At 64.5% G+C, this 57671-nt stretch carries 51 protein-coding genes (2 of these 51 cut by a window edge); 23 read left to right on the plus strand and 28 right to left on the minus strand.

What is annotated here, in order from left to right; all coding sequences use genetic code 11:
* The 3 genes in view from QOL79_RS09500 to QOL79_RS09510 are tightly spaced (at most 31 nt apart) and all read left to right on the plus strand, a layout consistent with a single transcriptional unit that may run on beyond the window.
* Window positions 1-671, plus strand: the 3' portion of a protein-coding gene (locus QOL79_RS09500; RefSeq protein ID WP_283419432.1) for a glucose 1-dehydrogenase. 100 nt of this gene lie to the left of the window's left edge; 671 of the gene's 771 nt are visible here — the last part of the coding sequence; its start codon lies off the left edge, out of view; its stop codon occupies window positions 669-671.
* Between the two features lie 31 nt (window positions 672-702).
* A complete protein-coding gene (locus QOL79_RS09505) occupies window positions 703-1824 on the plus strand; it encodes a DUF5938 domain-containing protein (RefSeq protein ID WP_283419433.1) in 1122 nt (373 codons plus the stop codon).
* Between the two features lie 11 nt (window positions 1825-1835).
* Complete coding sequence (locus tag QOL79_RS09510; protein WP_283419434.1) at window positions 1836-3374, plus strand: acyl-CoA synthetase; 1539 nt, start codon at window positions 1836-1838, stop codon at window positions 3372-3374.
* A 22-nt stretch (window positions 3375-3396) separates the two neighbouring features.
* On the opposite strand, the gene QOL79_RS09515 is transcribed toward QOL79_RS09510, so the two are convergent.
* Together QOL79_RS09515 and QOL79_RS09520 are read right to left on the minus strand one after the other, a co-directional pair.
* Window positions 3397-4485: a flavin reductase gene (locus QOL79_RS09515; protein WP_283419435.1), complete on the minus strand. Its 1089-nt coding sequence runs from the start codon at window positions 4483-4485 to the stop codon at window positions 3397-3399.
* 109 nt (window positions 4486-4594) lie between these two features.
* On the minus strand, window positions 4595-5575 hold the full coding sequence (locus QOL79_RS09520) for an NAD(P)H-dependent flavin oxidoreductase (protein WP_283419436.1): 981 nt from the start codon (window positions 5573-5575) through the stop codon (window positions 4595-4597).
* 118 nt (window positions 5576-5693) lie between these two features.
* Here QOL79_RS09520 and QOL79_RS09525 point away from each other — a divergent pair, with 118 nt between their 5' ends.
* The 8 genes from QOL79_RS09525 (at window position 5694) to QOL79_RS09560 (ending at window position 14362) form a co-directional block, all read left to right on the plus strand.
* Entirely contained in the window at window positions 5694-6875 is a 1182-nt protein-coding gene (locus QOL79_RS09525; RefSeq protein ID WP_283419437.1) for an acyl-CoA dehydrogenase family protein, read from the plus strand.
* 124 nt (window positions 6876-6999) lie between these two features.
* A complete protein-coding gene (locus tag QOL79_RS09530) occupies window positions 7000-8094 on the plus strand; it encodes an acyl-CoA dehydrogenase family protein (RefSeq protein ID WP_283419438.1) in 1095 nt (364 codons plus the stop codon).
* On the plus strand, window positions 8091-9296 hold the full coding sequence (locus QOL79_RS09535) for an acyl-CoA dehydrogenase family protein (RefSeq protein WP_283419439.1): 1206 nt from the start codon (window positions 8091-8093) through the stop codon (window positions 9294-9296). Before QOL79_RS09530 ends, QOL79_RS09535 begins: the two co-directional genes overlap by 4 nt.
* A gap of 13 nt (window positions 9297-9309) precedes the next feature.
* Window positions 9310-10092 carry an SDR family NAD(P)-dependent oxidoreductase gene (locus QOL79_RS09540; RefSeq protein ID WP_283419440.1) on the plus strand — a complete coding sequence of 261 codons (783 nt, stop codon included), beginning with the start codon at window positions 9310-9312 and terminating at the stop codon, window positions 10090-10092.
* 97 nt (window positions 10093-10189) lie between these two features.
* Window positions 10190-11440 carry an acetyl-CoA C-acetyltransferase gene (locus QOL79_RS09545; protein WP_283419441.1) on the plus strand — a complete coding sequence of 417 codons (1251 nt, stop codon included), beginning with the start codon at window positions 10190-10192 and terminating at the stop codon, window positions 11438-11440.
* 103 nt (window positions 11441-11543) lie between these two features.
* Window positions 11544-12674 carry a CaiB/BaiF CoA transferase family protein gene (locus tag QOL79_RS09550; protein WP_283419442.1) on the plus strand — a complete coding sequence of 377 codons (1131 nt, stop codon included), beginning with the start codon at window positions 11544-11546 and terminating at the stop codon, window positions 12672-12674.
* Between the two features lie 102 nt (window positions 12675-12776).
* Window positions 12777-13580 (plus strand): crotonase/enoyl-CoA hydratase family protein, encoded by an 804-nt coding sequence (locus QOL79_RS09555; protein ID WP_283419443.1) that lies wholly within the window; start codon window positions 12777-12779, stop codon window positions 13578-13580.
* 2 nt (window positions 13581-13582) lie between these two features.
* On the plus strand, window positions 13583-14362 hold the full coding sequence (locus QOL79_RS09560) for a tyrosine-protein phosphatase (RefSeq protein WP_058456472.1): 780 nt from the start codon (window positions 13583-13585) through the stop codon (window positions 14360-14362).
* Between the two features lie 89 nt (window positions 14363-14451).
* Here QOL79_RS09560 and QOL79_RS09565 read toward each other — a convergent pair whose 3' ends face one another.
* The 6 genes from QOL79_RS09565 to QOL79_RS09590 form a co-directional block, all read right to left on the minus strand.
* Window positions 14452-15777: a Xaa-Pro dipeptidase gene (locus tag QOL79_RS09565; protein ID WP_283419444.1), complete on the minus strand. Its 1326-nt coding sequence runs from the start codon at window positions 15775-15777 to the stop codon at window positions 14452-14454.
* 92 nt (window positions 15778-15869) lie between these two features.
* Complete coding sequence (locus QOL79_RS09570) at window positions 15870-16283, minus strand: hypothetical protein (RefSeq protein WP_283419445.1); 414 nt, start codon at window positions 16281-16283, stop codon at window positions 15870-15872.
* 45 nt (window positions 16284-16328) lie between these two features.
* Window positions 16329-16940 (minus strand): phosphatase PAP2 family protein, encoded by a 612-nt coding sequence (locus tag QOL79_RS09575; protein WP_283419446.1) that lies wholly within the window; start codon window positions 16938-16940, stop codon window positions 16329-16331.
* 137 nt (window positions 16941-17077) lie between these two features.
* Window positions 17078-18475: a dihydrolipoyl dehydrogenase gene (gene lpdA / locus QOL79_RS09580; RefSeq protein WP_283419447.1), complete on the minus strand. Its 1398-nt coding sequence runs from the start codon at window positions 18473-18475 to the stop codon at window positions 17078-17080.
* Between the two features lie 31 nt (window positions 18476-18506).
* Window positions 18507-18896, minus strand: coding sequence for an endonuclease domain-containing protein (locus QOL79_RS09585; RefSeq protein WP_058456468.1), 390 nt, complete (start codon window positions 18894-18896; stop codon window positions 18507-18509).
* Window positions 18897-18965: 69 nt separating this feature from the next.
* On the minus strand, window positions 18966-20273 hold the full coding sequence (locus QOL79_RS09590; protein WP_283419448.1) for a pyruvate dehydrogenase complex dihydrolipoamide acetyltransferase: 1308 nt from the start codon (window positions 20271-20273) through the stop codon (window positions 18966-18968).
* Window positions 20274-20445: 172 nt separating this feature from the next.
* On the opposite strand from QOL79_RS09590, the gene QOL79_RS09595 reads away from it, so the two are divergent.
* Window positions 20446-20901, plus strand: a complete 456-nt coding sequence (locus QOL79_RS09595; protein WP_058456466.1) for a universal stress protein — start codon at window positions 20446-20448, stop codon at window positions 20899-20901.
* Here the strand turns inward: QOL79_RS09595 and QOL79_RS09600 are convergent.
* Window positions 20898-21290: a hypothetical protein gene (locus QOL79_RS09600; RefSeq protein WP_283419449.1), complete on the minus strand. Its 393-nt coding sequence runs from the start codon at window positions 21288-21290 to the stop codon at window positions 20898-20900. The two genes, QOL79_RS09595 and QOL79_RS09600, sit on opposite strands and share 4 nt — an antisense overlap.
* Before the next feature lie 117 nt (window positions 21291-21407).
* Between QOL79_RS09600 and QOL79_RS09605 the strand changes: the two genes are divergently transcribed.
* Window positions 21408-22190 carry a helix-turn-helix domain-containing protein gene (locus tag QOL79_RS09605; protein ID WP_283419450.1) on the plus strand — a complete coding sequence of 261 codons (783 nt, stop codon included), beginning with the start codon at window positions 21408-21410 and terminating at the stop codon, window positions 22188-22190.
* A 73-nt stretch (window positions 22191-22263) separates the two neighbouring features.
* Here the strand turns inward: QOL79_RS09605 and QOL79_RS09610 are convergent, their stop codons facing one another.
* Genes QOL79_RS09610 through phaR form a run of 3 tightly spaced genes read right to left on the minus strand, consistent with a single transcriptional unit; the run spans window position 22264 to window position 26701 of the window.
* A complete protein-coding gene (locus tag QOL79_RS09610) occupies window positions 22264-24594 on the minus strand; it encodes a ribonuclease R family protein (protein WP_283419451.1) in 2331 nt (776 codons plus the stop codon).
* On the minus strand, window positions 24595-26121 hold the full coding sequence (gene proS / locus QOL79_RS09615) for a proline--tRNA ligase (protein WP_283419452.1): 1527 nt from the start codon (window positions 26119-26121) through the stop codon (window positions 24595-24597).
* 40 nt (window positions 26122-26161) lie between these two features.
* A complete protein-coding gene (phaR, locus tag QOL79_RS09620) occupies window positions 26162-26701 on the minus strand; it encodes a polyhydroxyalkanoate synthesis repressor PhaR (RefSeq protein WP_058456461.1) in 540 nt (179 codons plus the stop codon).
* 502 nt (window positions 26702-27203) lie between these two features.
* On the opposite strand from phaR, the gene QOL79_RS09625 reads away from it, so the two are divergent.
* Both QOL79_RS09625 and QOL79_RS09630 read left to right on the plus strand, forming a co-directional pair.
* A complete protein-coding gene (locus QOL79_RS09625; protein WP_082657887.1) occupies window positions 27204-30413 on the plus strand; it encodes a TonB-dependent receptor domain-containing protein in 3210 nt (1069 codons plus the stop codon).
* 83 nt (window positions 30414-30496) lie between these two features.
* Window positions 30497-31495, plus strand: a complete 999-nt coding sequence (locus QOL79_RS09630) for a 2OG-Fe(II) oxygenase (protein ID WP_058456459.1) — start codon at window positions 30497-30499, stop codon at window positions 31493-31495.
* A gap of 6 nt (window positions 31496-31501) precedes the next feature.
* On the opposite strand, the gene alr is transcribed toward QOL79_RS09630, so the two are convergent.
* Window positions 31502-32545, minus strand: a complete 1044-nt coding sequence (gene alr / locus QOL79_RS09635; protein ID WP_058456458.1) for an alanine racemase — start codon at window positions 32543-32545, stop codon at window positions 31502-31504.
* 40 nt (window positions 32546-32585) lie between these two features.
* A complete protein-coding gene (locus QOL79_RS09640; RefSeq protein WP_058456457.1) occupies window positions 32586-34229 on the minus strand; it encodes an MFS transporter in 1644 nt (547 codons plus the stop codon).
* Between the two features lie 194 nt (window positions 34230-34423).
* On the opposite strand from QOL79_RS09640, the gene QOL79_RS09645 reads away from it, so the two are divergent.
* On the plus strand, window positions 34424-35191 hold the full coding sequence (locus tag QOL79_RS09645) for a cyclase family protein (RefSeq protein ID WP_058456456.1): 768 nt from the start codon (window positions 34424-34426) through the stop codon (window positions 35189-35191).
* A gap of 379 nt (window positions 35192-35570) precedes the next feature.
* On the opposite strand, the gene QOL79_RS09650 is transcribed toward QOL79_RS09645, so the two are convergent.
* Window positions 35571-35978 (minus strand): MAPEG family protein, encoded by a 408-nt coding sequence (locus QOL79_RS09650; protein ID WP_058456455.1) that lies wholly within the window; start codon window positions 35976-35978, stop codon window positions 35571-35573.
* Between the two features lie 120 nt (window positions 35979-36098).
* Between QOL79_RS09650 and QOL79_RS09655 the strand changes: the two genes are divergently transcribed.
* Window positions 36099-37472: a peptide MFS transporter gene (locus QOL79_RS09655; protein WP_283419453.1), complete on the plus strand. Its 1374-nt coding sequence runs from the start codon at window positions 36099-36101 to the stop codon at window positions 37470-37472.
* On the opposite strand, the gene QOL79_RS09660 is transcribed toward QOL79_RS09655, so the two are convergent.
* From QOL79_RS09660 to QOL79_RS09690, 7 genes are all read right to left on the minus strand, one after another.
* Window positions 37469-37840: a tRNA-binding protein gene (locus QOL79_RS09660; RefSeq protein WP_283419454.1), complete on the minus strand. Its 372-nt coding sequence runs from the start codon at window positions 37838-37840 to the stop codon at window positions 37469-37471. The two genes, QOL79_RS09655 and QOL79_RS09660, sit on opposite strands and share 4 nt — an antisense overlap.
* Before the next feature lie 4 nt (window positions 37841-37844).
* Complete coding sequence (locus QOL79_RS09665; RefSeq protein WP_283419455.1) at window positions 37845-39851, minus strand: acetyl-CoA carboxylase biotin carboxylase subunit; 2007 nt, start codon at window positions 39849-39851, stop codon at window positions 37845-37847.
* A gap of 215 nt (window positions 39852-40066) precedes the next feature.
* Window positions 40067-41164 (minus strand): biotin synthase BioB, encoded by a 1098-nt coding sequence (gene bioB, locus QOL79_RS09670; protein WP_502957486.1) that lies wholly within the window; start codon window positions 41162-41164, stop codon window positions 40067-40069.
* A 5-nt stretch (window positions 41165-41169) separates the two neighbouring features.
* On the minus strand, window positions 41170-43317 hold the full coding sequence (gene scpA / locus QOL79_RS09675) for a methylmalonyl-CoA mutase (protein ID WP_283419456.1): 2148 nt from the start codon (window positions 43315-43317) through the stop codon (window positions 41170-41172).
* A 79-nt stretch (window positions 43318-43396) separates the two neighbouring features.
* Window positions 43397-43837 carry a methylmalonyl-CoA epimerase gene (gene mce / locus QOL79_RS09680; RefSeq protein WP_283419457.1) on the minus strand — a complete coding sequence of 147 codons (441 nt, stop codon included), beginning with the start codon at window positions 43835-43837 and terminating at the stop codon, window positions 43397-43399.
* On the minus strand, window positions 43834-44094 hold the full coding sequence (locus tag QOL79_RS09685) for a hypothetical protein (RefSeq protein ID WP_283419458.1): 261 nt from the start codon (window positions 44092-44094) through the stop codon (window positions 43834-43836). The genes mce and QOL79_RS09685 overlap by 4 nt, the downstream gene beginning before the upstream one ends.
* Window positions 44095-44096: 2 nt before the next feature.
* Complete coding sequence (locus QOL79_RS09690; protein WP_058456447.1) at window positions 44097-45629, minus strand: acyl-CoA carboxylase subunit beta; 1533 nt, start codon at window positions 45627-45629, stop codon at window positions 44097-44099.
* Between the two features lie 108 nt (window positions 45630-45737).
* Here QOL79_RS09690 and QOL79_RS09695 point away from each other — a divergent pair, with 108 nt between their 5' ends.
* Complete coding sequence (locus QOL79_RS09695; RefSeq protein WP_283419459.1) at window positions 45738-47147, plus strand: helix-turn-helix domain-containing protein; 1410 nt, start codon at window positions 45738-45740, stop codon at window positions 47145-47147.
* Here the strand turns inward: QOL79_RS09695 and QOL79_RS09700 are convergent.
* A complete protein-coding gene (locus tag QOL79_RS09700) occupies window positions 47144-48040 on the minus strand; it encodes a LysR family transcriptional regulator (RefSeq protein ID WP_283419460.1) in 897 nt (298 codons plus the stop codon). The two genes, QOL79_RS09695 and QOL79_RS09700, sit on opposite strands and share 4 nt — an antisense overlap.
* Window positions 48041-48156: 116 nt before the next feature.
* Between QOL79_RS09700 and QOL79_RS09705 the strand changes: the two genes are divergently transcribed.
* Window positions 48157-48942, plus strand: a complete 786-nt coding sequence (locus QOL79_RS09705; protein WP_283419461.1) for an SDR family NAD(P)-dependent oxidoreductase — start codon at window positions 48157-48159, stop codon at window positions 48940-48942.
* 34 nt (window positions 48943-48976) lie between these two features.
* On the opposite strand, the gene QOL79_RS09710 is transcribed toward QOL79_RS09705, so the two are convergent.
* The 3 genes from QOL79_RS09710 to pgi all read right to left on the minus strand — a co-directional run bounded on the left by QOL79_RS09710 (window position 48977) and on the right by pgi (window position 53111).
* The gene (locus tag QOL79_RS09710; protein ID WP_283419462.1) at window positions 48977-49993 is read right to left on the minus strand and encodes an NAD-dependent epimerase/dehydratase family protein; all 1017 of its coding nucleotides are present in this window, start codon (window positions 49991-49993) and stop codon (window positions 48977-48979) included.
* 159 nt (window positions 49994-50152) lie between these two features.
* Entirely contained in the window at window positions 50153-51499 is a 1347-nt protein-coding gene (gene gor / locus QOL79_RS09715) for a glutathione-disulfide reductase (RefSeq protein ID WP_283419463.1), read from the minus strand.
* 106 nt (window positions 51500-51605) lie between these two features.
* The gene (gene pgi / locus QOL79_RS09720; protein ID WP_283419464.1) at window positions 51606-53111 is read right to left on the minus strand and encodes a glucose-6-phosphate isomerase; all 1506 of its coding nucleotides are present in this window, start codon (window positions 53109-53111) and stop codon (window positions 51606-51608) included.
* 114 nt (window positions 53112-53225) lie between these two features.
* Here pgi and lepB point away from each other — a divergent pair, with 114 nt between their 5' ends.
* From lepB to QOL79_RS09740, 4 genes are read left to right on the plus strand one after another with little or no spacing between them, the layout of a single operon-like run.
* Window positions 53226-54119, plus strand: coding sequence for a signal peptidase I (gene lepB / locus QOL79_RS09725; RefSeq protein ID WP_283419465.1), 894 nt, complete (start codon window positions 53226-53228; stop codon window positions 54117-54119).
* Window positions 54116-54799, plus strand: a complete 684-nt coding sequence (gene rnc, locus QOL79_RS09730) for a ribonuclease III (protein ID WP_283419466.1) — start codon at window positions 54116-54118, stop codon at window positions 54797-54799. The genes lepB and rnc overlap by 4 nt, the downstream gene beginning before the upstream one ends.
* Complete coding sequence (gene era / locus QOL79_RS09735) at window positions 54796-55689, plus strand: GTPase Era (RefSeq protein ID WP_283419467.1); 894 nt, start codon at window positions 54796-54798, stop codon at window positions 55687-55689. Before rnc ends, era begins: the two co-directional genes overlap by 4 nt.
* 17 nt (window positions 55690-55706) lie before the next feature.
* Window positions 55707-56144, plus strand: a complete 438-nt coding sequence (locus QOL79_RS09740; protein ID WP_283419468.1) for a hypothetical protein — start codon at window positions 55707-55709, stop codon at window positions 56142-56144.
* A 2-nt stretch (window positions 56145-56146) separates the two neighbouring features.
* Here the strand turns inward: QOL79_RS09740 and QOL79_RS09745 are convergent, their stop codons facing one another.
* Both QOL79_RS09745 and topA read right to left on the minus strand, forming a co-directional pair.
* Window positions 56147-57268 carry a lipase family protein gene (locus QOL79_RS09745; RefSeq protein ID WP_283419469.1) on the minus strand — a complete coding sequence of 374 codons (1122 nt, stop codon included), beginning with the start codon at window positions 57266-57268 and terminating at the stop codon, window positions 56147-56149.
* 161 nt (window positions 57269-57429) lie between these two features.
* Window positions 57430-57671, minus strand: the end of a protein-coding gene (topA, locus tag QOL79_RS09750; protein ID WP_283419470.1) for a type I DNA topoisomerase. The gene runs 2311 nt beyond the window's last position; the window shows 242 of its 2553 coding nt (coding positions 2312-2553); its start codon lies off the right edge, out of view; it ends in the stop codon at window positions 57430-57432.

The following is a 57671-nucleotide window of genomic DNA, read 5'->3' on the forward strand; positions in this document are numbered from 1 at the left end:
CGATCACCGACATTGACGCGGACGAGGCCGACGCCGCGGCGGCCGCGATCCGTGCCGAGGGGCTGAAAGCCGAAGCCCGGCGTCAGGACGTCGCCGACGAGGCGGAGTGGAAATCGGTGATTGCCGACGTCGTGGCGCGCGACGGAAAGCTCGACATCCTCGTCAACAACGCCGGCATGGGTTTCCTGAAATCGGTCGTCGATACGAACCTTGCCGAATGGCAGCGGCTGATGGCGGTCAATCTGGAAAGCGTCTTCCTCGGCGTGCGCGCCGGCATCGACGCGATGAAGGACAAGGGGGGCGTGATCGTCAATGTCGCCTCGATCGCGGCGAACGTCGCCGAGCCGCTCTTCCCCGCGTATAACGCCAGCAAGGCCGGCGTTGCGATGCTGACCAAGGCGGTGGCGGTTGATTGCGCGCGCAAGGGCTGGCCGGTGCGGATCAACTCGCTCCACCCCGGATATTGCGAGACCAAGCTCGTCGCCGACGCGGTCGGCAGCCTTGGCGATGCGGCCGCGGGTTTCGCGACCGCGACGGTCGGCGCCATTCCCCTCGGCCGGATGGCGACGACGCGCGAGATCGCCCGCCCCCTCCTTTTCCTGGCCAGCGACGATGCCGCCTACATGTGCGGCAGCGAGCTGATCGTCGACGGCGGCTACACCGCCGTCTGATCCAAATCCTACACAACAGGGACGACATTCCATGAGCAAGAAACCGGTCATCGTCTATGGCGCCTCGGGCTACACAGGCCGCCTCGTCTGCGAATATCTGCGCGAACTCGGCATTCCGTTCATCGCCGCGGGACGCGACGCGAAGCGCGTACAGGAGGTGATGGACAAGGTGCCCGGCATCGAGACCGCTGACTATGAGGTCGCCGAGGTCGAACATAGCGTCGAAGCGCTGACGAAGCTGTTCAAGGGCGCAAAGGTCGTGTGCAACATGGTCGGCCCCTTCATCAAATATGGCCCCGAAACCGTCGAGGCGAGCCTCGCAGCGGGATGCCATTACCTCGACACCACCGGCGAGCAGGACTGGATGATGCTGGCGCAGGAAAAATGGGGCGAGGGTTTCGCGAAAAAGGGCCTGCTGCTCTCTCCGTGCGTCGCGCATATGTACACGACGGGCGAGATCGCGGCGAACATCGCGCTCGAAACCATGCCGGGGCTCGATACGCTCGACATGCTCGTGCTGTGGAAGGGCTTCCCGACCTATGCCTCGGTCCAGACGATCTTCACGATCCTGAAGGCCGACTGGTATTATCTGGAGAACAATCAGTATGTCCAATGGCCGACGCTGACGACCACCGAATGCCATGTCCCCGGCCAGCACGCGACCGCGCTGACCCTGCCGTGGGGCGGGACATCGCACCCGCTCTGGTTCAAGGACGACCCGCGCGTTTCGACCGTCAAGGTCTATGGCGGTGTCTTCGCGCGCGAGGTGATGGACAATGTCGTGAACATGACCAAGATGATCGATACCGACATCAAGCCGCTCCCCTTCAAGGAACAGGAGGCGGCGCTCGCCAAGATGGCGGAATCGGTTCAGGGCGACATGCCGCCGCGCGAAAATCCGCGGCTCAACACCAGCATCGATTCGGTTTACGCCTCGGGCCCGCTCGGCCGCGTGCATGTGCTGCTTCACGGCAATTGCAACTATAAGCAGACCGGCCTGATGCAGGCGTGGGCAGCGATGAACCTGCTCCAGCAATCGCCGCGCCGCGTCGGCTTTGCGTCAGCGTGCCAGGCGTTCGGGCATCGCGAGATATTCGGCGCGCTGCGCCAGTTCGGGCTGGTGCTGAAACCGGTCGTCACGGTTCACGACTGAGGAGGCGGCGGATGCGGCTGGTCGACTGGCTCGACAAGGGGGCGTCGCTGGGCGCCGGCGCCCCCTGCCTGACGATGGACGGCAAGAGCCTGTCCTATGCCGAGGTCCAGACCCTGACGCACCGCGTCGCGCGCAGGCTGAACGGCGCGGGGATCACGCCGGGAAAGCATGTCGCGATCCTCTCGGGCAACGATCCCGTCGCCTTTGCCTGCGTCCTTGCGATCTCGCGCGCCGCGGCGGTCTGGTGTCCGATCAATCCGCGCAACGAGGCGGCCGAGAACGCCTATATTCTCGACAATTTCGATTGTGCGGCATTGCTCTTTCATTCGAAGTTCGCCGATCTGGTCGACGAACTTCGCCGGCAGTTGCCGAAACTCGAGCTGCTCGTCTGCCTCGATGCCGAGCAGCCTTTCGCGCCGTCGCTCGACCAGTGGCTCGCGGGCGTCCCCGACGGCCCGTTTCAGGCGGAACCGGTCAGCGACCTCGCGATGCTCCCCGGCACCGGCGGGACGACGGGCCACCCGAAAGCTGTCATGCTGACGGGCCGCAATCTCGAGGCGATGACCGCGCTGACCCTGATGGGCTATCCGTTCGAGGGACGCCCGGTCTATCTGGCGATGGCACCGCTGACGCACGCCGCCGGTGTGCTGACCTTCCCGATCATGGCGCATGGCGGTGAGGTCGTGATCATGCCCTATCCTGATATCGGAGAGTTCCTGGCGCTGGTGTCGCGGCACCGCGTTACGCATAGCTTCCTGCCGCCGACCCTGATCTACATGCTGCTCGATCATCCAGCGCTCGGCGCCACCGACCTCTCGTCGCTCCAGTGCTTCTGGTACGGCGCGGCGCCCATCTCGCCCGCGCGGCTCGAAGAGGCGATCGACAAGATCGGGCCGGTCATGGCGCAGCTTTTCGGTCAGACCGAGGCACCGATGATGATCTCGATGATGGCACCGAACGATCATTTCAACCCGGACGGGTCGGTTGCGCGCCACCGCCTGTCGTCAGCGGGCAAGCCCGGCCCGCTCGTGCGCGTCGCGATCGTCGATGCCGACGGCAACGAACTGCCGCAGGGCGAACGCGGCGAGATCGTTGTCAGGGGCTCGCTCGTCATGGACGGCTATTACAAGAACCCGGCAGCAACGGCCGAGGCGACGCTGAACGGCTGGCACCGCACCGGCGACATCGGCTATCTCGACGCCGACAATTTCCTCTACATCGTCGACCGCGCCAAGGACATGATCATCACCGGTGGCTTCAACGTCTATTCGGCCGAGGTCGAGGCGGCGCTGCTGTCGCACCCGGCGATTCAGGACGGCGCGGTGTTCGGGCTTCCCGACGACAAATGGGGCGAGCGAGTCTGCGCGGTCGTGCAGCTTCGCGCGGGCCGGCAGGCAGTACCCGAAGAGATCATCGCGCACGTCAAGGCGGCCATCGGCAGCGTCAAGACGCCGAAAGAGCTCGAAATCTGGGACGACCTGCCGCGGTCGAAAGTCGGCAAGGTACTGAAGCGCGAAATTCGCGCTGGCAAGCTCGGTTCTCCGGCCTGATTCAAAGCTGCGAGCCACCCGGTCAGGCGAAATGGAGCCGCCGGTACTTGCCGCGAAAATAGAGCAACGGGTCGCGGTGCGGCTCGAATTGCGCGCGCACCACTCGCCCGACTAGGATAAAATGGTCGCCCGCTTCATGCAGCGACTCGCGCTGACATTCGAACGAAACGAGTGAGCCGCCGAGCAACGGCACGCCGGTCTGGCCAGGCGCCCATGGCAGGTTGGCGAAGCGGTCCTCGCCCTTCGACGCGAAACGGTTCGACGCCGGTTGCTGCCCGATCTGGAGGACGTTGACGCCGAAATGTACCGCGTCACGCAGGATCGGCGCAGTCCCCGACGTATTGGCAATGCAGACGAGCAGCAGCGGCGGGTCGAGCGACACCGAGGTGAAGCTGTTCGCCGTCAGTCCCGCCGGTGCCCCCGACGCGTCGAGCGCGGTGACGATCGTGATGCCGGTGGCGAAACAGCCCATCGCATCGCGCAGCGTGCGCGGGTCCGATCCAGCCTTGAACTCCATCGCTTCGCGCGGCTGGCGCCGTTCGAGGAATTCGAGCAGCTGGCCGAGCAGCGCCTCGTTGCGATCGACCGCGAACGCCAGGTCTCTGTCCTCGATATCGGCGCTTTCGCCGATCGGCAGCGCCGCGGTGAAAGCGTCGCTCGCCGCGGTGCATTCGGCGGGCGAAAAGCCGCCGCGAACGACCAGCGTCGGAAGCGCGAGGCGCGGCGCCGCCGCGACCGCCTCATCGCTCACCGGCATGTCGACCAGAATCAATCCCGCCGCGAGATGCGCGCCATCAGGGGCCAGCGCCTGCGTCGCGACCAATCCCCCTCGCCGCGCGGTCGCGACGACGGGGCGCGACCCCATCTGCGCCAGGATAGCGCGCAGATCCTCGACATGCGCAGCGATATCGCCTGCTTCCATTTCAGAGGCACGTGGCTCGACATTGACGACGCGCCGCCCCGACAGGACGAGCGCTTCGGCCGCCGCGCGCCAGACCTCGCGCCCCTGCCCCGGTTCGGGGAGCAGCAGGACCGCGGGATCATTTTCGTCGCCCAGAACATCGGCGGACAGACGAAGGCCGCCAAATCCCTTATATTCGATGATAGCCAAGCAGCCCCCTCGACGGGCCGGCGAGCAAAGAGGCCGGCAGGTTGGACCCTGCCAGCATAGCGGCACCCGTTGCCGGACCGCAAGGACGGAGCGCAAGGATGGGCGGGCGTCAGCTCCTGAAACCGGCAAGCCGCTGGTCGATGATCGCTTCGGCGTCGCCGATAATCCGGTCGATCAGTTGCTGACAGGTCGGGATATCGTGGATCAGCCCCTGCACCATCCCGGCCCAGAACACGCCCTTCGACAGGTCGCCGGTCTGGAGCAGTTCGCGCCCCGCGGCGCCCGACACCAACTCCTGCACGTCGCTGAACTGCGCATCGGGATTGGCGAGGCGGCGCGCGACCTCTTCGCTCACCGGGCTGCGGCCGACGCGCGCGGTATTCTTGAAGTTGCGAAAGATCAGGAAGCTGCCGCGCTCGTCATTGTCGATATAGGCCTGCTTCACATTGTCATGGATCGGCGCCTCGACGGTCGCGCAGAAGCGCGTGCCCATGTTGATGCCCTCGGCGCCGAGCGACAGCGCGGCAACGAGGCCGCGCCCGTCGCCGAAGCCGCCCGAGGCGAGCATCGGAATCTTGACCTTGTCGGCGGCGGTGGGGATCAGGATCAGGCCCGGAATATCGTCCTCACCCGGATGGCCGGCGCATTCGAAGCCATCGATCGAGATGATATCGCAGCCCGCCTTCTCCGCCGACAGCGCGTGGCGGACCGCTGTGCATTTGTGGAGGATCGTGACGCCATGGGGCTTCAGCATCTCCCAGATCTCCCGCACCGCCTGCGTGCCCGCGGTTTCGACGATCTTCACCCCGCCGTCGATGATCGCCTGCGCATAGGCTTTGTAATCGGGCGCGTTGATTGTCGGAAACACCGTCATGTTCACGCCAAAGGGCTTGCCGGTCATCGTGCGGCAGCGCTCGATCTCGGCGCGCAGGGCGTCGGGGGACGGCTGGGTCAGCGCGGTCAGGATGCCGAGCCCGCCCGCATTCGATACCGCGCTCGCAAGCTCGGCATAGCCGACGCTCTGCATCCCGCCCTGAACGATCGGATGTTCGATGCCCAGCATCTCGGTGATACGCGTCTTGAAAGCCATGCCCCGTCCTTCCCTAATTTTATTGCCCTTACGGCACCGTCGTCTTTGCACATGAATTAACTTGACGCTTACGTCAACGTCGGGTTGAGCAATTGCAGAAGCGGTGAAGGGAATCGGGATGACGACGAACCAAGGCATATCGGATCGGGCGCTGGCGATTGCTACAAAGGTCGAGACCTTCGTCCGGGAAACCGTCATCCCCTATGAACGCGACGCCCGCCGCGACCATCATGGCGCTCCGACCGACGAGCTGGTCATGGAAATGCGCGAGCAAGCACGCGCTGCGGGTGTGCTGACACCACACATCCTGCAAGACGGCAGCCACCTCAACCAGCGCGAGACCGCCGTCGTGCTGATCAACAGCGGCTTGTCGCCGCTCGGCCCGCTCGCCTGCAACACGATGGCGCCCGACGAGGGCAATATGTATCTGCTCGGCAAGGAGGGAAGCCCCGAGCTCAAGGCCCGCTTCCTCAAGCCGATGGTCGATGGCCATGTGCGCTCGGCCTTCCTCATGACCGAGCCTGCCGAAGAGGGTGGCGCCGGCTCCGACCCGTCGATGATGAAAACGACGTGCCACCCCGACGGCAATCACTGGGTCGTCAACGGTCGCAAGACCTTCATCACCGGCGCGCAGGGCGCGCGGGTCGGCATCATCATGGCGAAGGCCGAGCAAGGAGCGTGCATGTTCCTGGTCGACTTGCCCGACCCCGCGATCCGTATCGACGAGATTCCGAATACGATCGACAGCTCGATGCCCGGCGGCCACGCCACGCTGACGATCGACAATATGCGCATTCCCGCCGACCAGATGCTGGGCCAGGCGGGCGAAGGCTTTCGCTATGCGCAAATACGCCTGTCGCCGGCGCGCCTGTCGCACTGCATGCGCTGGCTCGGCTGCTGTATCCGGGCGCACGAGATCGCGACCGATTATGCCAACCGCCGCGAGGCGTTCGGGAAGCCGCTGATCGAGCATGAGGGCGTCGGCTTCATGCTCGCGGAAAATATGATCGATCTCAAACAGGCCGAACTGATGATCGACTGGTGCGCAGGCGTCCTCGACACCGGATCGCTCGGCACCGTCGAAAGCTCGATGGCGAAGGTGGCGGTGTCGGAAGCTCTGATGCGCATCGCCGATCGCTGTGTCCAGGTCATGGGCGGCACCGGCGTGACCGACCGGACGATCGTCGAACAGGTGTTCCGCGAGGTCCGCGCCTTCCGCATCTACGATGGCCCGACCGAGGTTCACAAATGGAGCCTCGCCAAGAAGATCAAGCGCGACTGGAAAGCCGGCCACGCCTGAGCGCCGCGAAGTTTGTTGGCGCGGAATGATTCCGCTGCGCCCGAGACGTAACGTCAAAAGACTTGACGTTTACGTTAACGTACAGATGATGGGCACAAACAGAGCAGGGTGAGGAATCGGGCCGATGTCGATATTGCACGATGAAGGACAGCAGGCGATCGCGACCGAGTCGCGCCGTGTTCTCGAAGCACGGATCAGCAAGGACGACCTGCTGCCGTTGCTGCAGACAAGCGGCCGTTACCACGAGGGCTTCTGGACAACGGCGAAGGAACAGGGCTGGACCGCCCTCGCCCTTCCCGAAGCCTATGGCGGTCTCGACCTCGGCCTCGTCGAGCTTGGGTTGATCGCGCATCAGGCCGGACGCTCGCTGAGCGGCGCCCCCTTCCTGACCTCGGGTTTTGGCGCCGCGAAAGCGATCGAACTCCTGGGCACCGATGCGCTGAAACAGCGTTGGCTGCCTCGCCTCGCCAGCGGCGAAGCCATCGGCGCGGTCGCTTTTGCCGCCGGCGCCGATCCGCTTCCCGCCATACCGGGCCTCACCTGTGCAAACGGCCGTATCGAGGGGCACGCGAAAAGCGTCACTGCGGGGCTGGCCGCCGATGTCGCCGTCGTTCTCGCCGACCAGGCCGGCGTGCCGGTCCTGGCGCTCGTCGAGCTCGCCGGGGTCGAACGATCGGCGATCGACAGCTTTGACAACAGCCGCCTGATCGCCGACCTCCGCTTTGCTGCCACGCCCGCCGAGGTGATCGCGACGGGTCCGGCAGCACGCGCCGCCGCGCTTCAAATTCTGGCGCTGCAGGCCGTCGTCACCGCGCACGAACAGACCGGCGGCGCCGAAGCCCTGATGGAAATCGCCCGCGATTATGCGGTGACACGCAAGGCGTTCGGGCAGCCGATCGGCGCTTTCCAGTCGATCAAGCATCGCATCGCCGAACTGTACGGACTGGTCGAGCTCGCCCGCGCGAACTGCATTCATGCCGCAGCACGCGTGGATCAGGGAGACTTCATCACAGCCGCCGCCGCGGCGCGCCTTTCGGCAACCGAAGCCTATGATACCGCCGCGCGCGACTGCGTGCAGATCCATGGTGGCATCGGGGTCACCTGGGAGATCGGGCTGCACCTTCACATGCGCCGTTCGCGCAGCCTCGCGCTCGAACAGGGAAACAGCCTCTTCTGGGAAGATATACTCGTCGACCGCCTGGCAGGAGAAGCCGCATGAGCGATCTCGAAGCCTTCCGCGCGAAAGCCGCTGCGTGGTGCGAATCGATGGTGCCCGCCTTCGGAAAGGCGGCGCGCAAGGGGCTGAGCGTCGAAGAGGACCTCGCGCTCGGCCGCCGCTATCAGAAGGCGAAATTCGATGCGGGCTTTGCAGGCATCAACTGGCCGACCGAATATGGCGGCCAGGGGCTCGGCCACATCGAGAAGATCACCTTTGAAGGGGAAGAGATGAAGCATGGCTTCCCCAACGTCTATTTCGGCATTTCGCTGGGGATGCCTGTCCCGGTCCTGATGCAGTTCGGTGCCGACAGGGATTTTGTGAAGGAGCGTGTCGTCAAGGCGCTGCAGGGCGAGGAAATCTGGTGTCAGCTCTTCTCGGAGCCGTCGGGCGGCACCGACCTCGCGGGCCTCCGGACGCGCGCCGAAACAGACGGCAACGGCTGGAAGATCAACGGTCAAAAGGTCTGGACCAGCTGGGCGCAATATTCGGACTATGGCGTCATCGTCGTCCGCACCGATCCCACGGTCGCGAAGCACAAGGGCCTCACCTATTTTTGGGTCGACATGAAGGCGCCGGGCGTCACCGTGCGCCCGATAAAGCTCGCGGGCGGCGACAGCCACGTCAACGAAGTCTTCTTCGACGATGTAAGAATCAGCGACGATCACCGCATGTCGCCGGTCGGTGGCGGTTTCGCGGTCGCGCTCACGACGCTGATGATCGAGCGATATGTCGCCACCGACAGCGCCGGTTTCGGCCCGCACCTCGACCTGTTCGTCGACCTCGCCAAAGATGTGAAGATCAACGGCAAGCCGGCGATCGAGGACGGCCGCATTCGCCATCAGATCGCGCGCAACTATGCGATGCGCGCCGGGCTCGACTCGATCAACCGCCGCGCGCGGCTGATGATGCAGGCGGGGATGACCCCGGGGCCCGAAGGCTCGCTCAACAAGCTCGTCGCGGTGCGGTCGCGCCAGAAGCTGTCGGAGCTCGCGCTCGACCTGCAGGGCACCGACGGCTTCCTGTTCGACGAACATGCCTCGCCGAAAGATGACTGGGCATCGAGCTGGATCAACGCGCCGACCGGGCGCATCGCGGGCGGGTCGGACGAGACCTTGCTCAATACCATCGCCGAACGCATTCTTGGCCTGCCGCAGGACCATCGCCCCGACAAGGGCATCCCGTTCAACCAGATTCCGGCCTGAAGGAGCCTGCTTCATGATTATCGATTCCTCGACCGCCGCCGTCGTAACCGGCGGCGCCTCCGGCCTCGGCCGCGCGACGGCCGAAGCGCTTGCCGCAGCGGGCGTGAAAGTCACGATCTTCGACATCAACGACGCGCTCGGCGAAGAGGTCGCGAAGGCGATCGGCGGGCTGTTCGTCCATGTCGACATCACCGACGAGCAGTCGGTCCTCGATGGCTATGCGCAGGCCCGCGCGGCACATGGGCAGGAGCGCATCTGCGTTCACTGCGCGATGACCTCGCGTCGCGGCAAGACGCTCGCCTATGACAAGGAGACCGGCAAGTTCCGCCGCACCCCGACCGAGGATTATGCCTATGGCGTGGCGGGCATCCTGACCGCGAGTTACCGCATCGGCTCGATCGCCGCCGAGGGGATGGCGGGGCTGCCCGAACTGGAGGACGGCGAGCGCGGTGTGATCATCTTCACCGCCTCGGTCGCTGCGCAGGATGCGCAGATCGGACAGGTGATCTATGGCTCGGCCAAGGCGGGCGTGAATGGGCTCGTCCTGCCGATGGCGCGCGACCTGATGGACCTTGGCATCCGGGTCAATTCGATCATGCCCGGGGTGTTCGAAACGCCGCTGCTCGGCAACATGAACCCGAAGGTCAAGGAAAGCCTGGAGGCCTCGGTCCCCTTCCCCAAGCGCCTCGGCAAGGCGAGCGAATATGCCAGCCTCGCGATGGAGATGGCGCGCAACAGCTACTTCAACGGCCAGGCTGTGCGCCTCGACGGCGCGATCCGCATGGCACCCCGCTAAACCTCGGGGTGGCCGCATGGCGCCCCGCTGATCACCCCGACAACACCCTGTTCAATCCGCTGACCACCCGGACAATTACCTACGAAAGGAACTCCCCATGGCAGAAGCCTACATCATCGACGCCGTCCGCACCCCGCGCGGGATCGGCAAGCCCGGCAAGGGCGCGCTGTCGCACCTGCACCCTCAGCACCTCGCCGCGACCGTCCTCGCCGCGATTCGCGACCGCAACAATCTCGATACCGCGACGGTCGACGACATCGTCTGGTCGACCTCGTCGCAGAACGGCAAGCAAGGCGGCGACCTTGGCCGCATGGCGGCGCTGTCGGCGGGTTATGACATCAAGGCGAGCGGCACCACGCTCGACCGTTTCTGCGGCGGCGGTATCAGCACGGTGAACTTCGCCGCGGCCAGCGTGATGAGCGGCATGGAAGACTGTGTTATCGCCGGCGGCACCGAAATGATGAGCTACACCGCTGCTTATGCGGCCGAACAGGCGAACGCCGGGCTACCCCCGCGCATGATGGGTTCGGGTCACGAGGCGCTCGACGCCCTGCATCCGCAATCGAACCAGGGCGTGTGCGGCGACGCGATCGCGACGATCGAAGGGATCAGCCGCGAGGATCTCGACGCGCTTGCGCTCGTCAGCCAGCAGCGCGCCGACCGCGCCATCAAGGAGGGCCGCTTCGCCAAGTCGGTCGTGCCGGTGCTCAATCCCGACGGCAGCGTCGCGCTCGACCACGAGGAGTTCCCGCGTCCCGAAACGACCGCCGAAGGACTGGCCGCGCTCAAGCCCAGCTTCGCAGCGCTCGCCGACTTCGACCTCGGCGGCGGCGTGACCTTTCGCAAGCAGATCAACCGCCGCTATCCCGATGTCGACATCCAGCATTTCCATCATGCAGGCAATTCGTCGGGCGTCGTCGACGGTGCGGCGGCGGTGCTGCTCACGTCGAAGGACTATGCCGACAAGCACGGCCTGAAGCCGCGCGCCCGCATCGTCGCCTATGCCAATATCGGCGACGATCCGACGTTGATGCTCAACGCCCCGGTTCCCGCGGCGAAGAAGGTGCTCGAGAAGGCCGGTCTGACGAAGGACGACATCGATGTCTGGGAAATCAATGAGGCGTTCGCCGTCGTCGCCGAAAAATTCATCCGCGATCTCGATCTCGACCGCGAGAAGGTCAATATCAATGGCGGTTCGATGGCGCTCGGTCACCCGATCGGCGCTACCGGGTCGATCCTGATCGGCACCGCGCTCGACGAGCTCGAACGCTCGGGCGGACGGTACGGCCTCGTCACCATGTGCGCCGCGGGGGGCATGGCGCCGGCGATCATCATCGAACGACTCTGAATTCGTCACCCTGGTGCCCGTTTAGCCACGGGAGGCATTCTGCCAGCCGACCGCCCATCGGCCGGCAGCGGCCTCCAGATATAGCATTCGAAAGGAATATGATGTGACTGGTCCCCTCAAAGGTATAAGGATCGTCGAATTCGCCGGCCTGGGCCCCGGCCCCTTCGCCGGCATGATGCTCGCCGACCATGGCGCCGAAGTCATCCGTATCGACCGCCCCGGCGCCGCGCTCGATCCGCGCGATCCCCTGTCGCGTAACCGAACGTCGATCGTTCTCGATATGAAAAATCCCGAGGCGCTGAAAGTGGCGCGGGAACTGTGCAAGAGCGCCGACGGCATCATCGAGGGCTACCGCCCGGGCGTCATGGAACGCCTCGGCCTTGGGCCCGACGTGCTGCTCGCCGACAATCCAAAGCTCGTTTACGGCCGCATGACCGGCTGGGGCCAGTTCGGCCCATACGCGCAGGCGGCAGGGCACGATATCAATTATATCGCGCTGTCGGGCGTGCTGCACACCGTAGGGCGGGCGGGCGAGAAGCCGGTGCCGCCGGTCAATTATGTCGGCGATTTCGGCGGCGGCGGCATGATGCTCGCCTTCGGTATGGCGAGCGCGTTGCTCCATGCTGCGAAGACCGGCGAGGGCCAGGTGATCGACTGCGCGATGACCGACGGGTCGGCCGTACTAGCAGCGATGACCTGGGGTTTCTTCGGCGCCGGACGCCTGAAGGACGAGCCCGGCGTCAACATGCTCGACACCGGCGCGCATTTCTATGACACCTATACCTGCTCCGATGGCAAATTCATCTCGATCGGCTCGATCGAGCCGCAATTCTATGCGCTGCTGCGCGAGAAGACCGGGCTCGACAAGGATCCGGCGTTCGACGCACAGATGGACCCGTCGCAGTGGGGACCGCTCAAGGACAAGCTCGCCACATTGTTCGCGACCAAAACGCGCGACGAATGGTGCGCGATCATGGAAATGACCGACATCTGCTTCGCACCGGTGCTCTCGCTCGCCGAAGCACCGCAGCATCCGCACAACGTCAAGCGTGAAACCTTCCTGACCGTCGGTGGCGTCGTCCAGCCCGCCCCCGCCCCGCGCTATTCGGCGACCGTCAACGATGCGCCGCGCGCGGCACCGACGTGCGGCGCCGATGCCGATGCCCTGCTCGCCGGTCTCGGCTATGACGCGGCGGGTATCGCCGCGCTGCGCGACAGCGGCGCCGTCGGCTGACGCTTTGGGTGACCGGGCGCCGGCGCGCGTCCGGTCGCCAACCTTGGCTTGCAACACCGACCCGTGAGGCATAGCCTGCTTCGCGAACGAGGAGAGTTTTTGATGGGTGAGTTTCTGAGTGTCGAGCGACGGGGCAAGATCGCGATCCTGACGATGATCAAGCCCGAAAGCATGAATGCGATCGGCACGCACGAGGATTGCCAGGACATCATCGACACGCTTCGCGCGCTTGGCGACGACCGCGGCGTCAGCGCGATCATCCTCACCGGCAGCGGCAAGGCCTTCAGCGCCGGTGGCAATCTTAAAGGGATGCAGGACCGCACCGGCATCGGCGTCCTCGACCAGCCCGATTCCACCCGCGCCAATTACCGCAAGGGCGTTCAGGCCGTGATCCGCGCGCTGATGGACTGCGAAGTGCCGATGATCGCCGCGGTCAACGGTCATGCGATAGGGCTCGGCTGCGACCTCGCCTGCACCTGCGACATCCGCATCGCGTCCGAGAGCGCGAAGTTCGCGTGCAGCTTCATCAAGGTCGGGATCGTTCCCGGCGACGGGGGCGCCTGGCTGCTCCAGAAGATACTCGGCTATCCGCGCGCCGCCGAACTCTTCCTGACCGGCGACCGCTTCGACGCTACTACCGCGAAGGATTATGGCCTCGTCACCGAGGTCGTGCCCGACGATCAATTGCTTGACCGCGCGATCGCAATCGCCGACCGCATCGTCTGCAACCCGCCCCGCGCGCTGCGCCTGACGAAACGCCTGCTCCGCGAGGCGCAGCACAGCCGGATGAGCGACATCCTCGAACTCAGCGCCGCCTATCAGGCGATCGTCCATGAAACCGCCGACAATCGAGAGGCGATCAACGCCTTCGTCGAAAAGAGGGAGCCGGTGTTCACAGGAGAATGAAAATGTTGGCCGAGCGTGTCCTGCCCCTGTCGGGGATTCACAATTTCCGCGACTATGGCGGCTATGCCGTCGAAGGGAACGGCCGCCTGCGCGACAATTTCCTCTGGCGGTCGGCGCACCATGAAGCAGCGAGCGACGACGACCTGGCCGCGGTCGATGCGCTCGGCCTCCAAACGGTGATCGACCTGCGCGGCGACGACGAACGCGCGTTGCACCCGTGCCGGCGGTCGCCGAATTTCGCAGGACGCGTGCTGTTCGCCGGCGGGATCACCGCCGGCCTCGCGCCGCATTTGCAGGCGGCGGGCGGCGCGATCGATGTCGAGACGGCGCGCGAGCGGATGATCGATACCTACGCCGGGATGCCGTACCGGCCCGCGCTGGTCGCGACGCTGCGGCTCTATCTCGCGGCGCTGGCGGACACGGACGCGCCCAGCCTTGTCCACTGCGTCGCTGGCAAGGACCGCACCGGCTTTGCCGTCGCGGTCGTTCACCGGCTCCTCGGCGTCCATGAGGACGATTTGATGCACGATTATCTGCTCACCAACACCGCCGGCAAGATCGAGGAACGGATCGAACAGGGCGCGGCGCATATCCGGATGCGCTATGGCGCCGAGATCAAGGACGATGCGATCCGCGCGCTGATGTCTGTCAATCCCGCCTATCTCGACGCCGCGCTCGCGACCGTGCGCCGCGATCATGGCGACATCCCGACCTATGCCGAAACGGTCCTGAACCTGACGCCGGAAAAGCGCGAGGCGATGATCGACCGGTTGGTAATTTGAAGAGTCCGTCGCCTCCGCGAAGGCGGGGGCCACTGTCGGCGTAGCGTGTGGCCGCGAACGGCCCCCGCCTTCGCGGGGGCGACGTCTCACTATTCGCCCTTCACCAGTACCCCGCCCTTCACCACTGCATCGACGCCTTCCAGCTGGCGAACGTCGCTCAGCGGATCGCCGTCGACCGCGATGATGTCGGCGTAACGGCCCACCGCAATCGCACCGACGTCCTTTTCGCGGTCGAGCGCCTGTGCGGCGTTGCGCGTCGCGGCCTGAATCGCCTCGATCGGCGTCATTCCATATTCGACCATGACGCGGAACTGCTTGCCGACCTCGCCATGCGGCATCACGCCCGCGTCGGAGCCGAACACCATCCGCACGCCAGCCTTGTGCGCCTTGCGGAAATTGTCGCGCTGGGCCTGCGCAATCTCGCGATCCTTGCGGAGATTATCCTCGAGAACGCCGTTCTTCGCGCCTTCGGCCTGCGTATATTCGGTGTTGTAGATATCCATCGAGAACCAGACGGGGCGCTTGCGCGCGACCGCCATCCGGATGCCCTCGTCATCGACGAGGCTGGCATGCTCGATCGTGTCGATCCCGGCACCGATCGCAGCGCGAATACCGCTGGCGCCATGCGCGTGCGCGGCGACGCGGAGGCCCCATTGATGCGCTTCGTCGGCGATCGCCTTGAGCTCGGCGTCGGTCAGCTGCTGCTGCCCCGGTTCGGTGTTGCGCGAAAAGACGCCGCCGGTCGCGCACACCTTGATCACCTCGGCGCCATATTTGCGCTGGCGGCGGACCTGATAGCGCAGTTCGTCGGGCGTATCGCCGATCCCCTCTTCCTTGCCGTCCTTCTTTTCGAGGCTGGGCGGCAGGAAGGTGCTGTCACAATGCCCGCCGGTCGCGCCGAGCGCATAGCCCGCAGGCACGATTCGCGGCCCGACGGCGTAACCCGCATCGATTGCTTCCTTGAGCCCAATATCGTTGCGGTTGTCCGAGCCGACGTTGCGGACGGTCGTGAAACCCGCGTCGAGCATGTCGTGGGCATTCTTGACCGCGGTCATGCCCCAGAAGCTGTCGGTGAATTCGAGCCCGCGATAGCCGCCGATATCGGCAGGGCCGTCAAGGTGGACGTGCATGTCGATAAGCCCTGGCAGCAAGGTCTTGTCGCCAAGGTCGATATGCTTGACGTTCGAGCCCCAGCGCACGGTACGCGCGTCGGCGATCCCGGTGATACGGCCATCGGCGCCGACAAAGATTGCGGGATGCTCGACCGTCTTGCCGGCCAGCACATCGACATAGCGCGCGGCGGTGATCACCGTCTGGCCCGTGCCGTCCTGCGCCACTGCCGACGCCGAAAGGAGGGCGGCGGAACCACAAGCGATTCCCCGCAGAAAACTGACAAACTTCACCCGCGATTGCATGTCCGACCCGCCTGTTGTTGGTGCCCTCTACCTAGATGGCAAAACCGGCGGCCGTAGGACAGCGGAAAGTGATGGCCCGCTTTTGAAGGCGATCAGACGCCTTTGCGCCCAAAGCCACCGGGACGCGGGGTGAAGGGGCGCAGATCGTCGCCGATGGCGTCGGACGCGATCGGCGGCGGGGGAGCCGAATCGCGACCCCGCATATAGTTGGCAAAGGCGGCATCCGGGTCGAATCCCTGGGTCTCCACCGACGGTTCGCCCGCCGCGGCGCCGGCACCCGGTACGCGATTGGTCCCGCTGACGACGCGCAACAACTTGATGACGAGCGGCAACGCCAGCAACAGCCCGACGATCGCGAGGCCGATCACGGTGGGACCAAGGCCGATGCCGACGATCCCCTTGGCGCTGTTGCCGCCCACGCCCGCGAAATACCAGAGCATCGCGCCGATATAGACGATCGGGATGAGCGCGAAGACCCAACTGAACGCACCGCCGATCAAACGCATCGCAGCCACTCCCCTGCCGATGCGTGCCGGTTTAGGTCAGAATGCTTACGATTGTCTTAGGCCGCGCCGCGCGACCGCCCATGTGCCGAGCAGCGCGAACGCGGCGCCGAGCATCGTGCCGCCGACGATATCGCTCGCCCAATGCACGCCGAGCATGATGCGCGAAAAGCCGTTGAGGATGATCATGGCGAATGCAAGCGTCCAAGCGAGCGCTCGCCAGCGCGGCGGCGCGAGCGAGGCCAGAAGCAGATACACAGCGGCGGCGCTCGTTGCATGGCCGCTGGGATAGGAAAAGCTGGTCTGATGATCGAGGTGGTCGATCAGATCGGGTCGCGCGCGGCCGAAACCGAGCTTGAGCAGACTGGACGCGAGGTTCGACAGCAGCGAGACGCAGCCGAGCACAGCAGCACAGCGCGGGCCGCACCAGTGCCAGACGAGCCCGCAAAGCAGGATAACGATGATCCAGCGCGGCGTGCCGCCACCGATCCAGCTTACGCCCTGCACGAAGGAGATGAAGGCCGGGTCGCTTTCGTCGATGCGCAGCGAGAGCGCTTGCGAGATGCGCCCGTCGGCCGCGTCGGTCCATCCCGCGCCGACCGCAAGGCCAAGCAGGATAACCGCGAGGAGCAGCCCCGCCGCGATGATCGGCAATCGCAAATGACGGTCCAGACAATCCTCCCTGTGGCGGAGCCATGGGGAGGTGGCGGCCCCGCAGGGGCCGACTGAGGGGCCCCTCCACCACCCTGCGGGTGGTCCCCCTCCCCATCGCTGCGCGACGGGGAGGATCGAAAATATCAGATGTGCAGCGGCCGTCCGAACGCCGCGAGCACGCCCTCGTGCATCGTCTCGCTGAGCGTCGGATGCGGGAAGACGGTGCCGATGAAATCATCCTCGACCAGTTCGGCGGTCTTGCCGATCGTATAGCCCTGGATCAATTCGGTGACTTCGGCGCCGATCATGTGCGCGCCGAGCAGTTCGCCGGTCTTGGCGTCGAACACGGTCTTGGTGAAGCCTTCGGATTCGCCCAGCGCAATCGCCTTGCCGTTGCCGATGAAGGGGAAGGTGCCGGCCTTGACCTCGTAACCGAGCTCCTTCGCCTTCGCTTCGGTCAGCCCGACGCTGGCGATCTGCGGGCGGCAATAGGTGCAGCCGGGGATGTTGCGCACGTCCATCGCGTGCGGGTGGCTGCCAGCAATCGCCTCGACCGCGATCACCGATTCGTGCATCGCCTTGTGCGCGAGCCACGGCGGCGCGGTGACGTCGCCGATCGCCCAGATGCCGGGGACGTTGGTGCGGCACATCGCGTCGGTGTCGATATGGCCCTTGGTCGTCTTCACGCCGAGCGCTTCGAGGCCGATATTCTCGGTGTTGGGGACGATGCCGATGGCGACGATCGCGTGGCTGAACTCGGCGCTTTCGGTCTTGCCGTCCTTGGTCTTGATCTTCGCGGTGACGCCGGTTGCGGTGGCCTTTAGTTCCTCGACCCCGGCGCCGGTGTAGATTGTCATGCCCTGCTTCTTGAGCGCCTTTTCGAGGAAGGCCGAGACATCGGCATCCTCGACGGGGACAAGCCGGTCGAGCATTTCGACGACGGTGACTTCGGCGCCCATGTCTTTGTAGAAACTCGCAAACTCGATGCCGATCGCGCCCGACCCGATTACAAGCAGTTTCTTGGGCATTTCGGGCGGGACGAGCGCGTGGCGATAGGTCCAGATGCGCTTGCCGTCGGCAGGGGCGAACGGCAGGTCGCGCGCGCGGGCTCCGGTCGCGACGATGATGTTCTTGGCGGTGAGGGTTTCGGTGCCCTTCTCGCCCTTCACCTCCAGCTTGCCCGGCGCGGTCAGCTTGCCCTCGCCCATATGGACGGTGATCTTGTGCTTCTTCATCAGGAAGGCGACGCCCTGGCTGAGCTGCTTCGCGACCCCGCGGCTGCGCTTCACGACCGCATCGATATCGGCGCTGATCTGCTGGGCGATCAGGCCATAATCGCCCGCATGCTGCATATAATGATAGATTTCGGCCGAACGCAGCAGCGCCTTGGTCGGGATGCAGCCCCAGTTGAGGCAGATGCCACCAAGATTCTCGCGCTCGACGATCGCGGTCTTGAGGCCCAGCTGCGCCGCACGGATCGCCGCGACATAGCCGCCGGGGCCGGAGCCGAGGACGATGAGGTCGTAATTGGTGTCAGCCAAGATTTGCTCCATCTTCAATCCCCTCTCCCATTTAGGGAGAGGGAGGGGCCCATTGCGAAGCAATGGGAGGGTGAGGGTCCGAGAGCGCGGCAAGGATTGCCGTCAACACACCGGACAGATTGCCAGTCACTTCATTGTTCCACACGCGGAGTACGCGATAGCCCTTGTCGTTCAGGAAGGCGTCGCGAGCCGTATCGGTTTGCGATTCTGCATGCTGCGATCCATCGATCTCGACGATCAGGCGTTGGTCTTGGCAGACAAAATCCGCTATGAAGGGCCCGATAGGCTGTTGCTTGCGAAATTTGAAACCGCCGAGGCGGCGATCGCGCAAGGCACCCCAAAGCTTCTTTTCCTGATCGGTGAGCGCATGTCGCAGACTTTTGGCGCGTGCCAGCGTTTCTTGCGAATAGCCTGCCGTCATACCCTCACCCTCCCACGCGCTGACGCGCGCGGGCCCCTCCCTCTCCCTTGAAGGGAGAGGGGTTATTCTTCACGCCACCAGCCCCAGCGGGTTCTCCACCAGTTCCTTGAAGGTCTTCATCAGCAGCGCGCCATCTGCCCCGTCGATCGCGCGGTGGTCGAAGCTGCCCGTCGCCGACATGACGGTGGCGATCGCGAGCGCGTCGTCGACCACATAAGGCCGCTTCTCGCCCGCGCCGATCGCCATGATCATGCCCTGCGGCGGGTTGATCACCGCGGTGAACTGCTTGATCCCCATCATGCCCATGTTCGAGATCGAGGCGGTACCGCCCTGATATTCGCTGGGCTGGAGCTTGCCTTCCTTCGCCTTCGCGGCGAGTTCGGCCATTTCGGTCGAGATTTTCGACATCGACTTGCCGCCTGCGTCGGTGATGATCGGGGTGATCAGGCCGCCGGGGATGCTGACCGCGACCGAAATGTCGGCGCGCTTGTAGAAGCGCATCACGTCGCCGCCGAAGCTGACGTTGCACTGTGGCACGCGTTCGAGCGCAACCGCGAGCGCCTTGATCAACATGTCGTTGACGCTGAGCTTGACGCCGCGGCTTTCGAGGCTGGCATTGAGTTCGCCACGCAGCTTGAGCAGCGCGTCGAGGCGGATGTCGACGGTCAGATAGATGTGCGGCGATTCCTGCATCGACTGAGTCAGGCGGCGCGCGATCGTCTTGCGCATGCCGCTCAGCTTTTCGTCCTCGTGCGGGATGCCGAAATCGGGGATCGGGCCGGCGGCTGCGGGTGCTGGCGCAGCTGCGGGAGCAGCAGCAGGCGCTGCGGCTGCAGGCGCTGCTGCCGTGGCAGGAGCGGCTGCGCCAGCCGGAGCGCCCTCGAGATCGTCCTTGACGATGCGGCCGCCGGGGCCGCTGCCCTTGATCGTCGAAAGGTCGATGCCCTTCTCGGCAGCGATGCGCTTGGCGAGCGGGCTCGCCTTGATGCGGTCGCCCGATGCGGCGGGAGCCGGAGCGGCTGCGGCAGGAGCCGGCTCGGGCGCTGGCGCGGGTTCGGCCTTCGCAGCGGGTGCCGGGGCAGCAGCGGGAGCAGGTGCCGGTGCAGGCGCAGCCTTCGCGCTCGACGCATCCTCGCCCTCGCCCGCGATCACCGCGATCACGGTGCCGACCTTCACATTGTCGCTGCCTTCGGCGACCAGAATCTGTGTGATCGTGCCATCGTCGATCGCTTCGAACTCCATCGTCGCCTTGTCGGTCTCGATCTCGGCGAGGAGGTCGCCCGATTTGACCGCATCCCCCTCCTTCACCAGCCATTTGGCGAGCGTCCCTTCCTCCATCGTTGGCGAAAGGGCGGGCATTTTGAGTTCGATCGGCATCGTCGCTTTTGTCCTCGATCTTACAGGCGTGAGTACTTGCAGGCGGTGCCTGCCGCTACGGATTGTTCCTCGCCATAAGACTTGCTCGGGTCAAGGTCCAGCGGGGCAACTTGCCTTTCATACGAATGTGACGCACTCTCGCCTCACAAAAAGCATAGCGAGGGGTCGGGCGATGCGGACGTATCTGGTGGTGATCGACGACAGTCCCGAGGCCAGCCTGGCGCTGCGCTTCGCGGCGCGACGCGCGGCGCGAACGGGCGGCGGGGTCGCGGTGCTGGCGATCATCCCGCCGCAGGATTTCGTGGCGTTCGGCGGCGTCCAGGCGACGATCGAGGCCGAGGCGCGAGAACATGCCGAGCAACTCGTCGCGGCGGCGTCCGATGCGGTGATGCAGGAAGGCAATATCGTCGCGCAGACGATGATCCGCTCGGGCAAGCCTGTCGAGGTCGTGCGCGACGCGATCGGCGAGAATGACGAGGTCGCGGCGCTGGTGCTCGCGACCGCGGCGAGCGGCGCACCGGGGCCGCTGGTGGCGCACTTCACCGGACAGGATGCGGGAACCCTCCCCTGCCCAGTGATGATCGTGCCGGGCGGGATCGATATCGCCCGGCTCGATGCGCTGAGTTAGGCAGCGACCGCGCGCGTCAGCGCGGCGGCGCCCTTTGCTTCCAGAACGGCGAGATCGAGAACAACTAGCGCCTGTACTGCCACGACCGCGATGCCGAGCCAGCTCATCTGCCCGGCGAAGATCGCGAGGACAGCAAAACTCGCCGCAACCCAGCCGAGATTGCCGATCGCGATCAGGTTCGCGAGTCCCTTGCTCGGCGCCTTCTGGCTGGCGACGAACAGCATCAGCGCCGCCGACGGCAGCCCGATCCAGCCCGCGACGGTCACAACGCCCGAGGGGAGGCCGAGCAGCGCGGCGACCGTCGCGGTGGCGAACACGCACAGCAGGAACAGCGCCCCGCACGTGATCGCGTCGATGATGAGAGTGTTCTTGAGATTGAAATAGGACATGGCGGTTCTCCTTTCGACCCCGACCAAATGAACCCCGAATTGAATGGCGTCGATTACGCGGGAGGTAATGGAAATCGGAACGGCGCCCGGCTAGGCCGGGCTGCGAAGGAGAAGGCCATGCAAGTCGCACCCCTCGGCGAGCAGCTTCGCGAATGGCGCACCCGCCGCCGGATGAGCCAGATGGACCTGGCGCTCGATACCGAAATATCGACCCGGCATCTGAGCTTCATCGAGACCGGGCGGTCGAAACCGAGCGCCGCGATGCTGCAGCGGATCGCCGACTGCCTTGAGGTGCCGCACCGCGCGCGCAATGCGCTGCTGCTCGCGGCGGGATATGCGCCCGATTTCCAGGAGCGCCCGCTCGACAGCCCCGAAATGGCCGGGATGAGGGCGATCGTCGAGCATGTACTGAAAGGGCACGAGCCCTATCCCGCACTCGCGGTCGATCGACACTGGAACATGATCGCAGCGAACGACGCGATCGCAATCCTGATCGAGCAGGTTTCGCCCGCGCTTCTGGCGCCGCCGGTCAATGTGCTGCGCATCGCGCTGCATCCCGAGGGACTGGCGCCGCAGATCGTGAACTACGGCATGTGGCGCGCGCATATCCTGCACCGGCTCGACCTGCAGATCGAGGCGAGCGCCGATCCGCTGCTTGCGGCGCTGCGCGAGGAAATTGCGGGTTACGCGATCGAAGCGAACGACAATGAAGTCGGCGCGGTCAACAGCATCGCGGTACCGCTGGTGCTCGATACGGTCGCCGGGCGGATCAGCTTCGTGTCGACGGTGACGATCTTCGGGACGCCGGTGGATATCACATTGTCCGAGCTGGCGATCGAGGCGTTCTTTCCCGCGGATGCGGAGAGTGCGGCTTTGCTCGGCCGATTGGCGGCCAAATAGCTCAATCTCGTCATTCCCGCGAAGGCGGGAATCCAGCTGGACCCCCGCCTTCGCGGGGGTGACGAAACTGGAGTCAGCGGCGTTTACTTTGATGCCGAATATTGCCCGGCCGCCCGCGCTTGCCGACCATATGCTTGCCGGCCCCGTCTTTCTTGGGGCCCTTACCCTTCAGTCCGTCGCGGCGTGGTGGGCGATTGCGGAAGCCGCCTTCGGGCGCATCGGGAAGCTCGAAGCGCAGCGCGCCGCTGATCGAATTGGCCTCCATCAGTCGCAGCTCAAGCCGCTGGCCCACCGAATAGCTCACCCGCCCATGCTCGCTGTCGAGCGTCCGCGCCGCCTCGTCGTAGAAAAAACGCTCGCTGCCCAGGGTCGACACCGGCACCAGCCCGTCGCCGCCAAGCCCGTCGACCGTCGCGAAGAAGCCGAAGGGCTGCACCCCGGTGATCCGCGCCGGCACGATTTCGCCCGTCTTCGTCGCCAGATAGGCCGCGACATAGCGGTCGATCGTCTCGCGCTCGGCCTCCATCGCGCGGCGTTCGAGCGCGCTGATCGCCTCGCCGATCCGCGACAAGCCCTTGCGGTCGGCGTCGCCGAGTCCGGTTCGTTCGGGAAGGCCCTTGGGCTTGCCGGGCACTTCGAGGCGGTAGCTGTCGACGAGCGCGCGGTGGACGATCAGGTCGGCATAGCGGCGGATCGGTGAGGTGAAATGCGCGTAGGAACCAAGCGCGAGACCGAAGTGCCCCGAATTGGCCGGACCATAATAGGCCTGCGTCTGGCTGCGCAAGATCGCTTCCATCAGCTGCGACAAGCGGTCGTCGCCCGAGAAGCCGTCGATCAGACGGTTGAACACCGCGGGCGTGATCACTTGCCCGAGCGCAAAGCTCCGCTCGAAAGTTTCGAGATAGTCTTTCAGGCTGACGAGCTTCTCGCGGCTCGGCGGTTCGTGGATGCGGTACATCACCGGCGACTTCTTCGCCTCGAGCGCCTTTGCCGCCGCGACGTTCGCCGCGATCATATAATCCTCGATCAGCCGCATCGAATCGAGCCGCTCGCGCACCTTGATTTCGGCGATATTGCCTTGTTCGTCGAGCCGCACCTGCCGCTCGGGCAGATCGAGGTCGAGCGGCGCGCGAGCAGCGCGCGCCTTGGCGAGCAGAGTCCAGCAACCCCAAAGATTTTTGAGCGTCGGAAGCACATCGGCATCCCAGCTCGCGTCGGGCAAATCGGCGTCATAGGCCGCTTGCGCGCGTTCATAGGCGATGTTCGCGCGAAGCCGCACCAGCGCGCGAGTGAAACGCCATGACGTCACTTTGCCATGCTTGTCGATGGTCAGATGGCACGCCATCGCCGCGCGGTCCTCGCCCGCCTTCAGCGAGCAGACACCTGCCGAAAGCGTCTCCGGGAGCATCGGCACGACCTGATCGGGGAAATAGACGCTGTTGCCGCGCCGCCGTGCCTCCCGGTCGAGCGCACCATCGGCACGAACATAATAACTGACGTCGGCAATCGCGACGATCGCCTTCCACCCGCCCTTGTTCTTCTCATCCTCGTCGGGGACAGCCCAGACGGCATCGTCATGGTCGCGCGCGTCGATCGGGTCGATCGCAACGATCGGCAGGTCGCGCAGATCCTCGCGACCGCCGGGAGTCAGCGGCAGCTTCGCGGCGCGCTCGGCTTCCTCCAATGTCTCTTCGTGAAAGACATGCGGAATCTCGTGCCTCGCGATGGCGATCATGCTCAACGAGCGCGGCGCAAAGGGGTCACCGATCACGTCGATCACGCGCGCCTTTGTCGCCGGCCCGCGCCCGGACAGTTCCGCGCGAACAAGATCGCCGATTTGCGCATCGCCCATGTCCGAGACGACAAAATCAAAACGCGCGCGTTTGTCGGCGGGGCGCAGCCAGGTCATCGGCTTGCCGCCGGGGCCGGTGTCGGTGACGAGCACGCCGATAATCGTCTCGCCACCCGCCTGCAGCTTCTTCATCGGGTGCGCTACATGGCCGCTGCCCCGCTCCTCCGTCCGCGACAGGATGCGGTCGCCGATACCGAGCGCGCCCTTGCGGCCCTTCTCCATCACGCGAAGCCGCGGCGCGGGACCGCTACCTTCCCAGCGATCGGGCACGGCCCATATCGTGTCGCCCTCGACCGCCGCAACGCGCAGCACGGTGACCTTCGGCAGCCCGCCATGCTTATGGAAAGCCCGCCCCGGCGCCATGTCGACGAGCCCCTCGTCGGTCATGTCCTTGAGCAGCGCCTTCAGCGCGATCTTGTCGGCGCCGTGGAGCCCGAAATGCTTGGCGATCTCGCGCTTGCCGACCGCGCCCGGGCTGTCCTCGATGAAGCGCAGGATCTGCTCGCTCGTCGGCAGCCCGGCGGGTTGCGGCCGTTTCGGTGCTTTGGCCAATTAATAGGTCCGCCCGATGAGCACGCGTTCGACCGCGGGTTCGCCGGTGAAGAAACAGGCGCCGTCGGCGGGCGCGGCGTCGAGCGGCGTGTTGCGCATCGTCAGCTTGAGTGCCTTGAGCTGCTCGACGATCTTGTCCAGCGCGGCGCCGGTCGGACGCGACCATTGCACTTCGACCCAGCCGACGAACTTGTCGTCGCCGGCGAAATGCACCGCGAGGTCGGTGACGTCGCGGCGAATGTTCGAATGCAGCCGCTCCTTCGCCTCGGCATGGAGGTTCGCCTGAATGTCGGTCAACGTCGCGACGGCACTCGCCACGAAATCGCCCTTCGGGACGAACGCCGTGTCGAGCTTGCCGCTCTCCTGATAGAGGCGGTCGCGGCGGATCACCGCGACATTGCCGCCCGCAACGTCGCGCGGGCCGACTTCGACGATGATCGGCGCCCCCTTCTTGACCCAGCCCCAACGCTTGGTCTGCGCCTTGGCCCCGGTGGTATCGAGCAGCACGCGCACCGCCTCGCGGAAGGCGTCGAGCGCCTTCAACTGGCTTTCGAGGTCGCGGCAATAGTCGAGGATCGCGGCGTCTTCGTCATTGTCGCGCAGCATCGGGACGATGACGATCTGATGCGGCGCGATGCGCGGCGGACAGCGCAGGCCATCGTCGTCGCCGTGCGTCATGATGACGCCGCCGATCATGCGCGTCGAGGTGCCCCAGCTCGTCGTGTGGCAGAGGCTATGGCCGCCGTCCTTGTCCTGATAGCGGATGCCCGCAGCCTCGGCGAAGCCGGTGCCGAGATAGTGCGACGTGCCGGCCTGCAACGCCTTCCCGTCCTGCATCATCGCCTCGATCGAATAGGTCGCGACCGCGCCGGGGAAACGCTCGTTCTCCGGCTTCTCGCCGGCGATCACCGGCATCGCGAGGACATCCTCGGCAAAGCTGCGATACATTTCGAGCGCGCGCAGCGTCTCGGCCATCGCGTCGTCGCGGTCGGCGTGCGCGGTATGGCCTTCCTGCCACAGGAATTCGCTGGTGCGCAGGAACATGCGCGTGCGCATTTCCCAGCGGACGACGTTGGCCCACTGGTTGACCTTGAGCGGCAGGTCGCGCCAGCTCTGAACCCAGCGGCTCATCGCATTGCCGATCACGGTCTCCGACGTCGGGCGGACGATCAGCGGCTCCTCGAGCTTCGCTTCGGGATCGGGAATCAGCTTGCCCTTCGCGTCCTGGATCAGCCGATGGTGCGTGACGACCGCCATTTCCTTCGCAAAGCCGTCGACATGATCGGCTTCCTTTTCGAAGAAGGAGAGCGGGATGAAAAGCGGGAAATAACAGTTCTGGACGCCGGCATCCTTGATCGCCGCATCCATGACCTTCTGGATGCGTTCCCAGATGCCGTATCCCCACGGCTTGATCACCATGCAGCCGCGCACACCTGATTCCTCGGCAAGGTCGGCTTCGGCAATGACGTCCTGATACCAGGCCGCGAAGTCGGCCTGACGGGTTACGCTGAGCGCATGCTTGATCATCTGTCCTGTTTTCTAATCTGGGAGCGGGAGAGCGCTCCGGTTATTTCTTGCCGGCAAGCTCGGCCTTGAGGTCGGCGATTTCGGCCTTGAGCGCGGCGATTTCGGCATCTTTCGATTTGCTGCCCGCAGCGCCTGGCATGAAGGCGCCCGCCGCCTGCTGGAACATCTCGAGATTCCGACGGGTCAACTCCGCCAATGGATTCGCCCCGAGCGCGCCTTCGAAGGCGGCGCGGACATCTTGCTGGTTCTTGCGGAACGACGCCATCGAGGCTTCGAGATACTGCGGCACCACCGACTGCATCTTGTCGCCATAGAGGCCGATCAAATGGCGGAGGAAATTGACGGGCAGCAAAGTCTCGCCCTTGGTCTCGGTATCCATGATGATCTGCGTCAGGACATTATGGGTGATATCCTCGCCGCTCTTGGCATCGACCACGCGGAAGTCGCGCCCGTCGCGGACCATGGCGCCAAGATCGTCCAGCGTGATGTAGCAACTGCGTTCGGTGTCATAGAGGCGCCGGTTCGCATATTTTTTGATGGTAACGACGCCGTCATCCCCGGTCGTCTTCGATTTTGTCATGCTGACCCAGGCTCCTGTACCCCATGGCCGGGTTCCCCCGGCCGTACTCCCGCTTTTCGGTGCGGCCATGGCAATAGCATCAAATCATGATGCGCCGCAACATGCGTGCCCGGGACCGAATCGGTGGCCGCGGATGCCGTCAGCGTAAACGCCCCTCGGGACGGGCAATACACAGCCTGCAAGCATTTTTCAGCGGCCGCGCGCTCCGCTTAGGGCGGGTCGGTCAAACCGCCTCCCGCAATTTCGTTACAACAGATACCAATTTGAGGAACTTTTTTGATGCGATTTCGCCCCTGGCCGTCAAAACATATCGCAACTGCGAAATGTCCTTTTCCCGCGGACGCGTCGCCCGGTGTTGCCAAAATGACACAACGCGGGCGCTCACGTTGCATATCTGTGAAAATTCATCCCGCGGGACTTGTGTCGCCGCAATTTTCCGTCTTTCTAGACGGCAGGCCGTTCTCTTTTCAGTCTCTCAGAACGGTAAACGGGGAAACATACCATGAAAAAGACTAGCTTGCTGGTCAGGGGCTCTGCCCTGACTCTTGCATTGTTCAGCGCCATGCCGGCGTTCGCGCAGGGCGCGACCGATTGCGTCGATGCCGACAGCAACGGCGTTTGCGATTCCGAGGAATCGGGCGCGATCGTTGTCACTGGCTCGCGCATCCGCCAGCCGAACCTTGAATCGGCTAACCCGATTGCGGTCGTGACCGGTGACGAGATTTTCGAAACCGGCGGCATTTCGGTCGGCGACCTTCTCAACGACCTCCCGCAGCTCCGCAGCACCTTCAGCCAGCAGAACTCGACGCGCTTCCTCGGAACGCGCGGTCTTAACCTGCTCGACCTTCGCGGTCTCGGCACCCAGCGCACGCTGGTCCTCGTCAACGGCCGCCGCCACGTCGGTTCGGACGTGCTGTCGAACGGCGTGTCGGTCGACACCAACACCATTCCGTCGGACCTCGTCGAGCGCATCGACATCGTGACCGGCGGCGCATCGGCCGTTTACGGTTCGGACGCCATCGCAGGTGTCGTCAACTTCGTTCTCAAGGACGACTTCGAAGGCGTCCAGGTCCGCGGCCAGGGCGGCATCTCGAAGTACAAGGATGCGGGCAACCAGTTCCTTTCGGTCACCGCAGGCCAGAACTTCGCCGAAGGGCGCGGCAACATCGCGATCAACCTCGAATATGCGCACAGCCAGGACTTCTATGCCTCGGGCCGTCCGTATCTCGACACGAACGACGCCTTCCTCGTCGTCGAAGCCGACGCTCCGGGTTCGCCGAATGGCGCGGCCGGCGGGTTCGACCGCTACTTCTTCCGCGATATCCGCTCGACGACGATCAGCCTCGGCGGCATGGTTGCGGCCTATCCGAACCCGACGACGGCTCCCTGCGGCCGCGGCGGCGGCACGGCCTTTACCTGCGCCTTCCTGTTCCAGCCCGACGGCAGCCTGATCGCGCAGACCGGCGACCGCGCAGGCCTCGGCCCGACGGGTCCGTTCATCGGCGGCAACGGCTACACGGGCCGCGAAGGTCGCCTGATCGCGCTTTCGCCGCAGCTTCAGCGCTATTCGGCTAACCTCATCGCGCATTTCGAAGTCTCGCCGGCGTTCGTTCCGTTCCTCGAGGCGAAGTATGTCCGCTCGGAAGCCCAGGGTTCGCAGAGCGGTCCCTTCTTCTCGCAGGGCGCGACGCTGGGTGATCCGGGCGGCCGCGAACGCCTCCGCCTCGACAACCCCTATTTGTCAACGCAGGCACGCCAGATCTTGACCGACACCTTCCTGGCATCGACGGTCAATCCGAATACCGGTGCGGCTTTCACAGACACTGTCGTCAACGGCGTCGTGACGGTTACTGCGGCGCAAAAGCTGGCCACTCAGCGAGCGCAGATCAGCGCAGGCACGTTCCGTTTCAGCCTGCGTCGCAACTGGACCGACTTCGGCACCCGCGACGAAGAAATCACGCGTGAAACCTATCGCGCCGTGATCGGTGCGCGCGGCGAGTTCAACGACGACTGGAACTACGAAGTCTTCGCGAACTACGGCGAGCACAAGGAAAAGAACCTCATCAAGGGCAACGTCAACATCCAGCGCTATCTGCTGGGTATCGACACCACCCGCGATGCGAACGGCAACATCGTCTGCCGCTCGAAGCTCCCGGGCAACGATCCGCTGTCGTACGTGTACGGCACGCCGCTCAGCGCCGGTGACGATCCGCGCCTGGCGGCCGACGTCGCGGCCTGCGTTCCGATCAATCCGTTCGGCGAAGGTTCGGTTTCCGAGGCGGCGCGCAACTATGTGCTCGTCGACTCGCTCGCGACCGGCAAGATCACGCAGCTCAACATCGGCGGCTATGTCGCCGGCGACACGAGCGAATTCTTCAACCTGCCGGGCGGCCCCGTGGCCTTCTCGCTGGGTGCGGAATATCGCCGTGAAACGCTGAAGTACGACCTCGACGACCTTACGCAGGAAGGTTACGCCTTCTACAACGCGATCCCGAGCTTTGACTCGCCCGCGTTCGAAGTGAAGGAAGTCTATGGCGAAATCCAGCTTCCGCTGCTGCGTGACGAAACGCTCGCCCATGAACTGACGCTGCGTGCCAATGGCCGTATTTCGGACTATAAGGGCGGCGCCGGCACCACCTACACCTATGGTGGTGAAATCATGTGGAAGCCGATCGAAGACATCGGGTTCCGCGGCACCTATGCCCGCGCGGTCCGTGCTCCGAACCTCGCCGACCTCTACTCGGCGCAGGGTCAGAACTTCGCTCCGGGCTTCGGCGACCCTTGCTCGGCGGTCAACCTGGCTACCGGTTCGGCGAACCGTCTCGCCAATTGTACGGCCGCAGGCCGTCCGGCTGGCTATGACTATCGTTACAGCTCGTCGCTCGAAATCCTGAGCGGTGGTAACGAAAACCTGAAGGCGGAGAAGTCGGACTCGTACACCGTTGGTGTGCTGCTGCAGCCGCGGTTCATCCCCGGTCTGTCGCTGTCGGCCGACTATTACACCATCACGGTCGACGACGTGATCACCGCGCCTTCGGCGCAGCAGATCGCGAACGCCTGTTACGACCTGCCGGACATCAACAACAACCCGTTCTGCTCGCTCTTCCAGCGTGCCGGTGCGGGTGGCGGTCCCCGTGGTGAAATTCCGTTCCAGATTCTCGAGGGCTCGCTGATTCAGATCAGCCAGAACTATGCGAAGCTGAAGGCACGCGGTATCGATGCGCAGATCGACTATCGCTACACCGACGGCGACTGGACGTTCACCTTCGGCGGTCTCTACACGCGCGTCCTGCAGCGTGACGAGTTCCTGAACCCGGCGGACCCGACGTTCAAGAACCGCATTCTCGGCGAGCTCGGCGACCCGAAGAACCAGGTCAACGTCAACCTGAGCGCCAAGTACAAGAATGTCACCTTCGGCTACCAGTTCCGTTGGATCGACAAGATGTACCTGAACACCTACGAGGACTTTAACGAGCTCAACGGCCTTCCGCCGCAGAACCTCGATTATGCCCCGGTTCAGAAATATCCGTCGGTGGCCTATGTCGACATCCGCGCTGCGGTTGATGTCTCGGAAGGCTTCAACTTCTACGCCGGTATCGACAACGTGTTCAACCGCAAGCCGCCGTTCGGTCTAACCGGCGTCGGCGCGGGCTCGGGCATTTACGACAACCGCGGCCAGTATTTCTACGCTGGTATCGTGGCCAAGTTCTGATCGAACTTGACGTCGAAAAAGGGGAGGGTCGGACGCTTGTCCGGCCCTCTTTTTTTGTCCCCGATCCTTCGGTAGGAGGCGACATGGTCACTCCAGCCTCCCTCTCGATCCGCGCGCGGCGGCTGCTCGAAGCCGGCGACACCGCGCAAGCCATCGAGCTGGTATCCGACGCCGCGCGGCGCGGCGATGGCGAGGCGCTCAACGAGCTTGGCCTGTGGCATGTCTATGGACAGCCTTTGCAGCGCGACTTTGCCCGGGCGCGGTTGTTTTTCGGTCATGCCGGTCGCGCGGGGTACCAGCCCGCGACAACCACCTATGCCGTTTTTGTCGCACTCGGCGCCGGCGGCGAACCCAGATGGAAGGAAGCCTTCGAGTTACTCGAAGCCGCTGCGCCCGAAGACGCAATGGCGGCGCGGCAGGTCGAACTGTTGCGCGCGATGGATATTGGCGGCGACGGTCGGCCGCAATCCCTGCCCCCGGAGGAGGTGCTCGCACGGTCACCGGTCGCAGCCCGTCGACGCGCCCTATTCTCGCCCGCGGAATGCGCGCACGTTATCGACCTTGCGAAACCGTTTCTCGCACCGTCGGTCGTTGTCGATTCCCGGACCGGACGGCAAAGCCCCAATCCGATCCGCACCTCGTTCAACGCCGTACTGGGACCGATCCAGCAGGATCTGGTGCTCCATGCGCTCAATCTGCGCCTCGCCGCGGCCACAGGCACCGACGTCGAGGCCGGCGAGCCGCTGATCGTCCTCCGCTACGAACCCGGACAGCAATATCGCGAGCATCATGATTGCCTGCCCGGCGAAGCCAACCAGCGCGTCCGCACGGCGATCGTCTATCTGAACGAGGATTATCAGGGCGGCGAAACGAGTTTTCCCGCAGCGGGCCTCGACATCAAGGGGCGCACCGGTGACATGCTCACTTTCGCGAACACGCGCCCCGACGGCCAGGTCGATCTGGACAGCCGCCACATTGGGCAGGCCGTCACCAAGGGGACGAAGTGGATCTGCACGCGCTGGATCCGGCGCGCGCGCTTCGATCCTTGGGGGCTGCGCACCCCTTCGCCGCTGATCCGGTAGTGGGCGTCAGTCCCAGACGCGCTCGAACCGCGCGCCGAGCCCGGTCAGCAGTTCATATTGCGACAGCCCGCTTTGCGCCGCGACCGAAGGCAGGTCATAATCGATCGTCAGCCAGTCGCCTTCGGCGGCGTCCGGGGCTCCGCTCGCGTCGAAGGCGATCAGATCCATCGAGACGCGCCCGATCAAGGGCAACGCCTGCCCTTCCCGCGTCGCACCGCCGATCCCGGCATGGCAACGCAGATAACCGTCGGCATAGCCCATATTGGCAATGACCACGGGCGTGTCGCGCTGCGCGGTCCAGGTCGCGCCATACCCCACCGTCTCGCCCGCACGCGCAACGCGTCGCTGGATGATGCGCGCCTCGGGATAGGCGACCTGCCGGATATGTCCGTCGGCGGACGCGCGGGGAATCCCGCCATAAAGCGCCAGCCCGGGCCGCGTCAGGTCGAAGCCATAGTCGGGGCCAAGGCAGATGCCCGCGCTGTTCGCAAGACTGTAACGCCGCGCCGGAACACGCGCGCGGACCGCACGAAAGGCCGTCAGCTGCCGCGCATTCTGATCGCTGTCCTCATCTGCCGACGCGAGATGGCTGAGCAACGTCTCGATTGCGAGGCCGTCGAGCGCGCCACTCGCGGCCTCCTCGGGACGCAGGCCGAGACGGTTCATGCCGGTATCGACCATCACGTCGCATGGCCGCCCCTCCCCTCCTTCGCGCCAGCGCAGCGCCTGTTCGACGCTGCACAGCACCGGACGCGCCGGGAGGGTGCGGGCAGCGACCATATCGCTCGCGCCGACGCCGTGAAGGACCGACAGCGACACGTCGCCGGCGAGCGGCATCAGCGCCGCCGCCTCGCTCCAGCTCGCGACGAAGAAGTCGCGGCATCCCGCCGTGGCGAGATGGCGCATCACCTCGCGCGCGCCAAGGCCATATCCGTTCGCCTTGATCGCCGCGCCGCACGCCTTGCCCCCTTGCGCCGCCAGCCAGCGCCAGTTGGAAACGAGCGCGGCGGAATCGAGGCGGAGACGCAGCGGCGATGCAATATCGATCATGCCCAAGCCCCTAGACGGCTTTACCGGCAGCGCCAATGGGTCAGGCGGCATCGCCCGCGGACGGTGCCGGCTTGTCCCACTGCCCCTCGACCGGCTCTTTCAGCAGGAAGACCGACACGAGGAACGCGACCAGCACCACGACCCAGGTGTACCACAGCCCGGCATAGGCATTGCCCGTCTTGGCGACGATGAAACTCGCGATCAGCGGCAGGAAACCGCCGAAATAGCCGGTGCCGAGGTGATAAGGGATCGACAGCGACGAATAGCGGACATGCGGCGGGAACATTTCGGACAGCAGCGCCGCGACAGGGCCATAGGTGAAGCCCGACAGCGCACTGAGCCCGAGTAGCGCGACGAGGATGACCGCCATGCCGAACGGCGCCGGAATCTGCTTGTCGAAGCCATAGCCTATCGCCTCGAGCGCGGGTTTGAGCAGCACCGGATCTTCGCTCGCGACCTCGCGGTCGCCGATCATCACCTTCACGCTGTCGAACCCCGTTTCGTTCGACACGACCTGGTAGGGAACACCCAGCTTGGTGAGCTCGCCGAGTGTCTTGCCGCACGCAGTTTCCTGCGTCTGCGCAAAGGGATCGAAGCTGCACTTGGATCCCGTGACGACGACCGGCGCCTTTTCCGCCGCCGCGGTCAGCGCCGGATTGCCGACGCTGCCCATCAGCCAGAAGAGCGGAAAGAGCAACACCAGCGTCGCGGCGTAGCCCCAGACGATCGGCTTCTTGCGCCCGATGCGGTCGGACAGGCGTCCCGCCAGGAGAAAGAATCCCATGCCCAGCGCTGCGGCGATCCCGACGATGATTTCGGCGGCCGTATCCTCGACCTTCATCGGCCCTTTGAGGAAGGAGAGGCCGGAGAACATTGCGGTATACCAGATCACCGTCAGACCTGCCGCGATGCCGAACAGTGCAACGAAGATGCGTTTCGGATTGCCGGGGTAGGTGAAGCTTTCCTTGATCGGATTCTTCGCGATCTCACCCTCGGCCTTCATCGCCTGGAACACCGGGCTTTCGGAGAGTTTGAGACGCATCCACAGCGAAATCGCGAGCAGGATGAGCGACAGCAGGAACGGAACACGCCAGCCCCAGCTTTCCCACACGGCGTCCGGCATCATCGCCTTGCAGCCAAGAACGACAATCAGGCTGAGGACAAAGCCGCCAACGACGCTCGCCTGAATGAAGCTGGTATAGAAGCCGCGTTTTTCAGGCGGCGAATGCTCCGCCACATAGACCGCCGCGCCGCCATATTCGCCGCCGAGCGCAAGACCCTGCAGAATACGGAGCAGCAACACGATGACTGGCGCCGTGAAGCCGATCGTTGCGGCAGACGGGATCATGCCGACGCCTGCGGTCGCGATACCCATCAGGGTCACTGTCACGAGAAAGGTGTATTTGCGGCCCAGGCGGTCACCCAGAAAGCCGAACAGCACGGCGCCGAGCGGACGGAAGCCGAAGCCGACCGCGAAGCCCGCCCAGACGAGCAGGATTTCGAGCGTGGCATTATCGCTAGGGAAAAAGGCCTTGCCGATGATCGCCGCGAGCGTGCCATAGATGAAGAAATCATACCATTCGAAGATCGTCCCCGCCGACGAGGCGGCGATGACCATGCGGATATCCTTCGCGGTCGGCTGGTAGGCGGCGGCGTGGTCGGCGGCCGCGGCGGCGTCGGTCATACACTCTCCCTTGGCCTCTCGGGCCTGTCCCCCTCCCGCTCGCATCGAGCGAAGTCGAGATGCCTTGACGGCGTACACGCCCGATGGGTGTCTCGAATTGGCTCGACACGAACGGGTTTGGGCCGGTGTAGCTGTCCGGCGGCGCCGCGCAAGCCTTCTTGGCGCAGCGTCATTCCGGTGGCAGACTGCGCGCCATGCAGTTCATCGACCTCTCGATCCCGATAACCAACGATGTCGTCTCCGACCCGCCGGTGATGCGCCCGCAGATCACATACATGACGCACGAAAATACGTGGGAACAGATCGCGATGTTCTTTCCCGGACTGACGAAGGACGACCTGCCCGACGGCGAAGGCTGGGCGGTCGAGAGTCTGACGCTCAGCACGCACAACGGCACGCACATGGATGCGCCGTGGCATTTCCATTCGACGACCGACGCCGGCGCCAGCGCCGCGCCGAGCATCGACGAGGCGCCGCTCGACCTGTTCTTCCGTCCCGGCGTGAAACTGGACTTTTCCAACCGCCCTGCGGGGCACGTCGTGAGCGGGGCCGAGGTCGAAGCCGAGCTGGCGCGGATCGGCCACGCGCTTCAGCCGCTCGACATCGTGCTCGTCCAGTCTGGCGCGGTCTATGGCACCGACAATTTCACCGATCAGGGCTGCGGCATGGGCGCCGAAGCGACGCTATATCTGACCGAGCGCGGGGTCAAAGTCGTCGGCACCGACGCATGGAGCTGGGACGCGCCGTTCAGCCACACGGCCAGGCGCTGGGCCGAAACGCGCGACCCGTCGATCATCTGGGAAGGCCATAAGGCGGGGCGGATCAGGCCCTATTACCAGATAGAGAAATTGACAAACCTCGCCGCCCTGCCCTCCACCGGCTGGACGCTGAGCTGCTTCCCGGTGAAGATCGAGCGCGCCAGCGCGGGCTGGATCCGCGCGGTGGCGCTGGTCGAGGATTGAACGCGGGTTTTTGTATGTCCGCAATCGACCGGTTGCGGGCATTGTGATCCCCGGCGAAAGCCGGGGCCCAGAGCGGCAAAGCACCAGGCTTGTGTGAGAATTCCCTGGGCCCCGGCTTTCGCCGGGGATCACAGAAGGATGTCCGCTCCCCACCCCAAACCCGCCATCGCCTTCAAATAGGCCTTTCCTACATTATCCGGCTGTGTCAGCTTTCATCTGGTGGGCAAAGGCGGTCGCCGGGTACGGCCGCGGGCGAGATGCGTTCGGCAATTTTCCCGGTCCAGAACGGGGCGCGCAATGGGCTGAACTTTCCTGAACTTTGAAAAATCCATGCCGCGAGGCCCAGGCAAGGCATGGCCGCGCCCACCCCGAAGTCGCCCTATAAATTGAGCGTCGCGAGCATCCACAGCGTCCACAGGCTGAGTGCGAGCAGCGTGCCGAAGGTTGCGACGACGCCGACCTGCCGCCCCAGCGGCGCCTCGCCGGGTTCCGACGGCGTGTATAGGCCGATCACATGCGCGACGCGGCCGATCAGGAAGATCGCGCCGATGATCATCAGCGCCAGATGATTGGCGCGAACCGTCTCGAGCAGGCCAAGCAGGATGATCGTGATCGGCGCATATTCGGCAAGGTTGCCGTGCGCGCGGCTGGCGCTGATCAGCTTCGGATCGCCATGGTCGCCAAACGCGGCCTTCAGACGCAAGCGCTGGCGCACCGTGTCGATCGCGGTGACGAGCAGCAGCAGTGCGCAGACCGCCGCAACGAACGCAGTTACCGGTAAAGTCATCGACCCTCTTCCCTTGTTTGCACGCGCGCAGCCTAAGCCGGTCGTTCGTCGAACGCCACTGGCAAGTTTCAGGTGAAACTTTACCGTCGCGGGACACCAGAATGACCGGGGAGTGACTGAATGACCATCGCCGAGGCGACGCCCGATTTCGAGGCGGACCGCAACGATCGCGCCTTTCTCGGGCACCCCAAGGGCCTTGGCTACCTCGCCTTCGTCGAGGGGTGCGAACGTTTTTCCTATTATTCGATGCAGACCTTGCTCGTGCTCTACATGGTCAAATATCTGCTGTTGCCCGAGAATGCGGCGGGGGTGATCGGGCTCTCGGCGCTGCGCGACTGGTATGGCGGGATCGACGGCCAGCCGCTCGCGTCGAAGATTTTCGGCGACTATACCTCGCTGGTCTATCTGACCCCGATTGCCGGCGGCTTCATTGCCGACCGCTGGCTGGGTCGGCGCACAACCCTGATCCTTGGCGGCCTGTTCATGGCGGTCGGCCATTTCCTGATGGCGTTCGAAGGCGCGTTCCTCTTCGCGCTGCTCGCGCTGATCGTCGGCGTGGGGCTGTTCAAGGGCAATATCGCGAGCCAGGTCGGCGAGCTGTACGGCCCGGACGACCTCCGCCGCGCGATGGCGTTCCAGATTTTCTACATCGCGATCAATGTCAGCGTCATCGTCGCGCCGCTGATTTCGGGGACGCTGGGCGAGAAGGTTGGCTGGCACTGGGGCTTCGGCACCGCGGGCGTGGTGATGGTCGCGGGGCTGATCCTGTACATCTACGCCAAGCCCTGGTTGCCCGCCGAGAGCCGCGAGCTTCGTGCGGAGAAGGCTCGGAAGCCAAGGGAACCGTTGACGCGGGACGATTGGATACGCGTAGCCGCGCTGCTGATCCTCGTGCCCGCGCTGGCGGTCGCGCTGCTCACCAATCAGGAGATTTTCAACGCCTATCTCGTCTGGGCCGACCAGCATTTCCAGCTGACCTTCTTCGGAACGACGCTGCCGACAAGCTACATGATCACGATCGACGCCACGGCAAGCTTCTCGATGCTGGTTGCGGTTGCTGCCTTCTATGTCTGGTACGGCAAACGCTACAAGGAGCCCGACGAGCTCGGCAAGATGATCATCGGCAGCCTCTTCACCATCGCGGGCGGGCTTTGCCTGTTCACGGCGGCAGCGACGCAGGGCGACGGCAAGATCGGGCTGTTCTGGCCGGTCATGTTCCACCTGTTCAACAGCATCGGCTTCGCGCACATCCTGCCGGTCAGTCTCGCGCTCTTCACCAAGGTCGCGCCGCGCGCGCTCAACGCGACGGTGGTCGGCATCTATTATCTCGCCTTCTTCGGGGCGAACAAGATCGTCGGCGAGGTCGGCGGCTGGTATTCGTCGATGCCGACGACGAGCTTCTGGCTGTTCCACGTCGCGACGGCGGTGGTCGGGCTGGTCGCCTTCGTGCTGTTCAAGCTCTTCCTCGGGAAGCGACTGACGACAGCCGCCTAGAAGAGGCGCGAGCCATTCGGCACCGCTCGGTCGGGCGCGAAGAGGATTACCGCGCCCTCTTCGTCGGCAAATCCCAAGGTCAGCACCTCGGACATGAACTTGCCGATCTGCCGCGGCGGGAAGTTGACCACCGCGGCGACCTGCCGCCCCGCCAGCTCGTCGAGCGTGTAGCGGTCGACGATCTGCGCGCTGCTCTTCCTGATGCCGATGGCGGGGCCGAAGTCGATCTTCAACTTAAACGCGGCTTTGCGCGCCTCGGGAAAGGGCTCGGCCTCGACGATCGTGCCGATACGGATGTCGACCTTCAGGAACTCGTCGAAGGCGATTGGGTCGGCCGCAGGGGCATCCTGATCGTGATGGGCGTGCAAGGCCTCACTCCATCTCAAGAATGATCTCATCGACCGCCAGACTGTCGCCTTGCGCCGCGTTGACGCTTTTCACGACGCCCGACTTTTCGGCGCGGAGGATGTTTTCCATCTTCATTGCCTCGACCGTCGCAAGCGGCTGGCCCGCCTCGACCTTGTCGCCTTCGCCGACGTGGAGCGCGACGAGCAGACCCGGCATCGGGCAGATTAGGAATTTCGACAGATCAGGCGGGATCTTCTCGATCATATGACCCGCCAGCGGCGCAATATGCCAGGGGAGTACGCGGACGTCGTGAATATGTCCGCGCGTCGTCATCTTCCAGCCTGCGCGGGTTTTCGCGACCTTCACAGCCAGCTCGCTATCATCGATTTCGGCAACGACCAGCCGGTCGCCCGGCGTATATTCGAGCGCGATGTCGATCTTGTCGCCCTCGACCTTGATATGCTTCTCGCCGATCTTGACCTTGTGGGCCGTGCCGTCGATCGACACCTGCCATTTGGCGGGCGGTTCGAGCCGGTCGCCGAGCTGGCCGTCGGTGCGGCGAGCACGATCGGCCTCGGCGCTCGCCATGAAGCCCGCGATAGCGGCGAGCGCGCGCGTGATCTTCGCGTCGGTCGGGGCGCCGTGGAAGCCTTCGGGATATTCCTCGGCGATAAAGCCTGTCGTCAGCTCGCCCGAGCGGAAGCGCGGATGCTGCATGATTGCCGACACGAAGTCGATATTGTGGCCGAGCCCTTCGAGTTCAAACCGGTCGAGCGCCGCGATCTGCAAATCGGCGGCCTCGTCGCGCGTCTCGCCCCACGTCACCAACTTGGCGATCATCGGGTCGTAGAAGATCGACACCTCGCCGCCCTCCTCGACCCCCGCGTCGACGCGCACGCCATCGACGCCGCGCTCGTCGCCTTCCCACGCCGGAACCGGGGTGCGGTAACGCACCAGCCGCCCGGTCGAGGGCAGGAAACCCCGATACGGATCTTCGGCATAGACGCGGTTCTCGATCGCCCAGCCGTCGATCTTCACATCGTCCTGCGTCAGTTCGAGCTTTTCGCCCGCAGCGACACGGATCATCTGCTCGACTAGGTCGATGCCGGTGATCGCCTCGGTCACCGGATGCTCGACCTGCAGCCGCGTGTTCATTTCGAGGAAATAGAAACTCTCGCCCGTCGGGTCGGCGCCGCTGACGATCAACTCGACCGTGCCCGCGCTGTAATAGCCGACTGCGCGCGCCAGCGCGACGCACTGTTCGCCCATCGCTTTCCGCATCTTCTCGGTCACGAAGGGCGACGGCGCCTCCTCGACGACCTTCTGGTGCCGCCGCTGGATGCTGCATTCGCGCTCGTTGAGGTAGAGAATGTTGCCATGCTGGTCGCCGAGGATCTGGATCTCGATGTGGCGCGGATTGAGAATGAATTTCTCAATGAAGACGCGGTCGTCGCCGAAGCTGTTGAGCCCTTCGCGCTTGGTCGCCTCGAACCCTTCGCGGACGTCCTTTTCGTCATAGGCGAGGCGCATGCCCTTGCCGCCGCCGCCGGCAGACGCCTTCATCATCACCGGATAGCCGATCTCGTTCGAAATCTCGACCGCATGCTCGGTGTCGCGAATTTCGCCGACGAAGCCGGGGACGACGTTGACCCCAGCTTCCTTCGCGAGCTTCTTCGACTCGATCTTGTCGCCCATCGCGGCGATCGCATTCACCGGCGGGCCGATGAAGGCGATATTTTCCTTGGCCAGCGCCTCGGCGAAGCTGGTGCGCTCCGACAGGAAGCCATAGCCCGGATGTACCGCCTCGGCGCCGGTCGCCTTGCACGCGGCGATGATCTTGTCGGCGATCAGATAGGATTCGGACGCGGGCGACGGGCCGATATGCACCGCCTCGTCGGCCATCTGCACGAACGGCGCGCGCGCGTCGGCGTCCGAATAGACGGCGACGGTCGCGATGCCCATGCGGCGTGCAGTCTTGATGACGCGGCAAGCGATTTCGCCGCGGTTGGCGATCAGGATTTTCTTGAACATTTAGCGCCTCCAACGGCGAAATAAGAGAAAACAAAGAGCGGCATAACCGCAGATTCCCCCAGCTATCGCGATCCATACCGATAGCGAGCTTCCCATTTCGCAACTGGCGTCCGGCCCCACGCCGCAAGGGAATGTTGCAGCTAAGATCGCGAAGGCAGCAATAACCCACCACACGAAGCTGATTGCGAGAAAACTAACGACGCGAGGCAATGCGCTCACTCCGCCGCTTCCATCCGCATCGGCTCTTCGCTCTCCATCGGCCGGAGGCCGAGCTTGGCGAATAGCGCCGCGTCGGCATTGTCGCCCGCGTTCGCGGTCGTCAGCAGCTTGTCGCCGGTGAAGATGCTGTTCGCGCCCGCCATGAAGCAGAGCGCCTGCGTCGCTTCCGACATGCTTTCGCGGCCTGCCGACAGGCGGACCATCGACTTCGGCATGGTGATGCGCGCGACCGCGATCGTGCGGACGAACTCGATATCGTCGATCTTGGCGAGCGGCGTGTCGGCCAGCATGTCACCAAGCACGGTGCCCTTCACCGGCACCAGCGCGTTGACCGGCACGCTTTCGGGATGGCGTTCGAGCGTCGCGAGCGCGTGGATGAAGCCGACGCGATCGGCCCGCGTCTCGCCCAGCCCGACGATGCCGCCCGAGCAGACGTTGATCCCGGCGTTGCGGACTTCCTCGAGCGTGTCGAGGCGATCCTGGAAGGTGCGGGTCGAGATGATATTGCCGTAATTCTCCGGGCTTGTGTCGATATTATGGTTATAATAATCGAGCCCCGCGACGGCGAGCGTCTGCGCCTGCTCCTTGCTCAGCATCCCCAGCGTCATGCAGGTTTCCATGCCCATAGCGCGCACGCCCTCGACCATCTCGACGATCGCGGGCATGTCGCGATCCTTGGGGTTGCGCCACGCGGCGCCCATGCAGAAGCGCTTCGAGCCCGCGTCCTTCGCCTGCGCCGCCGCCTGCAGCACCGCGCGCACATCCATCAGCTTGGTCGCCTTGAGGCCACTGTCGGCATGCTTCGACTGCGAGCAATAGCCGCAATCCTCGACGCAGCCGCCGGTCTTGATGCTTAGCAGAGTGCAAAGCTGCACCTCGCCGTGCGCATGATGACGGCGGTGGACGCCCTGCGCCTCCCACATCAATTCGTCGAACGGCAGATCGAAGAGGGCAGCGATTTCTTCGCGGGTCCAGTTGGTGCGACATTCCCCCACCCCGTTCGCATCGAGCGAAGTCGAGATGCCCCTCGGGCTGGGCGCAGGGTCGATGGGTGTCTCGACTTCGCTCGACACGAACGGGGTAGAGAGATTCATATTGGTCACGCAGCTTCTCCAATCGGCGGCATATTATGGCCCAGCAAACGCAGCACATCGGCGGCGCATTCGACGACGTTCGAGCCGGGGCCATAGATACCCTGCACGCCCGCGTCGCGGAGATAGTCGTAATCCTGCGGCGGGATGACGCCGCCCGCGATCACCTTGATGTCGCTACGCCCCGCTTCGCGAAGCTTGTTGATCAGCTCGGGGATCAGCGTCTTGTGGCCCGCGGCAAGGCTCGACGCGCCGACGACATCGACGCCGCTTTCGAGCGCCAGCACGACGGTCTCCTCGGGCGTCTGGAACAGCGGGCCCGACACGACGTCGAAGCCCATGTCGCCGAACGCCGAGGCGATGATATTCGCACCGCGATCATGCCCGTCCTGCCCCATCTTGGCGACGAGCAGCTTGGGCTTGCGCCCCATCCGGCGTTCGACCGCGGCGACCCCGTCGAGCACCTGCTGCCAGCGCGCATCGCCCTCGTAGGGCGCGGCATAGACGCCCTTCACCGGGGTCGGCTGGGTCGCATAACGCTGGAAGCTCTTTTCCATAGCGGCACTGATCTCGCCGAGCGTGGCGCGCGCACGGGCGGCTTCGACGGCGTGCGCGAGCAGGTTGTTCTCGATCGACTGCTCGCCCGCCGCCGCATCGCGGAGAGCCTTCAGCGCCGCCTGACATGCCGCTTCGTCGCGGCCCGCCTTGGTCCTGTTGATCCGCGCGATCTGCGCCTCGCGGACCTTGCTGTTATCGACCTCGAGCGTTTCGAGCAGGTCTTCATTGGCGAGGCGATATTTGTTCACGCCGACGATCACATCGTCACCGCGATCGACACGCGCCTGACGAGCGGCGGCGGCGGTCTCGATCATCGCCTTCGGCCAGCCGGCGGCAACGGCCTTCGCCATCCCGCCTTCCTTCTCGACGCGCTCGATGATCTCCCAAGCCTTGTCGACCAGCTCCTGCGTCAGCGCCTCGACATAATAGGAGCCGCCGAGCGGATCGACGACCTTGGTCATCCCCGTCTCTTCCTGGATGACGATCTGCGTGTTGCGCGCGATGCGGGCGGAGAAGTCGGTCGGCAGCGCGATCGCCTCGTCGAGCGCGTTGGTGTGCAGGCTCTGTGTGCCACCCAGCATCGCCGCCATCGCCTCGATCGTCGTGCGCATGACGTTGTTATAGGGGTCTTGCTCGGTCAGGCTGACCCCCGACGTCTGGCAATGCGTGCGCAGCATCTTCGACCGCTCGTCCTTCGCGCCGAGGTTGGTCATCACGCGGTGCCACAGCACGCGCGCGGCGCGGAGCTTTGCGATTTCCATGAAGAAGTTCATGCCGATCGCGAAGAAGAAGGACAGGCGCCCGGCGAACTTGTCGATGTCGAGGCCGCTTGCGACGCCGTAGCGCACATATTCTGCGCCGTCGGCAATCGTGAAGGCGAGCTCCTGCACCTGCGTCGCGCCGGCTTCCTGCATATGATAGCCGGAGATCGAGATGCTGTTGAACTTCGGCATCTCGCGCGACGTGTAGCCGAAAATGTCGCTGATGATCCGCATCGAGGGCTCGGGCGGGTAGATATAGGTGTTGCGGACCATGAACTCCTTGAGGATGTCGTTCTGGATGGTCCCGTCGAGCAATTTGCGGTCGACCCCCTGCTCCTCGCCCGCGACGATAAAGAAGGCGAGGATGGGGATCACCGCGCCGTTCATCGTCATGCTGACCGACATCTGATCAAGCGGGATGCCGTCGAACAATATCTTCATATCCTCGACGCTGTCGATCGCGACCCCGGCCTTGCCGACGTCGCCGACGACGCGCGGGTGGTCGCTGTCATAGCCGCGGTGCGTCGCGAGGTCGAAGGCTACCGACAAACCCTTCTGTCCTGCGGCAAGGTTGCGGCGATAGAAGGCGTTCGATTCCTCGGCGGTCGAGAAGCCCGCATATTGCCGGATCGTCCACGGCCGCCCCGCATACATCGACGCGCGCACGCCGCGCGTGAAGGGCGCGAAGCCGGGCAGGCCGGGGTCGACCGTCACATCTTCCGCAGTATAGAGCGGCTTGACGTCGATCCCCTCGGGTGTGTGCCAGGTGAGGTCCTTGCCCTTCACTTCCTTGGCAGCGGCTTCGGCCCATTGGCCGAGGGTGGGTTTGTCGGTCATATGCAATCTCGTTTCGTGCTCCCCGGCGCAAGCCGGGGTCCAGAAGTCGTGAGCCCCGGCTTGCGCCGGGGAACACAGGTCAGTGATCGCCCTTCGGCGTCTCCATAATCTCGGTCAGTACCCCGCCCATATCCTTGGGGTGCAGGAAGAAAATCAACGTCCCATGCGCCCCGATCCGCGGTTCGCCGAGCACCCGCTTGCCCATCGCTTCGAACTCGGCCTTGGCGGCATAGATATCGGGCACCTCGTAGCACATATGATGCTGCCCCCCCGCCGGGTTCTTCTCCAGAAACCCCGCGATCGAGACATTGCCCGGCAGCGGCTCGATCAGCTCGATCTGCGTCCCGTTGAGCGCCCCGTCCGCCCCCGGCGTATCGACGAAGCAGACCTTCACGCCCTGCTCGGGCAGGTCGAAAGGTTCATGGATCTGCGTCGCGCCCATCACATCGCGGTAAAAGACGATGCTGTCCGCGATCGACGGCGTCGCGACGCCGATATGGTTGAGGCGGCCTAGTTTCATTCAATCAATCCCAATGCCCATAACAGCCCCCAGCACCCGATTGCCACAAACAGCACGCCCATCGCCGCTGTAAGAATGTGCCAACCGATCAAGAAACGATGCCAGTTTGGCCATTCCTTCTGATCAAATTCTTTGAACCCATATGAGAAATATCGCTCATCCCTTCGCTTCACGAACCGGATGCTTTGCCAGGTAAAAGCCACCGCAATCGCCAGCCAAAGCAGCAGAAAAGCAATATCTCCACTTCCCCAGCGCATCGCTACAGCGGAATATTGTCATGCTTCTTCCACGGATTCTCCAACTGCTTGTTCCGTAGCTTCCGCAGCCCCAGCGCGATCCGCCGCCGCGTCGAGTGCGGGTAAATCACCTCGTCGATATAGCCGCGCTGCGCCGCGACGAACGGGTTCGCGAAGCGGTCCTCATATTCTTTCGTGCGCTCGGCGATCTTCTCGGGGTCGCCGATATCGCTGCGGAAGATGATTTCCACGGCGCCCTTCGCGCCCATCACGGCGATTTCGGCGGTCGGCCACGCATAGTTCAAATCTCCGCGCAGATGCTTCGACGCCATCACGTCATAGGCGCCGCCATAGGCCTTGCGCGTGATCACCGTGATCTTGGGCACCGTTGCCTCGGCATAGGCGAACAGCAGCTTCGCGCCATGCTTGATGATGCCGTTATATTCCTGCGCGGTGCCGGGCAGGAAGCCGGGGACGTCGACGAAGGTGATAATCGGGATTTCGAACGCGTCGCAGAAGCGGACGAAGCGCGCCGCCTTCTTCGACGAGTTGATGTCGAGCACCCCCGCGAGCACCAGCGGCTGGTTCGCGACGATGCCGATGGTGCGCCCCTCGATGCGGCCGAAACCGCAGATGATGTTTGCGGCATGCGCCGGCTGCACCTCGAAGAAATCGCCCTCGTCGACGGTCTTCCGGATCAGCTCGTGCATGTCGTACGGCTGGTTCGCGTTCGGCGGAATCAGCGTGTCGAGGCTCATTTCGGCACGGTCGAACGGGTCGCTGGTCGGCCGCACCGGCACGCCGCTGCGGTTATTCTCGGGCAGGTAATCGAAGAAATCGCGCGTCGCGAGCAGCGCCTCGATATCATTCTCGAACGCGATGTCGGCGACCGAGCTTTTGGTCGTGTGGGTGATCGCGCCGCCCAGCTCTTCCTGCGTCACCACCTCGTTGGTCACGGTCTTGACGACATCGGGGCCGGTGACGAACATGTATGAGCTGTCCTTCACCATGAAGATGAAGTCGGTCATCGCCGGGCTGTACACTGCGCCGCCTGCGCACGGGCCCATGATCAGGCTGATCTGCGGCACCACGCCCGACGCCAGCACATTTTTCTGGAACACCTCGGCATAGCCGCCGAGCGAGGCGACGCCCTCCTGAATACGCGCACCGCCGCTGTCGTTGAGGCCGATCACCGGCGCCCCGACGAGCATCGCCTTGTCCATGACCTTGCAGATCTTCTCGGCATGGCGTTTCGACAGCGAGCCGCCGAAGACGGTGAAATCCTGACTGAAGACATAGACGAGGCGGCCATTGATCGTCCCCGATCCGGTGACGACGCCGTCGCCCGGAACCTTCTGATCCTGCATCCCGAAATCGACGCAATCATGCTCGACATAGGTGTCGAGTTCCTCGAACGAGCCTTCGTCGAGCAGCACATCGAGCCGCTCGCGCGCCGTCAGCTTGCCCTTGGCATGCTGCGCATCGATGCGCTTCTGGCCGCCCCCAAGGGCCGCGGCGGCGCGGCGGCGTTCCATTTCGGCGATATTGGCGGACACTCGGCTTCTCCGTCAGAATGGGAATGTGCCGTCTGCGCCGAATGCCCGGTTCATGCAAATGTGAATTTGCAAAGTTGCAAAGTACAAGTTTGCAAAGTATCGAAGCGCATGGCCCGCCAACGCATCTTCGCCGGAAACCGGCTGCGGCAGCTACGCAGCGAGCGCGGCATCCGTCAGTCCGAGTTCGCCGAAACGCTGGGAATCTCGACCTCGTATCTCAGCCAGATCGAGCACGACGATCGTCCGCTGACGCCGGGGCTGCTCGACCGGCTGCAAAAGCTGTTTCCGCTCGAATGGGAAGAAGTCGCCGCGGATGCGGGCGATCGCCGCGCCGGTGCGCTGCGCGAAGCCGCCGCCGACCCGCTGTTCGCCGCGGCGCCACTCGCCCCCGACCAGCTTGAACGCGCCGCGCTCCAGCAGCCGCAACTCGCGGACCAGTTCGTCGCGCTCCACGCTGCTTACCGCCGTGCGGGACAGCGGCTCCAGATCATCGACGAGGCGCTGACCGGCGGCACCGCCGAGGGGAGCCGCCTGCCATGGGAAGAGGTGCGCGACTGGTTTCACGACGCCGGCAATTATGTCGACAGCATCGACCGCGCCGCCGAGACGCTGGCGGCCCAGCTTCGCGGCAAGGAGCCGTCGCCCGCGGTCGAGACGATCGAGCGGCGGCTGCGCGACGCGCTCGGCATCTCGATCGTCTATCAGCAGACTATCAGCCTACGCGATTTCGACGCCACGATGCGGCATCTGGTGATCGATCCATCCCAGCCCGCCGAAAGCCGGCGCTTCCAGCTTGCGCACCAACTCGCGGCACTCGCACTCGCGGACGAGATTGCTAAGGTCGTCGAAGCCTCGCCGCTCCGTACTGCGGCGGCGCGACAGTTGCTCCACGTCGGACTTGCCAACTACGCCGCGGGTGCGGTGCTGATGCCTTACGCCCCGTTCCGCGCCAGCGCGCGCGCGGTGCGCCACGACATAGACCGACTGCGCCTCGAATATGGTGTCAGCTTTGAACAGGCGTGCCACCGCCTCTCGACACTCCAGCGTCCCGGCGCGCGCGGGATTCCGATGTTCTTCTGCCGCGTCGACATGGCAGGCAATATCACCAAGCGGCACAGCGCTACACGCCTGCAATTTGCGCGCTTCGGCGGCGCCTGCCCGCTCTGGATCGTCCACGAGGCGGCAGCGATCCCCGATCGCATCCTGTTCCAGCTTGCCGAGACACCCGATGGCCTCCGCTATGTGTCGATGGCGAAGGGGCTGGTGAAACCCTCGGGCAGTTATGCGCGCAGCCCGCGGCGCTACGCGGTCGCGCTGGGGTGCGAGGCGCAATATGCCGCGGATTTCGTGTACGCCGACGGGGTCGACGTTACCGCACCGCAGGCCGCGACGCGCATCGGCCTCTCATGCCGCATCTGCCCACGCGACGATTGCGATCAGCGAGCCTTTCCGCCGAGCGACCGCCCGATCCTGGTTGACCCGGACCGGCGCGATGTGGTGCCGTACCGGATCGGCTAGGGCGCGATCACCAGCTCCTCCTCGAGGAAGTCGAGGAAGGCACGAATGCGCGCCGCGGCACGATCTTCGGGCGCGTAGAGTGCGTGAATATCCTCGCCGTCGCCGGGGTTATAGTCCGGAAGTACCTCGACGAGCCGCCCGGCCTCCATATCTCGCGCGGCATGGAAATGCCCGTGCCGCGCAATCCCGCCGCCCGCGACCGCCATCTGGCGGACGACCTCGCCCGAATTGCCGAAGAAGCTGCCGTGAACCGGGCGCTGCACAATCTTGCCGCCGATGCGGAACGGCCAGCTATCGACCGAGCGGCGGAAGCTGAAGCGCAGGCAAATATGCGCGTCGAGGTCGTCCGGTTTCTTCGGCGTTCCGCAGCGCGCCAGATAATCGGGGCTGGCGACCAGCACCATGCGGCTGTGACCCAGCTTCTTGGCGCGCAGGCTGGTGTCGCGCAGCGGCCCGATGCGGATCGCCACGTCGGCGCGCTCTTCGATCAGGTCGACGATCGTGTCGGATAGCGCCAGGTCGACGACGATGTCGGGATAACGCGCCATAAAAAGCGGCAGGATCGGCAACAGCCCCATCGCGCCGATCGACGGTGACGCGTTGATGCGCAGCAGGCCGCGGGGTCCCTGCCCTGCCTGCCCCAGCCCCGCCTCGACGGTTGCGATATCGGCGAGCAGCACGGTCATGCGGTCGCGGTAGGCCCGGCCCTCGTCGGTCAGCGCGAGCGAGCGCGTCGTCCGCCGTATCAGCGTGACGCCGAGTCGCTGTTCCAGCCGTGCGATGCTGCGGCTGACCGCCGACGGCGTCAGCCTCAGCGCCCTGGCCGCCGACGCAAGGCTACCGCCATTCGCCACCGCCAAAAAGGTTTCGATATCGCCGAACCGGTTGTCCATTGCCATTCCTGATTTTGAATCACCACTGAAATGATGAAGCGCATTCTAATCAATAATGATGCGGAGCGCTATCTTGGGCGCATCGAACAAAGACCAAGATTGAAAGGACATTTTCGATGGACCTGAAACTCAAGGGCAAGACCGCCATCGTCACCGGATCGACCGCGGGCATCGGCTATGCGATCGCCAAGCGCCTCGCCGAAGAGGGCGTAGAAGTCGTCATCACCGGACGCAGCCAGGCGAAGCTCGACGAAGCGGCGGACGAGCTGTCGCGATCGGGCACGATCCGCGCCGTCCTCGCCGACCCTGCCACGGCCGAAGGTGCCGATGCGCTGATCGCCGCGGTTCCCGCGACCGATATTCTCGTCAACAATCTCGGCATCTACGAAGCAAAACCCTTTACCGAGATCAGCGACGCCGACTGGCACCATATTTTCGAGGTGAATGTGGTCAGCGGCGCGCGGCTGTCGCGGCATTATTTTCCGAAGATGCTGGAGAAAAATTGGGGCCGCGTAATCTTCATCGCCAGCGAGAGCGGCCTGCTGCCACCCGCCGAGATGATCCACTACGGCATGACCAAGACCGCGCAGCTGACGATCGCGCGCGGGCTTGCCGAACAGACGCGGGGTACGGGTGTTACCGTCAACACGGTGCTGCCGGGGCCGACGCGCTCGGAAGGCATCGTCGACTTCATCCGCTCGGTCGTCTCGAACCCCGACGCGCCCGAAGCCGAGCGTGAAAAGGCCTTCTTTGAGGAACTGCGTCCGCTGTCGCTGATCCGCCGCCTGATCGAAGCCGACGAGATCGGATCGATGGTGACCTATCTCGCCAGCCCGCTCGCCGCGGTGACCAACGGCGCCGCAATCCGCGCCGAGGGCGGGATCGTTCCGACGATCGCGTAAGAGTCTCCCCTCCCGCGTGCGGGAGGGGGCTCGCTCACACCTTCACGATTCCGCGCTCGATCAGGCTATGCGCTGTCGCAAGGATCGCCTCCTCGGGCGGCCGCACCGTCCAGCCGAGCGTGTCCATCGCGTGACGGCTGTCGCCGCCGCGCACATTGCCGAGCTCGGCCACAAGCTGCTTGAGTTCGGGGCGGACGAGCGCGAACAGCTTCAGCAGCCAGTCGGGCATTTTCCGCGTTGGCACCTTTCTCGCCTTATCGCCAAGGTTGGCGGTCAGTATGTTCGCGACGTCGATCATCTTCAGAAACGGCCCCGAACAGACATAGCGTTCGTTGCGAATGTCCGGCGCGGTCAGCGCGCGATAATGGAGGTCGGCGACATCGCGCACATCGATGATGCCGAACCCGATATCGGGGCACATCGGCACCTTGCCTTCGAGCAGTTGCTTCACCAGTTCGATCGAGGTCGACAGGTCGTCGGACAGCAGCGGCCCGAATACCGCCGCCGGATTGACCGAGGCGAACTCGAGGTCGCCGCCCTCGGCCGCCACCCAGTCGCGCGCCGCGCGTTCGGCGACGGTTTTCGAGCGCGGATAGGGCATGACCGCCGGATTATCGAGATTGCTCCAGTCGGCCTCGTTATAGAGATCGCGCGCGGGGCCATGGCCGTAGGCGATCGCCGCCATCGACGAGGTCAGGACGAACCGCCGGACACCCGCACCCTCGGCAAAGCGCAGCGCGCGCAGCGCACCTTCGCGCGCCGGAACAACCAGATCGTCGGCATGTTTGGGAACGTCCAGCGGAAAGGGCGAAGCGACATGCGCGACATGGCTGCATCCCGCCATCGCCTCGGCCCAGCCGGCGTCGTTCTCGAGATCGGCGGCGAAGAAGCGAAGCTTGCTGTTATCGACCTGCAGCCAGCCGCGAACCTCGTCCTCGCGCTTCAGGCTGCGCACGGTGGTGTTCACCGTCCAGCCGTTTTCGATCAGCTGCCGGATCAGGAAGCCCGCGATATAGCCGCTACCTCCAGTGACCAGTACCGTGCCCGTCATGCGCCTCTCCCTTGCTTGTAATGGCTGGAAGATAGCATGTCGGTTGCGATTAGAAATCTTTTCCGTTTTATCGTCATCCCGGCGAAGGCCGGGATCTCGCCGGTGTGTGATGATACAATGTCGAGACCCCGGCCATCGCCGGGGTGACGACGAGAGGGGCTATTTCAGCAGCACCAGTTCCTCGGCCATGCTTGGATGCAATGCGACCGTTTGATCGAAATCGGCCTTGGTCAGTCCCGCCTTCACCGCGATTGCGGCCGCTTGCAAAATCTCCGGCGCGTCGGGGCCGATCATGTGGAGCCCGACGACCTGATCGGTCGCGGCATTGACCACCATCTTGTACAGCGCGCGCTCGTTGCGGCCCGCGAGGACATTCTTCATCGCGCGGAAATCGCTGGTGTAGATGCGTACCGTGCCGAGCTGATTGCGCGCCTGCGCCTCGGTCATGCCGACCGCGCCGATCGGCGGATGGCTGAATACCGCGCTCGGGACATTCTGATAGTCGACGACCGTCGGTTTGCCGCCAAACACGCTGTCGGCGAACGCCTGACCTTCGCGGATCGCTACGGGGGTGAGCTGGATGCGGTTGGTGACGTCGCCGACGGCGTAGATGCTCGGCACCGACGACTGGTTCGTGTCGTCGACCTTGATCGCGCCTTGATCGTCGAGCTCGACGCCGACCTCTTCCAGGCCGATACCCTTGGTGTTCGGCACGCGGCCGGTCGCCATCAGCACCGCATCGACGATGAACGGATCGCAATTTTCCAGATGGACCGTCAGCGTGCCGTCTTCATTCTTCTCGATCGACTGGAAGGGCACGTTGAATTTGAAGTGGATGCCCTTGGTCATCGAAATCTGCAGCAGCCGGTCGCGAATCTGTTCGTCATAGCCGCGCAGGATCGTGTCGCCGCGGTTGACGATCGTCACCTGGCTGCCGAATTCGTTGAAGATGCCGGCGAACTCGTTCGCGATATAGCCGCCGCCCGCGATCATGATCCGCTTCGGCAGCCTCTCCAGATGAAAGACCTCGTTCGAGGTGATCGCGTGCTCGCTGCCTGGAAACTCGGGAACGTGCGGCCAGCCGCCGGTCGCGATCAGGATACGCTCGGCGGTCAGCTCGGTGCCGTCGGCGAGCCGGACCTTCTGCGGCCCGACAATCGTCGCGCGTGTTTTGAAGACCGTGACCTTGTGGTTATCAAGCGTCTGGCCATAGAGGCCTTCGAGCCGGTCGACCTCGGCAAGCACATTGTCGCGCAGCACGTTCCAGTCGAAACGGCACTCGGGAACGTCCCAGCCGAACTTGCGCGCGTCGTGGATATCTTCGGCGAAATGGGCTCCGTAAACGAGCAGCTTCTTCGGCACGCAACCGCGGATCACGCAGGTGCCGCCGACCCGATGCTCCTCCGCCACTGCAACCCGCGCGCCGTGTGAGGCCGCCACACGCGACGCGCGCACGCCGCCCGAACCGGCGCCGATGACGAAGAGATCATAGTCGAAGTCGCTCATGAATTACCCCTGAAATGGTCAGGCAGACATTCGCCGCCGACGTCAATGTGGTTACGCGCCGGCGGCTTGCCAATCGAATTTTGCGGTCAGAGACAGCGAGGGAACCTCAGGCGCCGATCGCCGCCTGCATCAGCGCCTGCGTCGCGGAATCGAATTCGATCGTCCCTTCGGCGAGCCCCTTCGCCATCTCCTTGCCCAGCTCGACCCCGAACTGGTCGAACGGGTTGATCCCGAGCAGGACCGCGTTGGCGAAGACGCGATGCTCGTAGAAGGCGATCAGCGCGCCGAGGCTGCGCGGTGTCAGCTGGTCGAGCAGGATCGTCGTCGACGGGCGGTTGCCGGGATAGGCGCGCGCGCCGTCCGCGCTCGCGCGGCCCGCCATCAGCGCCGCCCCCTGCGCGATACAATTCGCGACGAGCGTTTCGTGATGCGCGTCGTCGAGCAGATGATCGGGCTCGCGCGCGACGACGAACTCGACCGGAATCAGGTGGGTGCCCTGATGGAGCAGCTGGAATACAGCGTGCTGCGCATCGGTGCCGACGCCGCCCCAGGTAATCGGCGCACTTTGCTGCACGAGCGGCTTGCCCTCAAGGGCCACCGACTTGCCGTTCGACTCCATTTCAAGCTGCTGGAGATAGTCGGGAAGCAGCCGCAGGCGTTCATCATAAGCGAATACCGCACGCGTCTGGCAGCCGAGGCGGTTGGCATAGATCTGGTCGGCGAATGCCGCGAGCAGGCAGATATTGTCGGCGCCCTCCGCAAGGCGGAAATGCCGGTCCATTTCCGCCGCGCCTTCGAGCAGGTCGGCGAACGCATCCCAGCCGAGCGCGAGCGCGGCGGGAAAACCGATCGACGACCACAGCGAATAACGCCCGCCGACCGTCTCGCTGAACGGCAGGATGCGCGTTTCGTCGATCCCCCATTCCATCGCGCGCTCGGGCATCGCCGTCAGCGCGATGAAGCGGCCGAGTGGATCGTCGACGCCGCCCTCTTCCAGCCATTGCAGTGCCGACGACGCGTTGAGCAACGTCTCGGTCGTCGTGAAGGTTTTCGATGCGACCGCGACGAGCGTGTAGGCCGGATCGAATTTCGCGAAGGCCTCTGCCAGCGCGGCGCCATCGACATTCGAAACGACCGCGACATCATAACGCTCGCTATGCCGTCCCAATGCATCGACGAGCAGGTCGGGGCCAAGCGCCGAGCCGCCGATGCCGATGTGGAGCAAGTGCCGGATTTCTCCGAACGCGCCCGCTTCGATCGCATCGACCATCATCCGCATCCGCTGATGCAGCGCCTGCGCGACATGGACGGACTCGGGGCTCCCCTCGCCGCGCTCGGCGCTATGCTCGGCGGCGCGATTTTCGGTGGGATTGGCAATGCCGCCCGAAAACAACGTCTTGCGGCGCCCGGCAAAGTCCTGCGCGGCGGCGAGGCCACCCAAAATGCCGATCGCCGCATCATCTAGATGGGTTTTGGCGAAGTCGAAGCGGATATCGGCGACCGTACGAACCAGCGCCTGCAACCGCGCCTCGGGATCGGCCGACACAAGATCGGTCAGCTTCTGCGGCTGCCAGTCGGCAAGCGCCTGCCAGGCCTGATCGGCGGTCGTCATGTCGCAGCTCCTTCAATATCGGGCCACGCCTCTACGCCAGCGGCAGCCGCCGCGCCAGCGCGATCCGCCGATATTTGCTTGACGCGCAGACCTATTCGTCGCCAATGCCGGGCGATGACCGACGCCAGCCTGACCGCCGACAATTCGCCCGCCGCCCAGCCCGGCCCCGCGACGCCCGAACCGGCGCCGGTATCGGCCAGAGAAGAGGCGGTCGATACCGTCCGTTTCCTCGCGCTGCTGGCGATCGCGGTGCTGATTTTCCGAAGCTTTTTCCTGTCGCCGTTCAACATTCCGTCGGAATCGATGCAGCCGCGCCTCCTGATCGGCGACTATCTGCTCGTGAACAAGATGGCCTATGGCTATTCGAAATACAGCCTGCCGTTCAGCGTGCCGCTGATTCCGGGCCGCATCTTCGCGCGCACGCCCGAGCGCGGCGATGTCGTCGTATTCAAGGCGCCGCCGGTCAACGACAATGACTATATCAAGCGCGTGATCGGCCTGCCCGGCGATACGGTGCAGGTGAAGGAAGGCATCGTCTGGTTGAACGGCAAGCCGCTGAAGCGCGAGCCGATGGCCGATTTCGTGATCCCGGTGACGCAGAACATGCTCGACGCCTCGCGCACCACGGGCTCCCTGCCCTGCTACGCCCCGCAGTTCGAAGAGATCGGTGCGAATGGCCAGCGCCAGTGCCGGTACCGGCAGTTCCGCGAGACGCTTCCCAGCGGCAAGAGCTATGCGATCCTCGACATCACCACGATCCCCGAGGACAATACCGAACTCGTGACGGTGCCCGCCGGACACCTGTTCCTGATGGGCGACAACCGCGACCGCAGCGCTGACAGCCGCTTCGAGGCGCAGGAAAATGGCGGCATTGGCCTTGTTCCCGAAGAGAATCTCGTTGGCCACGCGCTCGTCGGCATGTTCTCGACCGACGGTTCGGCAAGCTGGATCAACCCGATCAGCTGGTTCACCGCCGCGCGCTGGAGCCGTATCGGGGAAGGCTTTTGAGCGACCGCGTTTCCGCGGAGACGATCGCTGCCCTTACCGGCGCCAGCCCCCGCAACCTGAGCCTCTATCAAGAGGCGCTGACCCACGGCAGCAGCGGCGTGGGCGACTATCAGCGGCTCGAGTTTCTCGGCGACCGCGTGCTTGGCCTCGTCATCGCGTCCGAATTGTTCCGCCGTTTTCCAAAGGCTGCCGAGGGCGAGCTTTCGTCACGTCTTCATGCGCTCGCGTCGGGCGAAACCTGCGCACGGATCGCTCAAGGGCTGGACCTCAACGCGCATGTCCTTTTCGGCAGCCAGGCGATCGGCGACGGCGGACGGCATAGCGACAATATCGCCGCCGATGTACTCGAGGCGCTGATCGGCGCGCTCTGGCTCGATCTTGGCGACGACGCCGCACGCGCCTTCATCGTCGCCAAGTGGGGCGACATGATCGACGGACAGGTCGCGGCGCCCAAGCACCCCAAGGCAGCGCTCCAGGAATGGGCGCTCGCGCGGAAACGTCGGCCGCCCGAATATCGCCTCGTCCGCCGCGACGGCCCCGACCATGCGCCGCGCTTCCTGGTCGCGGTTGCAGTGGGCAAGCTTGCAGAGGCCGAAGGCGAAGGCGCGTCGAAACAGGCAGCCGAAAAGGCCGCAGCGGCGGCGCTGCTCGAACGATTGATACAGGAAGAAGCAAAATGACCCAGCGCTGCGGCTTCGTCGCCGTCGTCGGTGCGCCGAACGCCGGCAAATCGACCCTCGTCAACGCGCTCGTCGGCCAGAAGGTCGCGATCGTGAGTCCGAAGGCGCAGACGACGCGCACGCGGCTGATGGGCGTCGCGATGGAGGGCGATGCGCAGATCGTGCTGATCGATACCCCCGGCATCTTCGCACCAACGCGCCGGCTCGATCGCGCGATGGTCGCGGCCGCTTGGGGCAGCCTCGAGGAGGCCGAAGCGATCCTTGTCATGGTGGACGCAGCGGCGAAGCTGACGGGCCGCGTCGAGCGCGTCCTCGAGGGCATCGCGAACCGACCCGAGAAGAAATATCTGATCCTCAACAAGGTCGATCTGACCAAGAAGGACAAGCTGCTGACGATCGCGACCGAGCTCAATGCGAAGGTCGCGTTCGACGAGACCTATTTCATCTCGGCGAGCAGCGGCGACGGTGTCGCCGAGCTCAAGGCCAATCTCGCGAGCCTGATGCCCGAGGGACCGTGGCACTTCCCCGAGGACGAGGTCAGCGACGCGCCCGAACGCATGCTCGCCGCCGAAATCACGCGCGAGCAGCTCTACCGCCAGCTCCACGAGGAGTTACCCTATCAGTCGACGGTCGAGACCGAGCTGTTCAAGACGCGCCCCGACGGCAGCGCCGAAATCCACCAGCAGATCTTCGTCGCGCGCGACAACCAGCGCGCGATAGTGCTCGGCAAAGGCGGCGCCCGCATCAAGGAAATCGGCGCCCGCGCCCGCGCCGAACTGACCGAATTGATGGGCCGCAAGGTCCACCTGTTCCTGCACGTCAAGGTCAAGGAAAACTGGGACGAGGACCGCAGCGTCTATCGCGACATGGGGCTCGACTGGGTCGATTGAAGTGAAAACGGGGTGAAATGAAGAAACCAGATTCTATCATTCTCTTCGCTCGACTTTTCCTAGGGGCGATTTCGCTCGGCGCCATTAATTTTGCCTTCCGGTGGAGCGATGCAACGGCACTCCTTGCCCAATCGCCTGAAGCGAAAGCAGCCGGGATTGGGTTGGGATTTCTGATAGCGGTCTTCGTCGTTTCGACGTCGATCAATCTGGCCCTCTGGTATTTCATTTCCAGGCGAGCGAGCAAGGTCGCCAAATGGATCCAGACGATATTCTATCTAATCGGCTTGGCTTCTTTTGCGTGGACTTTCAACAATCCACTGGAGCCGCAAGGCCTCGCGCTGGCCATCTCTGTGGTGATCCTCATTATCTATGGAGCAGCGACAGCGATGCTGTTCCGTCCTGATGCGATTGCTTGGTTCGACAGAAAGCCATTTGATCCCGGCACATTCAGATAGCCCTAAATCCGCCGGCAATCGTTCGGCGGGGCAATGCCGTCGAAGCGTGCGGTGATCCAGCCGATCGTTTCCTGCGCGCTGTCCTTCGCGCTGGAACCATGATCGCCCGTCATGTCGATCCAGCGTGTCGGCGTTCCGCGCCTGCAGACCGCTTTCGCGAACTTGCGCGTCACGGCGGGCGCGACGATAGTGTCCTTGCTGCTCTGCGCGATAAGCAGCGGGCCCGGCACGCGCGCGGGATCGACGCTGTTGGCCCGCGCGAAAGAGCCGAAGGGCTCGATCTTTGCGATATCCTTCGTTCGCGTCGCCCGCGCGATGGTGAGGATACCGAGGATCGTGCCGAGCTTCGGCTTCTTGTTGAAGGCGACGCAATTATTTTCGGCCAACCGGCGGATGATGCCCTGGTTGGTGCGATTGGCGATGCTGTCCTGCGGGAAGCCATAGAGCGTCGACCAGCTGTGCAGCGCAAAGGATAGCAGCAACGCGCGCGCATTCTTGTCGCTGCCGTCGCGCAAATTGGCCGCCAGATCAGTCGGCGGCGCCGCGGCGGCGGTGCCGACGAGGGTCAGATCGGGCGCGTAGCTGCGCGCCGCCGTCGCCGTCCACAGCGCCGCATGGCCGCCCTGCGACTCGCCCCACACCGCAAAGCTGCCGCCCGCTGCGGCGCCCGGGATCGCCCGCGCCGCGCGCACGGCGTCGAGCACCGCATTCGCGGTGTCGGGACCGACCAGAAATGGATGCATCGTCGGGCTCGCGAGACCGATATAATCGGGGGCGACGACGACATAGCCCGATCGGACGGCGTCCATCCCGGCGCTGTATTCGAAGAAATTCGGACTCAGCGACGGAGCGCATTTCTCCGCAACACCCCACGCGCCATGCGTCCAGGCGATGACGCGGCGCGGGCGCGGCGGGATCGCTTCCATCGGCGCCGCGACGATGCCGGTGACCTGGAAACGCTGGCCGCTGCCATTGCTCGTCCAGTAGAGGATTTTCCAAGCCTGCACCCCCGGAGGGGTTGCCTCTATCGGCTCGGCAGAGATCAGAGCTCCGGGTTGCTGCGCAGCGGCGGGCAGCACGAACAGGGCAAGAAGGGCGGACAAGGCGGCAAGCAAGCGTCGCATCGAAATACCTCCCGATGCGCCGATGTTAACACGACCCGATCATATTCCAAACGAGGCAAACGGCGGTGCGCTCCCGCGAAGGCGGGAGCCCATCACCCGATCGCGCAATGCGGAGCCTTCCGGTGATGGGTCCCCGCCTTCGCGGAAAGGCACGATTGGAACTATTCCTCCGCAGCTTTCTTTTTCGCCGGAGCCTTCTTGACCGGGGCTTTCTTCGCCGCAGCCTTTTTGGCGGGCGCCTTTTTCTTGCCCTTCGCCGGCCCTTTCGCCGCGCGCGCATCGATCAGCGCGATCGCCTCTTCCTCTGTCAGCGCATCGGCCTCGACCGTCTTCGGCAGCGTCGCGTTGGTCGTGCCGTCGGTCACATAGGGACCGAAGCGCCCCGCCATCAGCTTCATCTCGC

The sequence above is a fragment of the Sphingopyxis sp. Geo48 genome, from assembly GCF_949769155.1.
Classification (GTDB): Bacteria; Pseudomonadota; Alphaproteobacteria; order Sphingomonadales; family Sphingomonadaceae; genus Sphingopyxis.

What these genes read in the sequence shown, in the direction of transcription:
- QOL79_RS09665 (WP_283419455.1), bottom strand. Translation starts at nt 39,851, where the DNA reads ATGTTCAAGAAAATCCTGATCGCCAACCGCGGCGAAATCGCTTGCCGC.
- QOL79_RS09555 (WP_283419443.1), top strand. Translation starts at nt 12,777, where the DNA reads ATGGGTGAGTTTCTGAGTGTCGAGCGACGGGGCAAGATCGCGATCCTG.
- QOL79_RS09505 (WP_283419433.1), top strand. Translation starts at nt 703, where the DNA reads ATGAGCAAGAAACCGGTCATCGTCTATGGCGCCTCGGGCTACACAGGC.
- QOL79_RS09740 (WP_283419468.1), top strand. Translation starts at nt 55,707, where the DNA reads ATGAAGAAACCAGATTCTATCATTCTCTTCGCTCGACTTTTCCTAGGG.
- QOL79_RS09540 (WP_283419440.1), top strand. Translation starts at nt 9,310, where the DNA reads ATGATTATCGATTCCTCGACCGCCGCCGTCGTAACCGGCGGCGCCTCC.
- QOL79_RS09705 (WP_283419461.1), top strand. Translation starts at nt 48,157, where the DNA reads ATGGACCTGAAACTCAAGGGCAAGACCGCCATCGTCACCGGATCGACC.
- QOL79_RS09565 (WP_283419444.1), bottom strand. Translation starts at nt 15,777, where the DNA reads ATGCAATCGCGGGTGAAGTTTGTCAGTTTTCTGCGGGGAATCGCTTGT.
- QOL79_RS09595 (WP_058456466.1), top strand. Translation starts at nt 20,446, where the DNA reads ATGCGGACGTATCTGGTGGTGATCGACGACAGTCCCGAGGCCAGCCTG.
- alr (WP_058456458.1), bottom strand. Translation starts at nt 32,545, where the DNA reads ATGATCGATATTGCATCGCCGCTGCGTCTCCGCCTCGATTCCGCCGCG.
- QOL79_RS09530 (WP_283419438.1), top strand. Translation starts at nt 7,000, where the DNA reads ATGTCGATATTGCACGATGAAGGACAGCAGGCGATCGCGACCGAGTCG.
- QOL79_RS09605 (WP_283419450.1), top strand. Translation starts at nt 21,408, where the DNA reads ATGCAAGTCGCACCCCTCGGCGAGCAGCTTCGCGAATGGCGCACCCGC.
- QOL79_RS09645 (WP_058456456.1), top strand. Translation starts at nt 34,424, where the DNA reads ATGCAGTTCATCGACCTCTCGATCCCGATAACCAACGATGTCGTCTCC.
- phaR (WP_058456461.1), bottom strand. Translation starts at nt 26,701, where the DNA reads ATGACAAAATCGAAGACGACCGGGGATGACGGCGTCGTTACCATCAAA.
- QOL79_RS09600 (WP_283419449.1), bottom strand. Translation starts at nt 21,290, where the DNA reads ATGTCCTATTTCAATCTCAAGAACACTCTCATCATCGACGCGATCACG.
- mce (WP_283419457.1), bottom strand. Translation starts at nt 43,837, where the DNA reads ATGAAACTAGGCCGCCTCAACCATATCGGCGTCGCGACGCCGTCGATC.
- QOL79_RS09700 (WP_283419460.1), bottom strand. Translation starts at nt 48,040, where the DNA reads ATGGACAACCGGTTCGGCGATATCGAAACCTTTTTGGCGGTGGCGAAT.
- QOL79_RS09525 (WP_283419437.1), top strand. Translation starts at nt 5,694, where the DNA reads ATGACGACGAACCAAGGCATATCGGATCGGGCGCTGGCGATTGCTACA.
- QOL79_RS09745 (WP_283419469.1), bottom strand. Translation starts at nt 57,268, where the DNA reads ATGCGACGCTTGCTTGCCGCCTTGTCCGCCCTTCTTGCCCTGTTCGTG.
- QOL79_RS09685 (WP_283419458.1), bottom strand. Translation starts at nt 44,094, where the DNA reads ATGCGCTGGGGAAGTGGAGATATTGCTTTTCTGCTGCTTTGGCTGGCG.
- QOL79_RS09535 (WP_283419439.1), top strand. Translation starts at nt 8,091, where the DNA reads ATGAGCGATCTCGAAGCCTTCCGCGCGAAAGCCGCTGCGTGGTGCGAA.
- QOL79_RS09630 (WP_058456459.1), top strand. Translation starts at nt 30,497, where the DNA reads ATGGTCACTCCAGCCTCCCTCTCGATCCGCGCGCGGCGGCTGCTCGAA.
- QOL79_RS09590 (WP_283419448.1), bottom strand. Translation starts at nt 20,273, where the DNA reads ATGCCGATCGAACTCAAAATGCCCGCCCTTTCGCCAACGATGGAGGAA.
- pgi (WP_283419464.1), bottom strand. Translation starts at nt 53,111, where the DNA reads ATGACGACCGCCGATCAGGCCTGGCAGGCGCTTGCCGACTGGCAGCCG.
- QOL79_RS09650 (WP_058456455.1), bottom strand. Translation starts at nt 35,978, where the DNA reads ATGACTTTACCGGTAACTGCGTTCGTTGCGGCGGTCTGCGCACTGCTG.
- QOL79_RS09560 (WP_058456472.1), top strand. Translation starts at nt 13,583, where the DNA reads ATGTTGGCCGAGCGTGTCCTGCCCCTGTCGGGGATTCACAATTTCCGC.
- bioB (WP_502957486.1), bottom strand. Translation starts at nt 41,164, where the DNA reads ATGAATCTCTCTACCCCGTTCGTGTCGAGCGAAGTCGAGACACCCATC.
- scpA (WP_283419456.1), bottom strand. Translation starts at nt 43,317, where the DNA reads ATGACCGACAAACCCACCCTCGGCCAATGGGCCGAAGCCGCTGCCAAG.
- proS (WP_283419452.1), bottom strand. Translation starts at nt 26,121, where the DNA reads ATGATCAAGCATGCGCTCAGCGTAACCCGTCAGGCCGACTTCGCGGCC.
- QOL79_RS09695 (WP_283419459.1), top strand. Translation starts at nt 45,738, where the DNA reads ATGGCCCGCCAACGCATCTTCGCCGGAAACCGGCTGCGGCAGCTACGC.
- lepB (WP_283419465.1), top strand. Translation starts at nt 53,226, where the DNA reads ATGACCGACGCCAGCCTGACCGCCGACAATTCGCCCGCCGCCCAGCCC.
- QOL79_RS09585 (WP_058456468.1), bottom strand. Translation starts at nt 18,896, where the DNA reads ATGACGGCAGGCTATTCGCAAGAAACGCTGGCACGCGCCAAAAGTCTG.
- era (WP_283419467.1), top strand. Translation starts at nt 54,796, where the DNA reads ATGACCCAGCGCTGCGGCTTCGTCGCCGTCGTCGGTGCGCCGAACGCC.
- QOL79_RS09710 (WP_283419462.1), bottom strand. Translation starts at nt 49,993, where the DNA reads ATGACGGGCACGGTACTGGTCACTGGAGGTAGCGGCTATATCGCGGGC.
- QOL79_RS09640 (WP_058456457.1), bottom strand. Translation starts at nt 34,229, where the DNA reads ATGACCGACGCCGCCGCGGCCGCCGACCACGCCGCCGCCTACCAGCCG.
- QOL79_RS09545 (WP_283419441.1), top strand. Translation starts at nt 10,190, where the DNA reads ATGGCAGAAGCCTACATCATCGACGCCGTCCGCACCCCGCGCGGGATC.
- gor (WP_283419463.1), bottom strand. Translation starts at nt 51,499, where the DNA reads ATGAGCGACTTCGACTATGATCTCTTCGTCATCGGCGCCGGTTCGGGC.
- QOL79_RS09570 (WP_283419445.1), bottom strand. Translation starts at nt 16,283, where the DNA reads ATGCGTTTGATCGGCGGTGCGTTCAGTTGGGTCTTCGCGCTCATCCCG.
- QOL79_RS09625 (WP_082657887.1), top strand. Translation starts at nt 27,204, where the DNA reads ATGAAAAAGACTAGCTTGCTGGTCAGGGGCTCTGCCCTGACTCTTGCA.
- QOL79_RS09510 (WP_283419434.1), top strand. Translation starts at nt 1,836, where the DNA reads ATGCGGCTGGTCGACTGGCTCGACAAGGGGGCGTCGCTGGGCGCCGGC.
- QOL79_RS09520 (WP_283419436.1), bottom strand. Translation starts at nt 5,575, where the DNA reads ATGGCTTTCAAGACGCGTATCACCGAGATGCTGGGCATCGAACATCCG.
- QOL79_RS09655 (WP_283419453.1), top strand. Translation starts at nt 36,099, where the DNA reads ATGACCATCGCCGAGGCGACGCCCGATTTCGAGGCGGACCGCAACGAT.